The organism is Faecalimicrobium dakarense (assembly GCF_000499525.1).
In the GTDB taxonomy this organism is placed as follows: domain Bacteria; phylum Bacillota; class Clostridia; order Peptostreptococcales; family Peptostreptococcaceae; genus Faecalimicrobium; species Faecalimicrobium dakarense.
On record NZ_HG529227.1, the window covers coordinates 1 to 57,671 of the forward strand.

A 57,671-nucleotide genomic window follows, 5' to 3' on the forward strand; every position below is an offset into this window, starting at 1 on the left:
GTGGTGTTATTAACAAAAAGTAAAAAAGAAATACCTTTAAATAGAGTAAGTACAGTAGACACTAAAGCTGATATTTTAAATTCTATATTAGATGTATCAGTATTAAGCATAAACACTGGAGCAGTTGAAGTTACTAATAGTGCAGAATTTAAATTTGTATTAAAAAATGATAAGGTAGAAGGAATTAAGAATTTACTATTAGTTGAAAATAAAGATAAATGTAATGAAGAGTCTTATAATGAAGATACAGAAATAGAAGGAAATATAAGTTATAAAGAAAAGTATGCTTATAAAGTTAGCTTTAAAGATATACTAAAATATACTTTAACTAAGAGTAAAATACATTTTATTTTACCTGTAGGGTATATATTTGATAAATTAGATTCTACAGTAGGGCTTGATAAAGTAGGTGAGTATTTAGAAAAGTATAGTGGAAATATTGAAGATATAGGAAATAAAGTATCTGATTTTCCAATACTAACAATAATACTATTTATTACTTTATCATTAATACTAATTTATGCTATAGCAACAATAATTTGTCTTGTTTTAGACTATATAAAATATTATGATTTTACTTTATGCAGAGAAGATAATAATATATCTATACAATATGGATTACTTAATAAGAATAAGTTCAATTTTAAACTAGAACAAGTAAACAGTTTAAAATTAAAACAAAACTTAGCATGTCAAATGTTTGGATTATATAATATTGAAGTAGGAGTTATTGGATATGGAAAAAGTGACGAAACAAAAACAAAGTCTATATTATACCCTATAGCCAATAAAGAATTAAAAGATGAAATAACGAAAGATATATTAAAGGAATTTGAATTTAATGAAGAAGTATATAAACCACATAAAAAATATGTTCATCTTTTTTATGTAAAGAGATATGTTATAACACTACTTATAATCTTTTTAGCATTTAACCTATATGATTATGCAAACTTTGATTTTGATATAGATACTATAGATAGCGTGATAGTAGGATTTGCAATAGGTATTCAAACATTCTTAGGATATATGAGCTTTAACAATAATGAAATAGGAATAGATGATAAAAATATATTTTTAAGTAATGGAAGTATAAGAAAGAAAGTAATAATTATCCCTAAAGATAAAGTCCAATCAATAGCATATAAACAAAGTATATTCCAAAAGAATAAAAGTATATGTAATTACCATATAGATATATACTCTGATGATTTAGGAGATATAATTAAAGTTAAAAATATAGAGAAAGATTTAATCTTTACTTTAGAAAATAAAATAGTATAAAAATAACCCTCTATCTAGAAAAGTGATAGAGGGTGTTTTTATAATAAAACAAATATGATACTGTGGTATAGGGTTAAAAAAATATAAATATGAAGAGATTAAATCGCATATAAATGAAATAGTAAATTATAGGAGGCATAAATTGAAATATTTACATATAATGATTTTATCAATGTTACCAATATCAGAACTTAGAGGTGCTATACCAATAGGAATAGCATTAGACTTAAATCCTATAGGTGTATATATAGTTAGTGTAATTGGGTCTACTTTAGTTTCTATACCATTAATACTAACGTTTAGGCATATAATACATTTTTTAAAAAGAAAGAATTTATTTAAAGTAATAGTAAGTAAAATAGATAAAAAAATTGAGTCAGGTACGAAAAAACTAAAAAATGTATCTATTGTAGGTATAATACTATTTGTAGGAATACCTCTACCAACTACTGGTACATGGACAGCATCTGCAATAGCATCGATATTAAAGATGAGAATAAAAAGTGCACTTTTAGGAGTACTAATAGGCAACATGATGGCAGGGGCTATAGTTTCTGCGTTAGCTTTACATATAATATAATATACAAATAATTTATAAATTTACAGAAAAAGGCTATCTAAATTAGATAGCCTTTTTTATAGAAAAATAAATAGTTGTGATATAATAAATATTTGAGTATGGAATAAATAAAATTAGGGGGCAAATATGTTATTCAGTTCAGTGACATTTTTATTTTTCTTTTTACCAACAGTATTTACCCTATATTACTTATCTCCAAGTAAAATAAAAAATTATATATTATTATTTTTTAGTATAGTATTTTACTCATGGGGAGGTCTATTATACTTGCCATTACTGATAATATCAATAATAGCAAACTATATATTTGGACTTAAAATAGATAAATACAAAAATAACGATAATAAAAAGAAAAACACATTAATAGTAGCAATAATATTTAATATTTTATTTTTAGGCGTATTTAAATATACAAATTTTATAACAGACAATATAAATACAATATTTAACACAGCCATAAATATACCTATAATACCATTACCAATAGGTATATCATTTTACACTTTCCAAGCAATGAGTTATGTAATAGATGTATATAGAAAAGATGGAAAAGTACAAAGAAATATATTTAATCTAGCACTATATATATCAATGTTTCCACAGTTAGTAGCAGGACCGATAGTAAGGTATCAAAGCGTTGACGATCAGATAACTCATAGAGAACATAATATGGACAAGTTCAACTTAGGTATGGAAAGGTTCATAAGAGGATTGTTTAAGAAAGTAATAATCTCAAACTCAGTAGGAGAACTATCAACTTTAATATATTCACTATCATCTTATCAAATGAGTGTATCAGTAGCATGGTTAGGTGCAATAGCTTATACGCTTCAAATATACTTTGATTTTAGTGGATACTCAGATATGGCAATAGGTCTTGGAAAAATGTTAGGATTTGAATTCTTAGAAAACTTCAACTATCCATATATATCTAAAAGTGTAAGTGAATTTTGGAGAAGATGGCATATATCCTTAGGTTCGTGGTTTAGGGATTACATTTATATACCACTTGGAGGAAATAGAGTAAGCAATATAAAAGTATATAGAAACCTAAGTATAGTATGGTTAGTAACTGGAATATGGCATGGAGCAAGCTGGAACTTTGTAATATGGGGAATATACTTTGGTCTATTTATAATGGCTGAAAGATTATTCTTACAAAAGTTGCTTAATAAATTACCAAACTTTATACAACATGTATACTTATTAATAATAGTAATATTTGGCTGGGTACTATTCTCTAAGCCAGATTTAAAATCAGCAATAGATTATATGAAAATAATGCTAGGTGTTTCAGATTATCCATTTATAAATGGTTATACAACATTTTATATTAATCAATATGCTTTAGAACTAACAATAGCAATAATACTTTCAACACCAGTAATAAAGTATACAAAAAGTACAATAAAAGGTAGAAAAATTTCAAAAACAATAAATGTATTAAAACCACTAGTATTATTTAGCTTATTTATAATAACTACAATATACTTAGTAAACTCTACATTTAATCCATTTATATACTTTAACTTCTAGGAGGAAACGATGAAATACAAATACACAACATCAATACTTGTAATTGGATTTACATTGTTCGTAGGGGTAATGTCAATCCTAACACCAGACAAGTTAACATCTCAGCAAGAAGGTAGAACTTTACAACCACTTCCTAAAGGTGAAACATTTGAAGAAGGAAGCTATAAAAAGGAATTATTAAATGGAGAAGCTTTTAAAAAATGGGATAATTACTTTAGTGACCATATATATGGAAGAAGTAAATTAGTAAATACCTATACAGATATGCAAATGAGTTTAGGCAAAAAATATATAAATGGAATTTATTTAGGTGAAGATAATGAACTTATAAAATCAGATAACTACGGAATGTATGATGAAGAATATAGAACTAAAAGAGCACAACATTTTAATAAGTTCGCAGATAGATTTAGCAATGCTAAAGCTTATTTAGTAAATATACCAAATAAAAACTATGCATATGAAGAAAAAATGCCAATAAAAGATTTTAAATCAGGGCAAAGCATCTTTATAGGAGATATACTTAATAAAATAGACAAAGAAAAATAAAAGTATTAGATTTAACAGAGGAGATAAGAAAAGATGAAAATAACTACTATAAAACAGATCATCATTTAAATATGAATGGGGCATATAGTAGCTATAAATTCATAATAGAAAATATAAATAAAGATATACCACAAGTACAAAAACCAAAGGAAAAATCAGACTTTGAAATAAAAACTTATGAAGACGTATTTATAGGATCATATGGTAGACAAGTACTAAATGTAGTAGAAAAAATGGATGATATCCAAGTATATAAAGATAAAAACTTTAATAACTATAAAGTCTATAACCAAAATAAAGAAGCGAAATTGTTTTATGAAGAGCAAATTTCAAAGGATAAACTAGATAATGACTATGGGGTATATTTAGGTGGAGATAACCCACTTATAAAAATAGAAAATAATCAAAGTAATAACGAACTAAATGTAGTAGTTATAGGAGATTCAATGGACAACCCTATAACACCTTTATTAGCTCCTCATTTTAAAACAACATATAGTTATGATTTAAGAGGATACGAAAATAACTTAATAGAAGATATAGAAGGTATAAATCCAGATATAATTTTATTAATAGGTGCAAGTAATAACTATATAATGTCAACAGATATATTCAACTGGGATAAAAAATAGAAATTAGGTGAGAAAAATGGACAACAAGTTAATTAGCAAATTTAAAATTAATAAATCATCAATAGTGGAATTAATTAGTTGGTTAGTTGGAGGAACTTTATTATTTCTTATATCAGAGTTCTTGCAAAGAGAAAGTATAGTAGATGTAATTACATTCTTTAAAGATAGAACCAACGCATTTTTTATAAACTATCTAATAATACTAATATTAACATCAGTAATATTTATACTAAAAAGAAAGAAAACAGGTTACTTAATAATAAGTACAATAGTAATATTACTATCAATAATCAACAAAGTAATGCTAGAAATAAGAGGGATGCCAATAACTTACTCTGACATATTTTCAATAAAAGATGGTTTAAGTATTGCAAATAAATATATAAATATGAAAATGGTAATTCTAGTATCAATATGTTTATTAATAGTTATAGGAACTATAATATATGTATTTAAAAAAGAAAAAAAATCAAAAAGAATAACTAGCTATACAAATATACTTATAGCGCTATTATTAGTAGGAGTATACTCTGTAAGACTAGACAACCTTAAGGAAAGAAAAGTAATAAGCCCACTAAGATGGGACTTAAAAGAATCATATAGACATAATGGGTTTATGTATTCACTATTAGATTCATACTTTGGATATAAAAGAGAAAAGCCAAAAGACTATGATAAAGCATCTGTAGAAGATATAAAAAATGAAGTGAATTCTGTGCAAGCATCAAACATTAATTCTTCATCAAAGAAAGAAAACAAACCAAATATAATATTTGTTCAGCTAGAATCATTTATGGATCCAACACTAATAAAAGAAGCAAAATTTAGTGAAGATCCAATACCTAACTTTAGAAAGCTATCTAATGAAAATAAAAGTGGATATATTAATGTTCCAGTAATAGGTGGAGGAACAGCTAGAACAGAATTTGAAGTACTAACAGGTAATAACTTTGATTACCTTATACCAGGTGAAATACCATACGATAGTTTTGTAAAGAAAAAGAATGTAAACTCAATAGCAACAACACTTAAAAATCAAGGTTATGGTGCTCATATAATGCATAACTTCCAAGGTAACTTCTATAATAGAAACCTTGCATTTAAAAATCTAGGATTTGATACATTTACATCAATGGAATATATGCAAAATCTAGAAGATACTCATTTAGGTTGGAGAAAAGATATTGTGCTAGCAGACTATATAGAAAAAGCACTTAATAAAACAAAAGAAAGTGATGTAGTTTATGCAATAGGGGTAGAAGGACATGGAGGATACCCTGATTATGATAGAGGAGAAGAATTCCCTATAAAAGTAGAAACTAATTTACCTGATAAAGATATGTATCAACTATATAACTATGCAAACTTGCTAAAAGGAAGCGATGATTTAGTAGGTAAAGTAATAGAAAATGTAGACAAGAGAGAAGAAGATACAATAGTAGTATTTTTCTCAGACCATTTACCTAAGCTTAATATATTCTCAGGAGATAACATGTATATAGATAAATATGAAGTACCGTATGCTATATATAGTAATTTTAAAATAGATAATGAGAAGCAAAATTTAGAAGCATATCAGTTAAGTACACTAATGTTAGGATTAGCAGGAGTTGAATATGGGCCAATGGAAAGTTTACATGCTAAGGATGGAGGTAAGGAAAATTACCAAGAACAATTAGAGTTAGTTCAATATGATATGTTATTTGGTAAACAATTTTACTTAAGTGATAAAGATAAATACAAGGGAAGTTCTATGAAAATGGGGCTTGATGATATAGTTGTAGAAAAAGTAATTAAAGACAAGGACACTATGATTGTAAAAGGTAAGAACTTCACAAGTTGTAGTTATGTATATGTAGATGGCAAAAAAGTAGAAACTACATGGATAGATGAAAATACCTTAAAAATAGGTAATATAGACAAAGGTAAAAGTTTAGAAGTAAAGCAATTAGGTAAGTATGATGGAGTACTTAGTTCTTCAAATAAAATAAATATTAACAAATAAATTGCCTTGTTAATAGTATAATACCCTTATAGTAGACACGTAAAAGAAAGTATCGTATAATGATGCTAAATGTGACTATTATAAGGGCATTTTTTTATAACTAAAAACATAATAAATACAGTCTAAGGAAGTAGAGATAGGGAAAAATAAATATAAGTCATCTGAATTTTGCACAGGATAAGGAATTAGAGAAGGTGTTATATTATCTTTTAAAAGGAGTAAGTTATGAAAAAAGTAGGTATGAGAACTATTAAAACAGGTATCGGAGTAGTTATATCGTCGATACTTGGATTCATAGCAACTGGTAATTCACTAAACCCATCTATAGCATGCATTATATCAGTACAAGATTCTGTAAGTGGGTCATTAGAAGTAGGTAAAAATAGAATGTATGGTACGGTCTTAGGAGGTATAATAGGATATCTATTTATCTTCTATAATCCAGGGAATTCACTCTTATCAGGATTAGGAGTAATATTAACTATTTACTTATGTAATTTACTTAACCTTAATAGTGGAGCATCAATAGCTGCAATTACATTTTTATCTGTTCAAATAGGATTTACTGTTTCAGAAGATGCTCTTTTATATTCTATAAATAAAGTATTTGAAAATGCAATAGGCGTTGTAGTCGGAATAGCAACTAATTATTTACTAGCTAGACCGAATCATTCTATTAGTATTTATTCAAATTTTAAGCAAGTAGAAAATAATACAAATAAATTCTTGAAATTTAAGCTACTTGAAAGCAAATCTAAATTTGAACCTGAGTTTTTAGAAGATAAAATAAGTGAAATAGAAGAAGTACATAAAAAATTATTGAAAGAAGCTGATTATAGCAGGCAAGATGCTGATTTAGTTAAAATTGAAGAAGGAATAAATATTTGTAAGACATTACATTCTCATATACAATCTATAGAACTATTAAGTAAAAAGGTTTATTTAAATAAGGAAAATTATGAAGTAGTAAAAAAATTATATAAAAAAGATAAAATAAAGCTAAGTCAAGATGAGGAAAATAGTCCAGTATTTAATTATCATTTGAAAGAGATTATAAAAGGAAAAGAAGAACTTAGGCAAATATTAAAAGATTCAATTAAATAATTTAATTGAATCTTTTTTAGTATAAGTAGCTTTATTTTAATGTCAATAAGTATTAAAACTAAATTATATATGATATTATTATTAGTATGTAAAAAGGGGGTCGAAAAATAATGGTTTTTAGCAGTTTAGTATTTCTATTCGTATTCTTCCCGATAATACTATCTATGTACTATATATCAAAAGATAAATATAAAAATTACTTGTTATTAGCAGCAAGTTTATTTTTCTATGCATGGGGTGAACCTACATATGTAGTAATAATGCTAATATCAATACTAGTAAATTATATAGGTGGATTATTAGTAGGAGAAACAAAAAAAGGAAATATAAGAAAAGTAGGATTAATACTTTCTATAGTATTTAATATATCAATGCTAGGAGTTTTCAAATACGCTGGATTCTTTGTAAGTAATATAAATAGTTTACTAAATACAAATATACCAGTTCCACAAATAGCACTACCACTTGGAATATCATTTTTTACATTCCAAGCAATGAGTTATGTAATAGATGTATATAGAAAAGATGCAAAAGTTCAAAATAGCATATTAAAGCTATCTTTATATATAAGTTTATTTCCACAGCTAGTGGCAGGACCAATAGTGCGTTATCAAACAGTGGCAGACCAAATAGATCATAGAGAACATACAATAACTAAATTTGCAGATGGAGTAAATAGATTTATAATAGGTCTATCTAAAAAGGTTATATTATCTAACTCTTTGGGAATGTTAGCTGATTCAGTATTTAATACAGGAAGCAATGAACTAACAATAGTATCATCATGGTTAGGTATAATAGCGTATTCCCTACAAATATTCTTTGACTTTAGTGGGTACTCAGATATGGCAATAGGTCTTGGAAAAATGTTTGGATTTGAATTCTTAGAAAACTTTAACTATCCATATATATCACAATCAGCATCTGAATTTTGGAGAAGATGGCATATGTCACTTGGTTCTTGGTTTAGAGACTATGTTTATTTCCCATTAGGAGGAAGTAGAAAAGGTACAGCAAGAACTTATATAAACTTATTTATAGTATGGTTTTTAACTGGATTTTGGCATGGAGCAAGCTGGACATTTATAGCTTGGGGACTTTACTTTGGATTATTAATAGGACTTGAAAAAGCATTCTTAGAAGAAAAAGTACTTAAGAAAGTAATAAAGCCTATAAGACATATATATTTATTAATATCAGTTATGATAGGATGGATATTCTTTAGAGCAGATAGCTTTAGTTATTCAATATCATTTATAAAGACGATGTTTGGTGTAGGAATTAATAAATTATATAATGGACAAACATTAGCATATATAAATGACTACTTAATAGTAATAATAGCATCAATAGTATTTAGTATGCCTATTATAAAATACATCAAATCAAAAATAGAAACTAGAAATAAAGAAATCTTAGAAAAAGATTATATATATATAATAAATTCAATAGTATTAACAATACTATTTTTAGTCGTAATATTTAAATTAGTAAACTCGACATATAATCCATTTTTATACTTTAGATTTTAGGTGGTGACTTTATGAATAATAGAAAAGCAATGTATTTAATAGTACCATTTTTAAGTATTGTATTTGGAATTGGTATTATAAATTTAATAAAAAAAGATAAAGAAATAAGTGAAGCTGAAAATAGGAATTTACAACAAAGACCTACAATAGAAAATCTAAAGGAAAAGAACTTTACAACAACATATGAGACATACTATACAGACCAATTTATAGGTAGAGATAAATTATTAAAGCTAGATACAAAGCTACAAATACTTAGCAAAAAATCAAATATAAAAGGTCATTATATAACCGATGATGGATGGATATTAGGTGGACCTGCAACAACTAAAAAGACAGAAAATGATTATAAAGGAGCAGTAGACTTATTAAATGATGCGGCTAAAAAAGCTAAGGAATTAGGAAAAGAAACATATTATGTATCTCTACCTCATAAGGTTAACACACTAGATTATATGTATCCAAAATATATAGAAAAAAATTATGGAATGGAAAATAGTGACTTATTAATATCAATGATTAATAAAAGTAATATTAAAACCATAGATATTGGAAGATATTTTAAAGATAATTTTAGTAATAAGGAATTAGAAAAATTTTATTTTAAAACAGATCATCATTGGAACTCTATAGGAGCATATAAGGCTTTTGATTATATGATTGAAAAACTAAATCAAAGTGGATATATAAACGTAGATTTAAGTAAATATGATTATGAGACTAGTTATTTTAAAAATAGTCCATTTATAGGAAGTTACAATAGAAATTTATATACATTATTTGATACTAATGAGCCTATACCATATGTACATATGGATAGAGAATATAATAATAGCTATTATGAAATAAAGAATGGTGAATTTGAGGAAGTAGAAGAATCCTATATAATAGGGGATAGATTTAAAGAACAGGATATGACATATGGCGGCGCATATACTGGAAATCATTCTTATTATAAAATCGTTAACGAAAAAGCGGTAACAGACAAAAAGATATTATTAATAAGAGATTCTTATCAAGCTCCACTAACTTGGCTGTTTTCAGATATATTTAAGCAAGTAGAAGTTGTAGATCCAAGAAATGTTAATATGAATATAGATGAAATATTAAACAAAAGTGATAGTGATATGGTTATGATAATGTTTAATAATGGACTTAATGTAGAAGAAATGATGAACAATATAATGAAGTAGAGAAGAGGACCAGATTATGCTGGTTCTCTTTTAAATTATTACAAAATGTAAACATAATATAAGATGTATTGATATGGGATAAAAAATAATGTACAATAAGTTCATAATAGGAATATATTAACAGGTATATTCTGATAAAAACATGAGGTGAGAAATTATGTTAAAGAGAAAAAAGAAAGTAATAGCGAAAGTAATGGCTACGACAATGTTAGCTTCGACTTTAGCAGTAACATTTGCACCTGGTGCAAGTGCACTAGAGCCAAGAGCTACAGTAAGTAGTTCAAAAATAGCAGGAGATAATAGATATGAAACAGCAGTAAAAGTAAGTGAAGCTGGATGGACTTCAGCAAATAATGCAGTACTAATCAATGGAGAAGCAGGGCTTGTTGACGCATTAACAGCAACTCCATATGCAAATCTTAAAAATGCTCCAATCCTTGTAACACACAAGGACAAGTTAACACCAGTAACAAAGACAAGACTTACTAAAATGGGTGTTAAGAATGTAGATATAGTAGGTGGTACGGCAGTTGTATCTGAAAATGTAGTAAAAGAATTAAAAGATATGAATATAACTGTAAATAGAATATCTGGAAGCAACAGATACACAACAGCAGTAGCAGTAGCTGAAGCTATGGATAAGATAAGCGATGTGTCTAGAGTATCGGTAGTAAATGGTGCGACAGGACTTCCTGATGCAGTAAGTATAGCAGCACCAGCAGCATATAACAAAATGCCAATATTACTATCAAATCCTAATACAGGACTTAAAGACTCTAAGGCATTTATAGATAGAGAAGATATATCAAGATCTTATGTTGTAGGGGAAACGGCAGCAGTATCAGATACAATAATGAATTCATTACCAGGAACAAAAGTAAGATTAGGTGGAGCTAGAAGACAAGAAACTAATGCAAAAGTTATCAAAGAATTCTATCCATCTAAATCATTAAGTAATATATATGTGTCTAAATCAGGGCAAGTTAGCAGAGCTGATGAACTTGTAGATGCTCTAGCAGTAGGTGTACTTGCAACTAAGGAAGATGTACCAGTTATGATAGTTGGAAATAACTTAGATGCTTCTCAACAATCTTTATTAGCGTCTAAAGAATTTACAAGAATAACACAAGTAGGTCACGGTATACCAGAAGCGAGTATAAATGCAATAAAAGCAACTCAAGCAGATACAGAATCTAAAGTGAATAGCGTATCTATGGTTAACTATAAAACTATAAAGCTATATGGTAGTGACTTAGATAAATTAAGTGCTTCAAATATATATATGAGTGGAAACTCTGTTAGAAGTTACACTACAAATAGCTCTGGAACAGAAGCTACAGTAGAATTTAATAATGCATTTAATAATGGGACTAACACTGTAAGAGTTACAAGTAACTTAGGAAACAGTACTAACCATAGTTTTACATATAGTGCCGAAATAAGTAGTGTTCAAGCTACAACTAAAGAAGTTGGAACATCTGGGGTTCAATATGTAGAATTTACAGTTAATGGAAATCAAAAAAGAACTGTAGATGAGTTAAAGGCACTTGGATGGACAGTAGAATTTAAATCAACTAAAAAAGTATTCTATAACCAATCAGAACCAACTGAGCCTAAAACTACATCAAATACTGGAAAATTAGTAACAAGTTTAACAGCAGGTGACATGAGTACAGATTCTGTATTTGACTATGAAGTAATACTTAAAAAAGGAAGTACTGAACTAAAGAGTGGAAAAGCAGCTGTAACAGTAGTAAATAGAGCGGTTCAGTATAAAGAAATAAAATCTTATGAAGTTAAACTAGATGATGTAAAAATAACTAGTAATAGATTGGTAGTAGATGAAGAAATAGCAATAGATACAATTAAAGGCACAGATTTAGACAATAATGAAGTAACTATAGGGAACTATACATTAGCATCATCTAATCCGTCTGTAGCAGTAGTAACTAACAATGGTAAAAAGCTTAAGGCTATTTCAACAGGGTCATCAGAAATAACAATAAAGAGTGGAAATGTAAGTAAAAAATTTACTATTACAGTTTCAGCAGATAGACGTAAAATGAATAGTGTTAGACTAGATAATTCTAGTGTAAGATTAGTTGAAAATAAAGCAGGTAATGTAGTAGCAACAGTTACAGATCAATACGGAGATCCAATTAAAGGTAAAACTTTAACATTAAGAAGCACAACTATAAACTCAGGAAGTACACCAATAGCAACTGCACTTGCTAATACTCCAACTGATAAAGAAGGTAAAACAACTATATCAATATCAGCACAAGCTTTACCAGAAAAAATGAGCACTGCTAGTGGAACACTATATGTAAAGAGTGAAACTAATGAAAGCTCAAATCTTGCAAGTGTAACGATATATGTTTCAAAAGATGCAGTAGAAAAATCTTGGAAGTTAAATTTAGCTGATGCTAAGAAAGATACTTCACTAGATATGTATAAAGCAGAAAATGATAATGAAGTAGTATTAAAACTTAACAACTATAATAGCGGAGGATATTTATTAGGTGAGGAAGATACAATAGGCACAACATCTAGTGATGATGCTAATACATTTTGGGTTAAGACTTTAAATAAAGACATAGCAACAGTTGAAACAAGTGGTGCTAATATAACTGTAAAGGCGGGAACTAAAACAGGTAATACAACTATAGAAGCATACAAAGGAAAAACTAGAGTAGCAAGTATTTCTATATATGTTAAAGATACAACACCTAAAATAACTTCAATAGCTATGAATGATTTAGGAACTATAACTAAAGACAATGTTAAAGAAGGTAGAGCAACAGTAAAAATAGAAGATCTAATAAATTCAACTATTATAGGAAGTAAAACAGTTGTTGAAGGGGTATCTATGACTGGAACTAAAGGAGAAGTATTATTTGGAAGTAATACTGATGGGTCAAAAATACTATTTGTAGATAGCAAAGATGGTGCTAAAGCTAATGGAAGTTATGATGATGGAGAATTAATATTAGCTACACTAGAGCTAATAAGTGATATTGGTACAGTATCAGATAATAAAGACATTGTAACTGTAGTTCAAAAAGAGAGTGCAAAAGTTACAGGAAGTATAATTGTAAAAGTGTATCATGGAGAACATGAACTTAACGAAAATCCATTTATGACAAAGGTTATAAGTGTAGATATAGCAGCTAAAAATTAATAGAAAATAAAAAGACTTGGTCAAATGACCAAGTCTTTTTTGTGAGAAATACGTTAAAGAGAATAAATTATTTATTTTTTTAACGTATTTTTATTATACAATATGTTCGACAAAAAATAAATATATATATAAAATAAATTAATTTAAAATTAAAATTATAAGATATAGAATGAAAAATAACACAACAAATATGGTGATAAAAGTATTAAAACGATGAATGATGTCGAAATATGATGCGAATTGAAAAGAATGTTGAAAAATAAACGTTTTTGACGAACGAAAGTTAGTAAAAATATGCATAAAATTATTGAAAATCGATTGTATATATACTAAGATTGATTTGTGAGAAATACGAAATGAAATACCGAACAGGTTACATATAAAGAGATGAATTTATATAATGTTGGGGAGGAACGAAATTATGTTAAAGAAAAAGAACATAGCAATGGCAATGGCAGTTGCAACAGTTGCGACTTCAGTTGCACCAGCTTTCGCTGCGGTTAAAGACCAAAATGTAGACGAAGCTACAATGATATCTAAAGTAAAGGAAATGTTAAATACTAAATACTTTGGAACAGAAGATTCAGTTTACACTATACAAATAGTTGGTGGAAAAGAAGTTAAGGAAATAAAAGATTTAGAAGCTGCTATAGCTATGGCTAAAGTAGAAGATAAAACAGTAAAATTAAATATAACTGATAAAGGACATGTAGTAGTTAACGGAAGAATATTAGATAAAGTAGACGCTAAATACAGATTATATTCTTCAGATGATTTAATGTCAGACGTTAATACAGCTGTAACAACTTTAACTAATAAAGTTGTCAGATCAGTAGCTCATTATGATGCAGATGGAAATATAGCTGATACAAATGTAGTTGAATCTGTAATAACTTTAGTTAATGGAACAGAAATAAAATTAGCTGTAGGAGATAAAAAATTAGATTTTACTAAGGCTATAGATAGAAATGGAAATCAAGTATCTTTACCAGTATCTACTACTGAAATAGGAAAACAAATAACTAGATTTGAAACTTTAGAAACTACGATGGCTGAAGTTACTATGCCATCTAAGCAATTAGATTCATTAGTATTCAATGCTAAAGAAGATACTAAAGTAGAGAAAAATTTATCTGATTTATATAATGCTAACGGATATACTAAAGAAGGAAAATCATTCGTAGATAAGGTAATAGCAATAAATGGTGCTGATACTAAGCAAGAAATATACAATGGTAAAGAATATAAAGTTAAAAAAGAATCTTTATCAAACGTAAAAGTTAATAAAGAAGGAAAATATGAATTAGTTCTTACTTTAACAGTTGCACAAGGTGACGACACAGTAGATTTAGCTAAAAAAGGAAAAGTAGTTAAAATAGTTATAACGTCTGATTCTAATAAAGATCTAAACAAGGTTGCAGAAGATATGGCTTTAACTACAGGAACTGTTACTGAAGGTAAAGGAAAATACAAAACTTTAGCTGGAGCTAACAGATTTGAAACAGCTATAGAAATAAGTAAAGAATCATTTGCAAAACATGACAAAGAAACATTAGATGCTGATGAAGTTAAAGCAAGCTCTGTAGTTTTAGTTGGTCAAGATGCTATAGTTGATGGTTTAGCAGCAGCTCCTTTAGCTAAGCAAAAAAAATGCTCCTGTATTATTAACTAAGAAAGAAGCTATATCTGATAAAACTATGGGCGAAATAAAGAGAGTTATACCTAAAAACTCTACTGTATACATAGTTGGTGGAGAAAACGTAATATCTAAAGACGTTGAAGCTCAATTAATAAAAGAAGTAAATGCTAAGATAGTAAGATTAGCAGGAGATACTAGATATGAAACATCTGTTAAAATAGCACAAAATATGAAAAAAGTAACTGGTTCGACTATGGAACAAGCTTTCGTAGTTGGTGGATTTGGTGAAGCAGATGCTATGAGTGTAGCAGCAGTAGCAGCAAACAAAACTACTGGTACTGATATAGCTCCAATAATAGTATCTAAAGAAGATGGTCTTACTCAAAATGCGAAAGACTTCTTATATGCTAATAAAACTGCATTAACTAATGTAGACGTAGTTGGTGGAACAACTAAAGTTTCTAAGCAAGTTATAAAAGACATAGAAGCTAACGTAGATTCAACAGATACTGTTGCAAGAGTTGCTGGAGATAACAGACAAGAAACTAACGCTAAAGTTATAAGCAAATTCTATGCTAAAGGTGATGCATCAGCATTAACTGGTGTATATGTAGCTAAAGATGGTATTCAAGGAAATGGTGTGCTAATAGATGCATTAGCAGTTGCTCCTTTAGCAGGAAGAACAGCTACTCCAATAGTATTAGCTACAGATAAATTATCTGAAGAACAAGTTAATGTTATAGAAAAGAATGCTAAAGATACAGATAATGCTATGACTCAAGCTGGTCATGGTATAGCTCAAACTGTATTAGATAAATTAGTAAAATTATTATCTTTATAAGATAAATTAAATAAAGTTAAAGAATAACTCTAGATATAAAATCTAGAGTTATTTTTATTATTATAAACAATAAAAGTAAATACCAAAAATAATCACAGTCTACTCATTAAAATAGCCCAAATACAATCACTTTGCTTTAAAATTATGATATAATTTAAAGTAACTTATAATTTGACAAAATACCTATAATACACATAAATAAAGCAAAGGAGATTAATCTATGCTGCAAATAGCAGACTCTATAAACACTATAATACAAGCAGTCTTACTAGCCTATATACCATATTACTGCATCAAAAAAGACGGCCTTATAGAAGGTAAAAAAGGTAAAATAAAATTAATAACAAGTATAGTTGTAATGTTATTATCAATAACTATACTAACTAATATAATGGGCGGAACATCCTTATCAGTTATTTCTATGAATATAACATGTATGTTAATATTAGTTTGTTTTTATATTAAAAACTATGAGAAAATAGTAATCTCATATGCAATCGCTTACTTAATATTTCAGATGACCGCTATTTTATTTAGTAATATAAAATGGTCATATATACAAGGTTTAGTTTTTATAAAAAATGAGGACTTGTCTACATTAGCAGTTATATATGTACCTATGATTTTAATCGAAATTTTAGTACTTTTATATGTGGATAAAGTATATAAATTATACAAACATATAAGTAGAAAAAAATATGCATTTGATATATCTATTATAGTGACTTTTTCTTTAGATATTATATTATCTCTTTCGCTAATAATTCATGGAAATGATGATGTATTTTTTAAGAACTTATTTATAATTTTTTTAATGGGACTTTTAGTACTTTTATTTTTATATTTTATAAATACAAAAAACAAAATGGATGAAATAAGTAAATTAAATAAGGCGCTACAGGAAAAAAATAATGAATTAAAAAAGATTAAACATGACTATGGTTCTCAAATTTCATATATAAATGGATTATATATAATGGAGCAATATGAAAGACTAGGTAGTGTTTTAAAAGATGTTATAAGTGGTAATAATGCTATCTCTGATAATTTAAAAATATTATCTAATTCAGAGTCGATTATATCAATTATTCTAAGCTCATTATCAACACGTGATGTAAACGTTATTGTAGAGGAAGAATATGATATATCAAAACTTGATGTATCTGAATATGATCTTCAAAAGGTAATTTCTAATATTGTTAAAAATGCAGTTACTGCTATGGATGGAAATGGGTTAATAGTTATAAAGACTTATAAAATATTTTCAAATGTTTATATAAATATTAAAAATGATGGACCTAAGATAGATGATGTAATTATAGATAGAATATTTGAACCAGGATTTACAACTAAAAATAGTAGTGACAATGGTTTTGGTTTAGCTATAGTAAAAGAGATGGTTGAAAGTAATAACGGGGAATTAACTGTTTCAAGTAATAATGATTTTACAGAATTTAAAATAATGTTTAAAGTACAAAAATAGATAGGTTTTTCCTATCTTTTTTTGTGCTTTAAATTATTTATAATTTTTCTATAATTTGCACATATTAAGTTATAGTAGTAATTAAAGTGTAAATATAATTAAAACTTAATAAAATTAGTAAATATTACAAAAAAACTAAAAAATTGTAAATATTTATGGTATAAATATATTAATAAATTTAAGTAAGATGGAGGGCATCATGACTAATCAAAAGAAGAAAAAAGGTTTTGAACTACCTACAGCCTATAGCATATTGTTATCAATAACAATTGTAATAGCAGTAGCTACACAGTTTTTACCTGTTAAACCAGCAACATTATCAGATGTTGTAATGTCACCTATAAACGGTTTAAAAGATGCAATAGATATATCTTTATACGTACTTTTAATGGGTGGATTTTTAGGTGTTGTAAACAAGACAGGAGCATTAGATGCTGGTATAGGTTCAATTGTAAAAAAGCTTAATGGAAAGGAACTTCTACTAATTCCTATACTTATGATAGTTTTCTCATTAGGTGGTACAAGCTATGGAATGAGTGAAGAAACTTTAGCATTTTACGCATTAATTACAGCAACAATGATGGCAGCAGGGTTTGATTCATTAACAGCAGTGGCTACAATATTACTTGGAGCAGGCTCTGGGGTACTAGGTTCTACAGTAAATCCATTTTTAGTATCAGCAAGTGTAGATTCCCTAAAGGCTTCAGGAATTGTTGTAAATCAAGCTGTGATTATAGGTATTGGAGTTGCTTTATGGCTATCATCATTATTTATATCTATGTTCTTTGTAATTAGATACGCAAAGAAAGTTAAAAATAATAAAGCAGAATCAATATTATCAGAGAGAGAATATAGCCAAGCTAAGGAAGCTTTTATGGATAATAAAGAGGAGACATTGGAGTTTACTCCAAGAAGAAGAATTGTGTTATGGCTATTTGGATTATCTTTTGTGGTTATGATACTTGGTGTTATACCATGGGAAAGATTTGGTGTAGAAATATTTAAAAATACATCTATATTAACAGGAAGTGCTCTTGGTAACTGGTGGTTCTCTGAGCTTGCTGTTTGGTTTACTATAATGGCTATAATAATAGGTGTTGTATATGGACTTAAGGAAAAAGAAATAGTATCAGGAATTCTTGAAGGTGCATCTGAAATGGTCGGTGTAGCACTTATAATTGGTATATCAAGAGGTGTATCTGTTATAATGTCAAGCACTGGTCTTGATGCGTATGTGCTAAATAATGCATCTCAAACTTTAAGCGGTATGTCACCTATACTATTTACTAATATGGCATTTTTAATATATATTGCTTTAGCATTTTTAATTCCTTCAACTTCGGGATTAGCTAGTTTATCAATACCAATATTTGGGCCACTAGCTAAGAGTTTAGGATTCTCACCGGAGATAGTTATATCTATATTAAGTGCAGGTAGTGGTTTAGTAAACTTAATAACTCCAACATCAGGTGTTATCATGGGTGGACTTGCTATCTCTAAGGTGGAGTATAGTACTTGGGTAAAGTTTGCAACTAAAGTGGTAGTATGTATATTTATATCATCAGCTATAATACTTTCAATAGGTATGATGTTTTTAAAATAATATAAAATAGATAGGATTTTTCCTATCTATTTTTTTATTACTCATTAAACATTTTACAAATACTTAAATAAAGCTCCTTTTTCTCATCACTACTATACTTATCACTAGTAAATACAACGCTGCAAATACCTATAACCTCATCATAGGGGTTAACTTCATATTTATTACCTCGGTTGCTACTAATACCTAATAGGTAAGCAAAAGAAACATCAAAAAAATTACATAAATCTTTTATAATTCCAAATTCGAGAAGCTCAATATATTCATTACATAAACTATCAGTTTCTATAAAATATCCATAGCTTTCATAAAATCTCTTTTTAAAACTTTCACAGTCTAAATTTCTTTCAATGCATAACTGCATAAATCTTTCGTTAAATTTAATCATGTATACCCCCACAAAAATAAAAATAAAATTAAATAATAATACGAAAATGAACAAATGGTCTGTAAAAATATGGAAAATATGTTCGATAAAGACTTGAAAAAATTAGCTACAAATTATGTAGCTTTTATTAAATATTTTTAAAGTATGTATCAGATACTATTTTAAATAAATTATTTTTATCTTCTTGAGTTGTATTATTATTTTCAAGAACCCTATTAACTGCGTTAATAGCTTCTAATAATAAATCAACTTCTTCGTTTGGTTTATCTGATTTTTTATTATCACTTAATCCAACTAAATAATCTATTGAAACGTTAAAGTAAGAAGCAAAATCTATTAAAGCGTCAGTCTCAGGCCTTCTTTTATCATTTTCATAATGTGATATAGATGATTTAGAAAAAGTGTAACCATATATACTATTAAAATCATCTGCTAACTCTTGTTGTTTAAAATTTTTCTCTATTCTTAATTCTTTAAATCTTTGACCGAAAGTTACCATATACCCACCTCACCATACTTAAAGTATAGTATAAAGTTTCTTGAAAGTAAATTATTAAATGAAAATTTAGGAAAAAATGTTAAATTTTATTGAAAGTTTCTTTTTTGTATACTACTATAAAAGTATAGACTACTTAGAAAAAACTTTTGTATAAAAAGTTAACATAAAAGAAATTTAATTATTAAAGTTAATTACTGGGGAGGAATCTATGGGCTATTGTTTTCACAAGATGAACAAACATATATTGCAGTTTGATCCAAATATAAATTATCAAAAGGTTAAGTTTAACCACTATGTAATGAGAAAAGTTAATTTAAATAATATGAAGGGCGAGTTGCCTAATGGACAATTTAAAATAAGTATGAGAAGTGCAGCATCTGATTTAGATATATCTGTAAGTACTGTTTATAATTTATTAAAAAGTTTTGAGGTATTAAATATTGTGAAACTTATAAGAAAGGGTGGCAAAGATCATAGTTATTCTATATACAAATACATAACTGATGAAGAAAATCAAAAAACAGTTGTTAAAACAGTTATAAAAAATGATATAAAAACAGTACAGTATAGTGATATCAATAATCAGGAAGGTGTATATGAAACACTAGATAAAACACATACAAAAATAGATAGCGAAACATCTAATATAGAGAATATAAATAAAGATATAAAAATATACACGAGAGTGATTGATTATTTGAATAAAAAACTAATAAGAATTTTAGACCAAATACTAATAAAACTATGTCTTGTATAGATGCTAGAGTAAATGAAGGTTTTACACTTGATGATTTTTATAAGGTTATAGATATAAAGTCAAAACAATGGCTAAACACAGATATGGAACAATTCTTAAGACCACACACCTTATTTAGCAATAAGTTTGAAGGATATCTAAATGAAAAGCAAATTGATTATAAAAAAGACCTATCAGAAATTACACCATGGGAAGTTGAATTTGAATATTAGATAAGTTTAAAGGGGGAAGGGGTTATGTCTTGTCTTGATGCTATTAATATAGAACAATGTGTTCTTGGAAGTTTAATGGTTGATGAAATGTTAGCTTTTAAGATTGATGATTTACATGAGGATATGTTTACTGTTGATTTTAATAAATATATTTTAAAAATTATGAAAAGCTTATATAAAGAAAATAAAAGTTTTGATATTCAAACTATAAAAACTAAGTTAGATGAAAGAGAATTAGATGTACAAGTTTCATATTTAAGTAATTTATCAGCTATGGGGCAGACTTATGCAATTGATACTCATATAGATATATTAAAGGATAAGTGGATTAGAAGAAATGTTATAAAAAGTTGTACTAACTTTTTTCAAGATATTGGACAAGGCGAAGATATTAATAAAAGCGTACATAACTTTGAAAATAATCTTAGTAAAATTTTAAATGATGAAGATGATTATGGTGATAGTATGACTTCTATTTGTGAAAATCTATTATCTTTCTTAGAAAGAGATGATGCCACTGGATTTAGATTTGGTATTGATTTATTGGATGATGTTATAGGTGGCTTGTTTAATGGGGAACTTACTACTATTGCTGCTAGAAGTGGTGTTGGAAAAACTGCTCTAGCTCTTCAAATTATGCTAAATGCCTTAAATCAAAAAAAGAAGGTATTATTTATTAGTAGAGAAATGAGTAATCTTCAAATATTTATGAGAAATATAACTAAAAAAACGGGCATAGATACTAAGAAAATGAAGTACAAAGACCTTAATGAAGAGGACTGGAAGAAAATCATTAGTGCTATGGAGATGTTTAATAAAAGTAATTTGATATATATAAATGATAAGATAAGTACTATTAGTGGGATTAAAAGAAGGATTAGGCAACTAAAGCCAGACCTTGTAATTGTAGATTATGTTCAATTGCTTAGTGTTGAGTCTAATATGCAAAATAGAGAGAGGGAAGTTGCTAGTTTATCTAGGGAGCTTAAAAATATTACTTTAGATTTTGAAATTCCAGTTATTCAGTTAAGTCAGCTAAATGATGAGATGAAGGATTTAAGACCTTGGGGAGAAAGACCAATGAGAGATAGTAAGGCTATTTTTCATGATAGTAATAATGTTATTTATATTCATGAGCCTGTTGGGTGTGATTTAGAAGAGGCTATTGAAAAAATAGGAAGTGATAGAGATAGCGTATATGCAGCTAAGGAGAAGGGGATTAAGCTAGTAGATTTGATTATTGCAAAATGTAGAGATGGAGAAACTAAGTTTAGACATTATTGTTATAATGGGCCAAGACTACATTTTCAAAATATAAAATATTAGGGGGCTTGTATGTACAAAGATTTTAGAATTGATGATATACCTTGTGATCTTAAAGATATTTGTGAGTTTATGGGGGTGGAGATGTTTATTGACTTTTGTGATAAGTTTGGAGGAATTCATTTATATTTTCCAAGTAAAAAAAAGTGTACTTAGATCTAGTAGAAATAGAGAGATAAAGAAAAATTATAATGGTAAAAATGCTAGAGAACTTGCTCAAAAATTTGGAATTAGTGAGATGCATTTAAGAACTCTAATTAAAGAAAGTTAAAAATAAAAACATACTCATTTTAACAAAAATGAGTATGTTTTTATTTAGATGAATATATTAAATTACAAATAAACATATTCATTTTGACAAAAATGAATATGTTTATGATAAAATGATAATATTAATATATAACTGGAGTGGTAAAATGAAATCTATAGAAAATAACAAATTACAAAATATAGCACTACCTATGAATATAGTAAGATTATTAACCTCAATAAATGAATATAAAGGAAAACAAGAACTATATAATCAACAGTCTCCTCAGATGTTAAATACTTTAAAAGAGGTATCTATTATACAAAGTACGGAATCTTCAAATAGAATTGAGGGAATATATACATCTAGTAAAAGATTGAGTGAAATAATGAGTAATAAGGTAGAACCGAAAGATAGAAGTGAAAGTGAAATTGCAGGATATAGAGATGTGCTAAATACTATACATAGTGCATATGATGCGATACCAATAAGCTCAAGTGTAATATTGCAGTTACATAGAGATTTATATAAATTTTCACCGTCTAATGGAGGTAAATATAAAAGTTCTAATAATATAATAGAAGAAACATTACCCAATGGTAGCAAGTTTGTAAGATTTGAACCAGTAGATGTTTTTTATACAAGCGGATACATGGAAGAACTATGCAAATTTTACAATTATGAAATTAGCAAGGAAAATGTAGAACCATTAATCCTTATAGGATTGTTTATACTAGATTTTTTATGTATACATCCATTTAATGATGGAAATGGTAGAATGTCTAGATTATTAACATTATTACTTTTATATAGAAGTGGATATGAAGTAGGTAGATTTATATCTATTGAGAAAATAATAGAAGATAGCAAGGAAACATACTATGAGGCTTTAAATAAGTCGTCTATGCTATGGCATGATGGACAACATAATATAAATATATGGTTAGAGTATTTTTTAGGTACAATTTTAAGAGCTTATAAAGAATTTGAAGATAGGGTTGGAATTGTTATAAATACAAAAGGGAGCAAAAGTGATAGAGTAGAAAAGGCTATTGAAGGAGTTTTAGGTTACTTTACTAAAGAGAAGATAAGAACTATTTGTCCTGATGTTGCTGAATCTACTGTAAATAGAGTTTTTGATAAGCTAAAAAAAGAAGGTAAAATAGAAGTAGTAGGTAAGGGTAGAAATGCTAAGTGGAAAAAATTAAAGTAAAAAGGGCTAATTAATAAGCCCTTTTTTATTTTTTATCTAAGAAAAATCCAAATAAACAACATATTACTGAAAATAAAAATGCCGTTAATATAGAACAAGAAATACCATCTATAGTAGATTCTAATACTCCTATTATTATCATATTTAAAGGTACATCTATAGTAAAATAAAGTGCATTTCGCTGAGTGTTTGTAAGACCTTTTACATCTTTTAAAACTCTAAAAAAGCATTCTACTACTAAATCCAATGGTAGACCTATAAGAACATATATAATAAAAAACTTTGCTAGTGATGATAAACTATCATATTCAAATCCTAATAATGATAGAAGTATTCCTCCGAAAACGAACGTTAATACAAAGATTACTGCTAGTAATATAGATCCAGCAACAACCATACTTATAGTGTCTTTTGTCTTCTTAAAGCTTTCCATAAAATTCCTCCCATACGGAATTATTATATAATATATTTGAAGGAATTTAAATGAGAGAAATAACAAAAAAATAAAAATGGCTGATAAATTTATCAGCCACTTTTATTCCTTATAGAGCTAAATCATATTCAGTTGTATCAGTGGTAACAACCTTAGCTTCTATTAAAGAAACAAGAGTTGCACCATTTGGAGCAAATATATCCCTTGCCAATATAATTTCCATAGCTGAAATTATTTCTGCTTCATTTAAATCAGCTCTTGGATTATCCACTGATATAGATATCCTTTTATCATCATTAGCCTTAAAAGTCATTATTAATTTAGTTTTACTTTCCATAATATACCCTCCTATTAACCTTTATAAATTTTGAGCAACGGACCTGGTTTTTAGGTCGTTTGAGCCACGTGTGGGCGAACCACTTGAGCGACATGAGCGCAGCGAATTTTATTCTTCTATAGAAGTGTTGTCTATTTTACAAACTTCCATTAATGTATGTTCTTGAAGATTAGCTATTGCAGTTGCAACTTCATATACATCTTCGTTGCTAGCAGTAGCTTTAACATTTGAGTAAGTCTTATTTTTTACTACTGTCTTACCATTTTCATTTTTACCACAGTCAAATCTCATTTTTAATCCTGATGGATTTTTAGTTATTACTAGAGCCATCTTAAATACCCCCTTTAAATTTTTAGCAAATACTTTATGTACTGCCTATACTTATATAGTATTAAATAAGTTAAATCTACAGTTTTCAACTAATTTCTAAAGAAATATTCTAATTTATTTGTACAGTGGTATAATATATAAATAGAACATAAAGCGTTGGAGGAATAACATGAATTTATATAATGATATATTAAAAAGGGATGAAAAAATATCAGTAGTTGGTCTAGGTTATGTTGGTATACCACTAGCTGTAGAATTTGCAAAGCATGTTAATGTAATCGGGTTTGATATAAATGAAGAAAAGGTTAATTCATATATAAATGGTGTCGATGTAACAAAAGAAGTTGGGGACTGTGAATTAAAAAATACAACTGTTGAATTTACAAATGATGAGTCTAAATTAAAGGAAGCTAAGTTTCATATAGTGGCTGTTCCAACTCCTATAAATAGTGACAAGACTCCGGATTTAAAGCCAGTTATAGGTGCGACTGAAACTGTTGCTAGAAATCTTACAAAGGGTTCAGTAATAGTATACGAATCAACAGTATATCCAGGGACAACTGAAGATATATGTATACCAATACTTGAAAAAATTTCAGGTTTAAAATATGGACAAGATTTTAAAATTGGATATTCTCCAGAGAGAATAAATCCAGGGGATAAGGTAAATAGATTAACTACAATAGTGAAGATAGTTTCAGGATGTGATGATGAAACTTTAGATATAGTAGCAAAAGTTTATGAAATAATTATAGAAGCTGGTGTTTATAGAGCAGAAAGTATAAAGGTTGCTGAGGCTGCTAAGGTTATAGAAAACTCTCAAAGGGATATAAATATAGCTTTTATGAATGAATTAGCAATGGTATTTAACAAGATGGATTATTGATACTAAGGCAGTTCTTAAAGCAGCTGGAACTAAGTGGAACTTCTTAAACTTTACTCCAGGTTTAGTTGGGGGACACTGTATAGGAGTTGATCCATATTACTTTATATATAAAGCAGAAGAATTAGGATACCATTCTCAAATAATATTAGCAGGTAGAAAAATAAATGATGGTATGGCTAAGTATGTAGCTGAAAATACTATCAAAAGCCTTATAAAAGCTGAAAAGCAAATAAAAGGTGCAAAGGTAGCACTAATGGGATTAACTTTCAAAGAAAACTGCCCAGACACTAGAAATACAAAGGTTATAGATATAATAGAAGAATTAAAAGAGTACGGAATAGAAGTTTTAATATATGATCCTGTAGCTGATGAAAAAGAAGCTTTTGAACATTATGGAATAAAACTTAACTCTAAAGAAGATTTAAAAGATGTAGATGCAGTAGTTACTGCTGTTGCTCATAATGAACTTAAAAATATTACTTTAGATGATATAGAGTCTATGTTTACTGAGGGAAGTAAAGTATTAATAGATATAAAGGGAATGTATGATAAAAAAGAAGCTCAAAATAGAGGATTAATATACTGGAGATTATAGTGAGGTAAGATATGAAAGTATTACATGTATGTTCCTATTATATAACTTCAAAGTTATATAGAAATTTAGTAGAGAACTTAGAAGAATTAGGTATTAATCAAGATGTTTATATACCAGTCAATTCTGATGATTTAATTAATAAATTTAGTGGAACTGATAATGAAAAAACAAAATATATTTACTCTAAATGTTTTAATAAAATTGATAGAGTAAGTTTTAGATTGAAAAATAAGAAAATATATAATGATATAAAAAATAAAATAGATTTAGATAGTATAGATATATCACATGCACATTCTTTATTTGTAAATGGATATGTTTCATATAAACTAAAGAAGGAAAAAAATATAGATTATATAGTTGCAGTAAGAAATACTGATGTTAATACGTTTTTCAAGAAGATGCCACATTTAAGAAAAATAGGTGTAAAGATTCTTGAAAATGCTAAGCAAATAATATTTATTTCATCAAGATATAAAGAACATGTAATTGATAATTATATTCCAGATGAACTAAAAAAATCTATAGAAGAAAAATCAGTAGTAATTCCAAATGGTATAGATAAGTTTTGGTTTGATAATCTTAATATGAAATCTAAAGCTATAGATAAAAATAACTTAAAGTTAATATACGTAGGAAAGTTAGATAAAAACAAAAACTTAGATACGTCTATGAAAGTTGTTAAAAAATTAAATGAACTAGGGTATAAATCTACTTTAGATATAGTAGGAAATGGGGCGGAGTTAGAAAGAATAAAAGAAGTATCAAATAACGAATACAAAGACATGATTAAACTACATGGGTTTATGAATAAAGAAGAAATAATAGGTTTATATAGAAATAGTGATATATTTATAATGCCTTCAAAGTATGAAACTTTTGGTCTTGTTTATATAGAAGCTATAAGTCAAGGGTTACCTGTTATATATACAAGAAATCAAGGGTTTGATGGATATTTCAAAGAGGGTGAAGTAGGTTTTAGCGTTAAGTATGATGATGTAGATGAGATAGTTGAAAAGATTAAAGATATAACAAATTCTAAAATCAACTTAGAGAACCTAGAAGGTGAACTAAGAAAATCATTTGTATGGGAAAATATTGCTAAAACGTACTATGAAATATATTCGGGAAGGTAAGTTTATGAAGATTTTATATTTAGTAAATATGAATGAGAATAATAGAAAAGGATTATTTACTGCAACTCATGAGAAATTAAAGGAAATTGTAAAGGATGAAGAAGTAAGAGATTACGGAATTTACTGCATACAATTTGTAGATGCAGGACTTATGAAGTTACTAAAAAAACTTAAAAATAAGGAAGTAAGAACTAAAGGAGCCGATGAATTTATTCATGAAGGTTTAATATATAAAAAGATTTATATAAAAGTAGGGCTAATAAATAAATTTATAGAAAAGATTAATTTAGATAAGTTTAACTATTTACCAATGCTTAAAAAACATAAAAATGATATAAAAAAGTATGACTTAATAAGTGCTCACTGGGGTTATCCTCATGGAAGAATAGCTTATTTTATAAATAAGTTATTTAATAAGCCATATATAGTAACTTACCATGGTAGTGATGTACATACTATGCCAGTTAAAAATCCTCATATAAAAAATCAAGTATTAGAGGTAATGAATAACGCTTATAAAAATATATTTGTAAGTAATAAATTATACTTAGATGCTAAAAAACTTGGATATAAAAAAGAAAACTATATTATAACTAAAAATGGAGTAAATATAGATAAATTCTATCCAATAGATATAAAAGAAAAAGATAGTATTAAAGAAAAACTAAACTTAAAGAACACTGTAATAGGCTTTGTTGGGAATTTAAACAAAGTAAAAAGAGCAGATAAGTTAATAGAAATATTTGAAAATATAAGAAATAATAAACCGAATTTAGATATAAGCTTTTTAGTAGTAGGAGATGGTGAACTAAAATCATCTATGATAAATAAATCTAAAGAAAAAAATCTAGATGTAGTTTTCACTGGAAATGCTAATGTAGATGAAGTAAAAAATTATATGAATGTAATGGATATAATGGTGCTTCCAAGTAGAAATGAAGGATTTGGATTAGTTATAGTAGAGGCAAATGCTTGTGGTACTAGAGTTGTAGCTAGTAATGTAGGAGGAATTTGTGAAGCTATAGAAAGTAAAGAGTTTCTTGTAGATGATGGAGATAACTTTGAAACAAGATTTGCAGACAAAGTATGTAATGTATTAGATAAGGAATATATTAAAAGTAATTTAGTAGAATCTGTTGTAGATAATTTCTCATGGGAAAATATTGCAAAAGATGAAACAAGCATATATAAAGGAGGCCTACATGAGTAAAGTAGCTAAAGCAACAATAGGTCTTATGATAGTTACTATGCTATCTAAATGCTTAGGTTTTGGTAGAGAGTTAGTTTTAGGTGCTGCTTATGGAGCGACTTCTTATAGTGATGTTTATATAACTGCTATGAATATACCTATAACTTTATTTTCAGTAATAGGGACAGGACTTGCAACAACTTTCATACCACTATACTATGAAAATAGAACATTAGGTGGAGAAGAAAAAGGTATAAAGTTTATTAATAACACATTAAATATAGTTCTAGTATTAGGAAGTTTAATGGCAATACTAGGTATGATTTTTACGGAACCATTAGTTAAGTTATTTGCAATTGGATTTGAAGCAGAACAATTTAAAATGGCAGTACAATTTACTAGAATAATGATGTTTGGAGGACTATTCTTAGCTGTAACAAAGATTATGTCTTCTTATCTTCAAACAAAAGAAAACTTTATAATACCAGGTCTTGTAGGTGTACCTTATAATATAATAATAATTACATCTATAATATTAAGTGTAAAAACTAATATATACGTATTAGCAATAGGTACGCTACTTGCTATGGGTAGTCAATTTTTATTTCAAGTACCTTTTGCAGCTAAAAAAGGATATAAATATAAACCAATACTTAATCTAAAAGATGAGTATGTTAAAAAGATGATATGGTTAGTAGGTCCAGTATTTATTGGAGTATTTGTTAACCAAATGAATGCAGTAGTAGATAGAACTTTAGCGTCAACTTTAGCAGAAGGTAGTATATCTGCCCTTAACTATGCTAATAGATTAAATGGCTTTGTTATGGGATTATTTATAGCAACTTTAGGGGCTGTTATATATCCTATGCTTTCTAAATTATCATCTGAAAAGAATGATGAAAAGTTCACAGAGTCGGTAGTAAGTAGTGTAAATAGTGTTGTATTATTAGTAGTTCCAATTTCTGTAGGTGCTATGGTACTATCAACACCTATTGTTAAGCTTTTATTTGAAAGAGGTGCCTTTGATGAAAGAGCAACAGCTATGACTTCAATAGCACTTGTATTTTATTCTATAGGTATGGTTGCATTTGGTCTTAGGGATATATTAGGGAAGGTGTTTTATTCACTTCAAGATACTAAAACCCCTATGATAAATGGAGCAATTGCAATGTCTATGAATATAGTACTTAACTTGATGCTAGTGAAATTTATGGGGCACGCTGGACTTGCTTTTGCAACAAGTATATCTGCACTTATATGTACATTCTTATTATTTAATAGCTTAAAAAAGAGAATAGGATATTTTGGACAAGACAAAATAATTAAGTCTACTATTAAGTCACTCATTGCATCAATTATTATGGGGATAGCAGCCTTAATAACTAATAAATTACTAAGTAGTTTATTAGGAGTAGGTTTCATGTCAAACGTAATAAGCCTATTTGGAGCAATAATTGCTGGGGTAGTAGTCTATGGATTGCTAGTTGTAATATTAAAGGTTGAAGAAGTGAAAATAATAACCGATTTAATAAGAAAAAGGTTAAAAAGATAGAAAATTAAAAAGCATCATTCGTACAAGTACGAATGATGCTTTTTGTGTGAGAAATACTTAAAAAAGAGATGTTTTCTATTTTAAGTACTTTTAATTGTACCCTATATTGCAAAAAATGTCTACTAAAAATCGAAAATGAAACAATTATTAGTACAATTAATGTATAATATAATTTGTAGTATATTTAAGGAGGAGTAAGATATGTCAGTTTTAGACAAAATAATGAACAAAGCAGATGAAGCCGAGATAAGGGTATTAAATAAAATAGTAGATGCTATTGACGACAACGAAGCTAAAATTCAAGATCTTAGTGATGATGAATTAAAAAATATGACAAATATATTTAAAGATAGATTAAATAAAGGGGAAACTTTAGATGATATTTTAGTTGAAGCTTTTGCAGTAGTAAGAGAAGCATGTAAAAGGGTACTAGGTATGAGACAATACAGAGTACAGCTTATAGGTGGAATCGTATTACATCAAGGAAAAATAGCTGAGATGAGAACTGGTGAAGGTAAAACACTAGTGGCAGTAGCTCCTGTTTATTTAAATGCTTTATCAGAAAAAGGGGTACACGTTGTAACAGTAAATGATTACTTAGCAAAACGTGATAAAGAAATAATGCAACCAGTATATGAATTCTTAGGTATGTCTGTAGGAGTTATAATACATGGTCAAGATCCAATTGAGAGAAAAGCACAATATGATTCAGACATAATATATGGAACTAATAATGAATATGGATTTGATTATCTAAGAGATAATATGGTAACTAGAAATGAAGATAAAGTTCAAAGAGAACTAAACTTTGCAATAGTAGATGAGGTTGACTCTATACTTATAGATGAAGCTAGAACACCTCTTATAATATCTGGTACTGGAGAAGAAAGTACTAAATTATATGATATAGCAAATGCTTTTGTTGAAAGTTTAGCCCCTGATGACTATGAAATAGAAGAAAAAGATAATACAATAGCCCTTACGGAAAGTGGACTTAAAAAATCTGAAAGTTTCTTTGGCATTGATAATATAACTAATATAGAAAACATAGAAATATATCATCATATAAACCAAGCTTTAAGAGCTAATAAATTAATGGAAAAAGATGTAGACTATGTAGTAAAAAATAATGAAATAATGATAGTAGATGAATTTACAGGAAGAATAATGGATGGAAGAAGATACTCAGATGGTCTTCACCAGGCAATAGAGGCCAAAGAAAGAGTTGAGATTAAAAGAGAATCAAAAACTTTAGCTACTGTAACTTTCCAAAACTTCTTTAGAATGTATAAGAAATTATCAGGAATGACTGGTACTGCTAAAACTGAAGAAGCAGAGTTTCAATCTACTTATAATATAAATGTTGTTACAATACCAACTAATAAGCCAATATTAAGAGCAGATTTAAATGACTTAGTATTTAGAACTGAAGAAGAAAAGTATGAAGCTGTTGTAAATGAAATAGCAAAAATACATGCTACTAAACAACCTGTACTTGTTGGAACAGTTTCTATTGATAAATCTGAATACTTATCAGGATTATTAAGTAAAAAGGGTATAAAGCATGAAGTATTAAATGCTAAAAATCACTCAAGCGAAGCTGATATAGTTAAAAAAGCTGGTAAATTAGGAGCTGTGACAATAGCTACTAATATGGCTGGTCGTGGTACTGATATATCTTTAGGTGATGGAGACCTTGTTGAAGAAGATGAGGTAAAAGAACTTGGTGGATTATATGTAATAGGTACTGAAAGACATGAAACAAGAAGAATAGATAATCAGCTAAGAGGACGTTCTGGTCGTCAAGGTGACCCTGGAACATCTAGATTCTTTGTAAGCTTAGAAGATGAAGTTATAAAACTTTATGGTGGAAATAGTATAGAAAAAATCGCAAATAGAATAAAAGCTGAAAAGGGACAACCATTAGAAAGCAAAAATCTACTAAAAGCTGTTGAAAGAGCACAAAGAGGAATCGAAGGGCGTAACTTTGAAATAAGAAAGAACGTAATAAAATACGATGATACAATAAATGAACAAAGAAAAGTTATCTATGCAGAAAGAAATAAGGTATTAGATGATGTAAGTGTTGAAAATGAAATACAAAATATGGTTAGAAGAGTTATAGAAGAAACTGCAAATAAATACTTAGTTAAGCAAAAGGATTACTATGGATATTTAAAAAGTTTATATAGTACTTTTATGCCAGAGAATACTTTATTGATACCAGATATGGATAAAAAGAGTGTAGAAGAAATTATAGAATACACTTATGATTTATCTAAGAGAGTATATGATTTCAAAAAAATCGTAGTAGGTATGGATGAGCTTAAAGCATTAGAGAAAAAGGTATTATTAGAAGTAGTAGATACACATTGGATAGATCATATAGATGCAATGGATCAATTAAGACAATGCATAGGCCTTTCTGCTATAGGTCAAAAAGATCCAGTTAAAGAATATACTATTCAAGGATATGATATGTTTGAAGAATTAAATGATACTATAAGAAAAGAAACAGTTAAGTATCTATATAAATTTAGCTAAAATGATTTTAAGAAAGCAAAAGGCCTTGGACAAAGTCCAAGGCCTTTTAATGTGAGAAATACGGAATAAGAGATGTTAGAAATTTCTTAATTCCTTAATTTGATTATACTATAAGCATATGAAAAAGTCGAGCGATTGTAGAACACAAAAACAAAAAAAACTACAAATTTGTAACCATTACCAGACATGGAAATAACTAATAAAAATAAAAATATAAGCTAGTAAATATAAACATATGGCAGATTAAGTCGGATAATAATAGATAAAGAAAAATAAAGCCGAAATGAGGGGAATTGACATGAAAAAGACAGCTATGTCTATAATATTAGCACTATTTATAAGCTCATCTACCATATACGCAAGTGCAGCAAGTGGTAGATACATTATAATAAATAACGAATCAACAGATCCAAAAACTTATCAAAGTACTGGACCGATAAATGAAATTGAGCATGTAGGTGAAAGTAGAAAAAGCTTAGATGAAATACATCCTATAGATAAAGTTATACCATTTGATAATACTAATGCACCTCTTGCTACTCCTAAAGAGGTATCACCGTATAATCTTAGAAGTATGTCTGCAGTTGAAGGTACAAAATCTTTTAATGTATCAAATTTAAAAACAGGTGCAGATTATAAAATTAATGCAAGCTTAAAGTACTCAGGAGATAAAGTTGATGTATGGGTACATGATGATAGCATTACTAAAGAGGAAGCAACAAGCATAGGTGAAGAGTTTGAAAATAATATTTATAACACTATTAGAAATAACTTTGGACACGAAAGTGATGTAGATAAAAACTCAAAAATAAGTATACTTTGTTATGACATAATAGATGACTTTGATACAACTAATGCATATACTCAAGGATATTTTAGTCCTAAGGATTTATATAATGTAAATAATTCTAATAACGGAGAAATGTTTTATATAGATACTTATCCATCTATGGGAACAGGAAGTACAAAAGATATTTCTGAGGTATATCCAGTTTTAGCCCATGAATTTCAACATATGGTTAATTACAATGAAAATGTATTAAAAGGAAATGGGAAAGATATGGATGTTTGGATGAACGAAGGTTTATCATTAGCAGCAGAGCAATTATATCTAAAAGAGCCAAGATTAAATAGAATATATTATTACAATAGAGCGAGAGCAATAGCAAATGGACACTCTTTATTATATTGGGATTATAATGGTGATACATTATCTAACTATTCATTATCATACTTATTTATGGAATACTTGAGAATACAAACTAATCAAGGAAACTCTATATATAAAGAAATAACAGATAATACTCAAAATAATTATAAAGCAATAGAATCTGTTATTCAAAAATACATTGACCCTAATATGACTTTTGGGAAATTTATGACAAACTTTAGAGTAGCTTTAGCGATCAATGAACCAACTGGTAAATATGGATTTAAAGGTGAAGATGGATTTGATCAATTAATACCACGTACATATAGTGGAAGTGGAGCAAGCCTAAGAGGTGGAGGATCTATAGTATTAGATGCTTCTGAAGGAAGAAGTGTAGAAACATCTAACTTCAGTGGTAGCGAATTAGTATATGTTGATACTGGAAATATGAAAGATATTCAACTTAAAAGACTAATAGGAGAAAACAGATATGATACAGCTGTAAAAATTAGTCAAGAAACATTTAAAGATAGAGCGAATTCAGTAGTTTTAGTGAATGGAAGTAGCTATTCTGATGGTCTTTCATCAGGACCATTAGCATCAGCAACAAATTCTTCAACTTTATTAACTCGTGAAGATAGATTACCAAATGAAACAAAAAATGAATTATTAAGACTAAAACCATCTAAAATTTATATAGTAGGTGGGAAAAATGCTATACAAGATAATGTAGTAAATGAAATATCTAATACTATAAATATATCTAAAGAAAATATAGTAAGAATAGCTGGAGATAACAGAGAAGATACTTCTCTACAAATAGCAAAATATATGAAAAATATAGGAAGTATAAATAGATTATATTTAGTAAATGGATACAAAGGTGAAGCCGATGCAATGAGTATAGTATCAAAAGCAAGTAAAGATAAACAACCTATAATAATAACTAATGGTAATAAATTAAAAGATGAAAATCTAAAATGGGTAAAAAGTTCAGGAATCAAAGATATTTATACTATAGGTGGAGAACTAGTTATGTCACCAAGCTTTATAAGTAGTGTTGGAAACGTAGTTGGCACAAATTTAGAAGCAAATAGAATATACGGAGTAAACAGACAAGAAACTAATGCTAAAGTATTTAAAAAGTTCTACAAAGATGTAGATACAGTAATAGTAACTAGATCAGATGAACTTATAGATGCATTATCAGTAGGAGTTTTAGCTGGAACTAAAGATGCGCCTATAGTTATAGGAACAAATAATCTTACTCAGTCTCAAATTGAGGCTATTAAAGGAAGCGGCTATAGCAATGTAATAGAAGTAGGTGGAAAAATAAGCCCAAGAGTGATTTCATCTATAAGATAATTTAAAATAGAATATTTTAAAACTAAATAGAAGCTTAGAGACCATAATAGTTAAAAGTTAACTTAAGCAAGTGTCATATAGGAGTGGACAATCATAGAATGTATGAGGGCTCAAGATGATCGCCTAATATGGCCAAAATGGAGGGGTTAAATTGAAAAAAATAGCTATATCCATAATGTTAGTTATGGCTCTAAGTTCTTCTATGATATATGCTAATACAAATAACCAAAACAGATATATTATAATAAATAACGAATCAACAGATACAAGAAATTATCAAAGTACTGGACCGATAAATGAAAATGAGTATGCAAAGGATGAAGATGGTGGCTTAGATGAAATACATCCTATAGATAAAGTTATACCATTTGATAATACTAATGCACCTCTTGTCACTCCTGATAAGATAGAAGAATTTAAATCATCTAATGGCACATCTACAGTAGGATATACTAAAGAATTTAATGTAACAAATTTTAGAAATGATAGTGAATATAAAATAACAGCAAACCTAGAATATTCAGGATATAAAGTTAATGTATGGGTATATAAAGACAGTATTACCAAAGATGAAGCAACAAGTATTGGTAAAGAATTTGAAAACAATATTTATAACATTGTTAGAAATAACTTTGGACATGAAAGTGATGTAGATGGTGATTCAAAGATAAATATACTTTGCTATGACATAATAGATAATTTTGACACAACCAATGCATATACACAAGGGTATTTTAGCCCAAAGGATTTATATAATGTAGAAAACTCTAATAAATGTGAAATGTTTTATATAGATACTTATCCATCTATGGGTACTGGTAGTAAAAAAGATATCTCTGAAGTATATCCAGTTTTAGCCCATGAATTTCAACATATGGTCAATTATAATGAAAATGTATTAGAAGAAAATGGCCAAGATATGGATACTTGGATAAATGAAGGTTTATCATTAGCAGCAGAACAAGTTTATCTAAAAGAGCCAAGATTAAATAGAATAAATTATTATAACAGATCAAGATCAATAGCTAATGGCCACTCTTTATTATACTGGGATTATAATGGTGACACATTATCTAACTATTCATTATCATACTTATTTATGGAATATTTAAGAATACAAGCAAATCAAGGAAACTCTATATATAAAGAAATAATAGATAATCCTCAAAATAACTATAAATCAATAGAATCAGTTATCCAAAAATATATTGACCCTAATATTGCTTTTGGGAAATTTACTACAAGTTTTAGAGTAGCCTTAGCTATTAATGAGCCAACTGGCAAATATGGATTTAAAGGTGAAAATGGATTTGATCAAATAATACCACGTATATATACAGGAAGTGAAGCAAGCTTAAGGGGTGGAGGATCTATAGCGTTAGATGCCTATGAAGGTAAAAACTTAGAGATAGCTAATTTCGGAGATAGTGATTTATCATATGTTGATACTGGTAATATGAAAGATATAAAACTAAAAAAACTAATCGGAAATAATAGATACGATACAGCCGTAAAAGTAAGTCAAGAAGCATTTCAAAATAAAGTAGATTCAGTAATTATAGTCAATGGAAGTAGCTACTCTGATGGTCTTTCATCAGGTCCACTTGCATCAGTAACTAACTCTTCTACTTTACTAGCTCGTAAAGATAAACTACCAAATGAAACAAAGAATGAATTAATAAGATTAAAACCATCTAAGATTTATATAATAGGTGGACCTAATGCCATTCAAGAAAGTGTAGTAAATGAAATATCTAATACTATAAGTATACCTAGAGAAAATATAATAAGAATAGCTGGAGATAATAGAGAAGATACTTCACTACAAATAGCTAAATATATGCAAAATATTACTAATGTAAGTACCTTATATTTAGTTAATGGATATAAAGGTGAAGCAGATGCTATGAGTGTACTATCAAAGGCATGTAAAGATAAACAGCCAATAGTAATAACTAATGGTAATAAGCTAAAAGAAGAAAGTATTAAATTTATAGATGATTTAGGCACAAAAGATATTTATATAATAGGTGGAGAGCAAGTAATGTCTAGAAATATTATAAATAGTGTTGAAAATATAGCGAATACTAGCCTAGAAAGTAAAAGAATATATGGAGTAAATAGACAAGAAACTAATGCAGAGGTTATTAAAAGATTTTATAAAAATTTAGATACAATAATAGTAACTAAATCAGATGAACTTATAGATGCATTGTCTGTAGGAAGTCTGGCTGGTAATAACGATGCTCCTATAGTTATAGGTACAAATAAATTGACTACATCTCAAATAAATGCTCTTAAAGATAGTGGATATAAAAATATAATAGAAGTTGGTGGAGATATAAATCCAAATGTAATATCATCTCTAAGATAATTTGAAAGTAGTAATATAAAATTTATTAACTCAAGTAAATAGGTATATGCAATTATACTATTTGCTTGAGTTATTTTTCTTATTCAAATAAAGGAAATAAATGGAATAAGTACACATAAAGGTATATAATAAAAAAGTCATAATCAAAATCTTAGGGGGATTAGAATGAGAATAAAATCAATAGACATAGTTAGGGGACTAGCAATATTACTTATGATAATTGTAAACAATCCAGGGGTCAAAAGAGGATACATACAATTAGAACATGCTACATGGAATGGAGTAACACTTGCTGATTTTGCATTTCCATTTTTCATAATATGCATGGGAGTATCAATACCAATATCAATAAACAATAAAATCAAAAAGGGAGTTTCAAATAATAAAATAATAATAGACATTATAAGAAGGTCTGCCATTATGATACTTTTCGGTCTATTTTTAAACTACTTATCAAATAGAGACCTTAACACGATTAGAATAATGGGAGTATTACAAAGACTAGGTATAACTTACTTAATAGGTAGTCTACTTTACTTGGGAATAAGAAAATTAAATAACAAAAATAATAATATAGTATCGATATTATTAAGTATTTCATTAGTAATAATAGCTTTATACTACATAATTGCAAAGCCATATGGTTTTGAAATGGAAGGAAATTTAGCTCAAATAGTAGACATAAGATTATTGAATGGGCATTTACATAAGCCTAACTTTGATCCTGAAGGACTAATTACAACAATCGTATCTGTATCTTCAGTACTTATAGGAAGTGTTTTAGGATGTATAATTACAGATAAAAATAAATCTGAAAAAAACAAACTTACTAGCATGATACTAATAGGAGTAATATTTACTATAGGGGCATTTTTATTTAATAATTACTTCCTATTCAACAAGAGGTTATGGTCTAGTTCCTTTGTATTATTAACAGGTGGAGTTTTTAGTATTATACTTTCAGTATTTTATTATATTTGCGATATGAAGAAAAAGTATAAGCCACTTGTTCCGATTATAGCACTTGGTAGTAGCCCCATATTTATTTATATGATGCTTGAAATTATTAGTAAAACATTATGGAAGGTAAATATATTAAGTGATTTTACTAATGAAGTCGTTGGACTTAGAACGTGGATAACTTATGAATTTATAACACCATGGGCAGGTAATTTTTACGATTCTATAATATTTTCAAGTTTATATGCTGTAATTTGGATTATTATAATGCTTTATATGTATAGAAAAAATAAATTTATAAAAATTTAAATAAGGATATTTTGATTAATTGTCTTAACTCTTTTGGGTTAGAAAAATAAAAAAGGGTTGATATAAAGTGATAGTACACTTTATATCAACCCTTTTATAAATTGAATTATAATAATTTTACTTATTGTATAATTCGTCTACTTTGTTCCAATCTATTACATTCCAAATATTTTTTACATAATCAGGTCTAAGATTTTTATATTTTAAATAATAAGCATGCTCCCAAACGTCAATTGTAAGTATAGGAGTAAACCCATCTTTAAGAGTAGTGTCTTGATTTGATGTAGCTTTTATAAATAAGTCTTTGTTATTATCCATAACTAAAGATGCATATCCTGAACCAAATTGAGCTATAGCTTTTTTGCTTAATTCATCTTTTAAATTTTCTACACTACCAAAAGTTTTATTTATTTTTTCAAGTAAATCACCTTTTGGCATTGTGCAAGCGTTTGGAGATAAAATAGAGAAGTATAAGTTGTGGTTGTAAACTCCACCACCTTGATTTATAACACCCTGTCTAATCTCTTCTGGTAATTCAGATACATTTCTTAATAAGTCTTCTAAAGTTTTTCCTTCTGTAAGGTTTTCATAATCCTTTAAAAGATTATTTAAATTATTTACATAAGTTTGAAGATGTTTACTATAGTGTGTTTCTATAGTTTGAGCATCTATATAAGGCTCTAATTCATTAAATTCATATGGTAATACTATTTTATCATACATATTAAGCACCTCTTTTTTATAATATAATTAGTATATATATTCCCCTTAAATTTCCAAGGTAAACTAATTTTAATTAAATTTATTTTGTAACTAATTAATAGCAGTTTATTCCTGTAAAAATATGTCCTTTGCTATTCTATTATGTTATAATTAAGACAACTGACTATAAATAGGGGGGATTTTATGAAAAGAACAATAAAAATGATGGCCACAGGTTTAATAGCCACATCACTAGTTGCTCCAACAGTATCATTTGCAACTAGCACTGACTTAAAAAATAATGAAAATATTAATATAAATTTAGAAAAAACAACTGTAGTATTAGGAGATACATCAAAAATAAGTATAAAATTCAAAGAAAATCTAAATGCAGATTCAATAACAATAAACTTCTTATGTTATGATATGCCACTTTCAGCTAATTTAAAACTCAATCCTGAAACAAATTCATATGAAGGTATAATAGAATTTAATAAAGATCCAGAATACTTAAATGTATGGCAAATAGAAAATATTACAATAAATGGGGAAAATGAACAAATATTAGATAAGCAAAAATTAGAAGAATTAGGACTAGATTTACAAGAGTATAATATAGTTCAAGAGTACATAATAACTAATAAGAAATATTTAAGTTCATATGTTGAAAAAACATCAGCTCCAGTAAAAAAACTTATTGGTGATAATAGAGCTCACACAGCAACAAAAATTAGCCAAGAAGGATGGAAAGATGGAGCAGATAAAGTAATTTTAGTAAATGGAAATGCTATAGCAGATGGAATAACAGCAACACCTCTTGCAACTACTATGAACGCACCAATACTTCTTACTGATAATAATGGTATACCACAAAGTACAAAAGATGAATTAGCACGTTTAAATCCGAAAGACATAATAATAATAGGTGGAGAAAGTGTTGTTTCTAAGAGTATAGAAAATGAATTAAAAACAAGTGCATCTTCAAATGTACTTCGTATAGCAGGTATAAATAGATATGAAACTTCATTAAAGATAGCTAAGGAAATAGATGACTATCATGATGTAGAAAAAATATTTATAGCTAATGGATATCAAGGCGAGGTAGATGCTCTTACAATAGCTGCAAAAGCTGGTCAAGATAAGCAACCTATAATATTAAGTGAAAAAACTAAATTACCAGATATGACTTATAACTGGTTAAAGAACGAAAACTTAAAAGACGCATATTTTATAGGTGGAGAGACTAATTTAACTACAGATGTTATACACCAAATGGCAGGAATAACAACTCTAGCTAGCGGTCAAAGTGTATATAAAAATAGAGTTTATGGAAAAGATAGATATGAAACTAATGCAAAAGTAATGGAAAAGTTCTATACAAGTGAAAATTTAAATTCAGTTTTAGTAGCTAAAGGAGATGTATTAGTTGATGCACTTACAGCAGGACCTTTAGCAGCTAATTTAGGTTCTCCAATACTTATAACTAAAACAGATAGCATACCAAGTTATCATGATAATAATTTGAATAATAAAAATGCTGATTTAGTTTATCAAGTTGGTGGAGGAATTAAAGATAATGTGGTAGGAGATATTGCATATAGATTATCACTTCATAATAGTGGGTCAAAAACTGTAGTTATAGATCCAGGTCATGGAGGAGCAGACTCAGGAGCACCAAGTAAAATAGATCCATCAATATTAGAAAAAAATTATACACTAGATGTATCATTAGCTACAGCTGATTATTTAAGAAAAAATAATGTAAATGTGGTAATGACTAGAGATAAAGATGTAACTACAGCTTTAAAAGCAAGAACTGATTTATCAAACAGTATAAATCCTGATTTATTTACAAGTATACATTTTAATTCATTTGATGATCCGAATGCAAATGGGCTTGAAGTATTTTACAAAAATAAAGATAAAAATGGTGGACCAACTAAGACTTTAGCAAACAATATATACAATAGTATATTAGAAAAATTTAATTTAAGTAAAAGAGGACTTAAGACTAGTACTCTTAATGATGGAAGAGATCGTCTACATGTATTAAGAGAAACAAATGCTGATGCAGTATTAGTTGAATGTTCATTTATAACTAGTCCAAAAGATCAAAAATTAGTTGATGAACTTCACGAAAGACAACTAATGGGAACACAAATTGGTAAAGGTATAGAAAAGACGTTAAATTAGTGCAAAATTCTAGTATGTTATATCATTATAATAACAGTTACTATATTGTTACAATGACATTTACTATATTGATAAACTTATAATAATTGAGTATAATATAAAAATAAGTCAAAAAATGTTGTTATATGATTTAACATGCTAAAATGGAGGTAATTATGACTGGATATACTGGTGAAGGTTATGAATTTAATTACTTGCAATATAAAAACGCTATTGATTCTAGTGAAGTTAAAGGAAATTGGATGTTTGATGCATATCAAAGAATATTAGATATAGTACTTTCGTTAATTGGCCTTATAATTGGAGTGCCTTTAATACTTATATTTGGAATTCTTATAAAAATAGAAGATAATGGACCAATAACTTATAAACAAGAAAGACTAGGTAAAAATGGAAAGAAATTTTATATATACAAGTTAAGATCTATGAGAACTGATGCAGAAAAATTTGGTGCTCAATGGGCGGAAAAAGATGACCCAAGAATTACTAAAGTCGGAAAGTTTATCAGAAAAACGAGAATCGATGAACTCCCGCAGTTATTTAACATACTAAAGGGAGATATGAGTGTAATCGGACCAAGACCTGAAAGACCGTCATTTACGGCTCAATTTAATGAAGAAATACCTGGATTTATTAATAGACTAGCTGTGAAGCCTGGGCTTACTGGATGGGCTCAAGTAAATGGTGGATATGAGATTACTCCTGAGGAAAAACTTATAGAAGATATGTACTATATAAGAAATAGGAGCGTTTCTCTAGATTTTAAGATACTATTTAAAACAGTAGCTGTAGTATTAACAGGAGACGGAGCTAGATAATTTTAAAAATTAGATTATTGATTATAAAGGGCTCTTATAAAGAGCCCTTTTATATTGAGTGAAATTTAAAAAATTCAAAAAAAGGATATGAGCACAGATGATAAAGAAAACTATATCGGCAGTATCGCTAAGTTTATTAATTTTTACATCATCAACACTAAATATTTTTGCAGATAGTAGTTATAAGAAAGAGCTTATAGAAGGTAACAAACGTGAAATATCTATGGAGCTAAATAAATCTGCATTTAAAAAGGCTGATGAAGCAATACTTATAAATAAAGATTCTTTGGTTGATGGTATTAGTGCAACACCTCTTGCTTATGCAAAGGATGCACCAATAATAACTACTGAATGGAAGAAAATAGACAAAAAAACAATAGATTACATAAAAGATTTAGGGGTAAAAAAAATCACTATAATTGGTGGTTTAAAAGCTGTGTCTAAAACTTCTGAAAAAAAATTAACTGATATGGGTATAGAAGTAGAAAGAATTAGTGGAAAAAATAGATTTGAGACTGCTATGGAAATTGCTTCAGAACTTAATAAAATCAAAAATATATCAGAGGTATACTTAATAAACTCAAGAGCAGGTCTTGAAAATGTATTAGCTATATACGATAAAGCAGCTAAACAAAATATTCCAATTTTATGGTTTAATGAAGAGAATATTTCAAATACTAAATTTTTTATCAGAAAATATAAAATTGAAAAAGTTCATGCTGTAGGTGACTCAGAAAAATTTGTATATGAAGTTGAAAATAGTATAGCTAAAATTAAAGCTGATGTTGAAATTGTAAAAGACATCAACCAATTTGACACTAATATTAATACAATAAAAGAGTCACATAAAGGCGATATAAAAAAATTATACACTGCAAAGGTTGAGTATGGAAATCGTTCTGATGCATCAGAATATATATCTTTAGGTGTAGTATCAGCGAAACAAAATATTCCTATATTGATTACAAGTGATTCTTTCTCTTATTCTCAAGAGAAGTTTTTAGAAAAATCTAACGTAGAGAACGTGATTCAAGTTGGGCATGAAGTTAGTGAATATAGTGTATTTAATACATTAATGAGTAAAAATTTTATATCAGCTATGATATTAATAGTATTATTAGTAATAATAGTTGTAAGAGCATTTAAATATCAATCTTAAAAAGCTTTTTTTAAAAAGCTTTTTTGTGCTATTCAAAAAGTTTGTTAGATAAGGAGAAAATAACATGTCAAAAACAGCTAAGGCAGCGCTATGGATTATGATTGCAACAATGTTATCTAAAGTGCTAGGTTTCTTTAGAGAGGTTGTACTTGCTAGCTTTTATGGAACTGGACAATATTCTGACGTATTTTTATTAACATTAAATATACCAGGGCTTATTATTGCAGTTGTAGGTTCGGCAATAGCCACAATATATGTACCAATATACTTTGATACGAAAGAAAAACATGGTGAAGAAGGAGCTCTTAAATTTACTAATAATATGATAAATATTACAGCTGTATTATCTATAGTAATTGCAATATTAGGGCTTTTATTCACTGAAGAATTTATAAAAGTACTTGCAGGTGGATTTGAAGGTGAAAAATTTATACTTGCAGTTAAATTTACTAAGATTATGATAATAGGAGTAATCTTCTTAAGTATTAGTAAAATACTTAGTTCATACTTACAAGTTAACGAAAGTTTTACGATACCAGGTTTAATTGGTATACCATATAATATTTTTATAATAGCAGCAATTGCTATAAGTACTAAAACAAGTCCTATTGTAATGGCTATAGGTGCACTTTTAGGGATGGCAAGTCAGATGTTATTTCAATTGCCATTTGCTATTAAGAAAGGTTATAGGTATAAATCTTATTTAAATATAAAAGATGAAAATATAAAAAGTATGATAGTACTTATGTTACCAATACTTATAGGTGTAGCAATAGGTCAGTTAAATACAACTGTTGATAGAGCACTAGCTACAACTTTAGGTAATGGACCATTATCAGCTTTAAACTATGCTAATAAATTAAATGAATTTGTTATGGCTTTATTTGTTACATCAATAGTAACAGTTATTTATCCGAAATTAGCTCAAATGACTAGTTCAGATAATAAGGATGATTTTATAAGTACTATAGTAAGGTCATCAAATTGTATTGTATTATTAGTACTACCTATTACAGTAGGAGCTATCGTATTAGCGGAGCCAATAGTTAGGATATTATTCCAAAGAGGAGCATTTGATGCAGATTCAACACAAATGACTTATACTGCACTGAGACTTTATTCTCTTGGTTTAGTAGCTATGGGAGTAAGAGATATATTAACTAGAGTATTTTACTCTTTATCTGATACTAAAACACCTATGATAAATGGTAGTCTTGCTTTAATAATAAATATTATTTTAAACCTAGCACTTATAAAACCGCTAGGATATAGAGGACTTGCAATTTCTACAAGTATTGCTTCTATTATTACAGTTATACTTTTATTTATGTCTCTTAAAAAGAAAGCAGGTTACTTTGGAGGAGATAAAATAATAATTACAGGAATTAAAAGTCTAGTAGCAGCTATTGTAATGGGAGTTGTAACATTATTTGCATATAGAAGCCTATATAGTGTAATAGGAACTGGAAAAATAAATGAAATAATATCAGTTTCAATATCTGTTATGGTAGGGGCAGGTGTATATGGATTATTAATTATGATTTTCAAGGTTGAAGAAGTAAAATTAATATTTGATATTATAAATAAAACTAAAAATAAAATATTAAAAAGATAATTGTTTAGGAAGGATAAGATTATGGATTATAAAAAGGCATATAAGGCGTGGGTAGAATCTTCTTATTTTGATGAAAATACAAAGAATGAATTATTAAGTATAGAAAATGATGAAAAAGAAATTCAAGAAAGATTTTATAAGAACTTAGAGTTTGGAACAGGTGGACTAAGAGGGATAATAGGTGCAGGAACTAATAGAATAAATATATACACAATTAGACGTGCAACTTTAGGTGTTTGTAACTATATAGAAAAAGCTATGGGTCAAACTGGGAAAGATAAAGGTGTTGTAATAGCTTATGATAGTAGAAATATGTCTAGAGAGTTTTGTATAGAGGCAGCTAAAACTTTAGCAGCTTCTGGTATTAAGGCATACATATTTGATGAATTAAGACCAACTCCAGAATTATCTTTTGCAGTTAGATACTTAAACTGTGCTATGGGGATTGTAATTACAGCAAGTCACAATCCAAAAGAATACAATGGATACAAAGTATATGGTAGTGATGGTGGACAAGTTTGTATAGATATGGCAAATGAAATAATCGATGAAGTTAATAAAATAGAAGATTATAGTACTATAAAGACTGTTGATTTTGATAAAGCAGTTAATGAAAAAATGATAATAACACTAGATGAAGAAGTTGATAAAGCATTTATAGATGCAGTTAAGTCTCAAATAATAAACCAAGACATAATAAATGAATACCAAAAAGATTTAAAGGTTATATTTACACCTATCCATGGAACAGGAAATAAATCTATAAGACGTGCTCTAAAAGAAGCTGGATTTGAAAATGTTAAGGTTGTTAAAGAACAAGAAAATCCAGACCCTAATTTTTCAACGGTTACTTATCCAAATCCAGAAGAAAAATCTGTATTTAATATAGCTATAGAAATGGCAAAAGAAGATAATGCAGATTTAATAATAGGAACTGACCCAGATTGTGATAGAGTTGGAGTTGTTGTTAAAAACTCTAATGGAGAGTATATAGTATTAAATGGAAATCAAGTAGGTTCACTTTTAGTTAGATATGTACTTGAAAGTTTAGTTAACAAAAATAAATTACCTAAAAATCCGGTAATAGTAAAAACTATAGTTACATCAGAACTTGGAGCAGAAATAGCAAAACACTATGGAGTAGAAACTTTAAATACTTTAACAGGATTTAAGTTTATAGGTGAAAAGATAAATCAATTCCAAATGAGCAACGAAAAAACTTTCATAATGGGATATGAAGAAAGTTATGGATACCTAATAGGAACTCATGCAAGAGATAAAGATGGTGTTGTTTCATCACTTTTAATATGTGAAATGGCAGCTTATTATAAATCAAAAGGATTAAGCCTTTATGAAGGTTTAATGGACACTTATGAAAAGTTTGGATATTATAAGGAAGATTTAAAATCTATAACGTTAAAAGGTATAGACGGTATAGAAAAAATAAAAGAAATAATGAGTTATTTTAGAAATGCTAAAATGGATAAAATAGCAGATATAAAGATTAAAGAGATACTAGATTATAAAAAGGGTGTAGATGAACTACCGAAATCTGATGTACTTAAATTCTTATTAGAAGATGGTTCTTGGATAGCTGTAAGACCATCAGGAACAGAGCCAAAGATTAAATTCTATTTTGGAACTAATAGTGAAAATTTAGACAGTGTTAACTTAAAACTATCTAAATTAATGACTTCTATTACAGATTTAGTTGATTCTATATAGATACAGAAAAGAGGTAAGATTATGAAGGTATATAACGTTATAATGGCTGGCGGAGGCGGAACTCGCTTTTGGCCTTTAAGTAGACAAGAAGTTCCTAAGCAACTTATTAACTTAAGTGGTGAAGATGCATTAATAAATGAAACTATAAATAGAATAGATTCACTAGCTAAAAAAGAAGATTTATTTATAGTTACTAATGAAAAGCAAGTTGATGCACTTAAAGATATAGTAAATGATAAATGTAACTTTGAAAATATATTACCAGAACCTTCTGCAAGAAACACTGCAGCAGCTATAGGATTTGCAGCTTTTAATATAATGAAAAAGCATGGAGATGGAGTAATGTGTGTATACCCTGCTGATCATTATATAAAAGATGAACAAGGATTTGAAAATGTGCTTAAAAAGGCTATAGATGTGGCTAAAGATAATGATAAATTAGTTACGATAGGTATAACTCCTACTTTCCCATCAACTGGATACGGATATATAAATTTTGATAAGGAAAATTGTATAGGAAATGATGCCTATGAAGTAATAGAGTTTGTTGAAAAGCCAAATTTTGAAGTAGCTAAAAGTTACGTAGCTTCTAATAAATATGTATGGAATAGTGGTATGTTTGTATGGAAGGTTTCTAAAATATTAGAAGACTTTAAGAGATACTTACCAAAAGTATATGATAAATTAGAAGAATTATCTAAGTACTTAGGAACTGAAAAAGAAGCGGATGCTATAAAAAGAATATATCCGACTATACCTTCTATATCTATAGATTATGGAGTGATGGAAAGAAGTAATGATGTTGTAGTTGTACCTGGAGATTTTGGATGGAATGACGTTGGATCTTGGGATTCATTAGGTGCAATATATCCTACTGACAGTGAAGGAAACATTAAAAGAGGAGATTTTGTTACTATAGATACATCAAACTCTATAATATACTCTGATGATAAATTAATAGCTACAGTTGGAATAAATGACTTAATAGTAGTTTCTACTAATGATGCTGTTATGGTATGTAGAAAAGATAGAGCTCAAGATGTTAAAAAGATAGTAGACAGGTTAAAAGAAAAAGATAGACACGAATATATTTAGGGAGGTGTTAGTTTGATACCTAAAAAAATACACTATGTATGGATAGGTGGTCCAAAAGGGAACCTAGAAAATATATGTATAAATTCATGGAGAGAAAAATTACCAGACTATGAAATAGTGGAATGGAATGAACACAATATTGATATAGAAAAAGAAATAAAGGGAAATAAGTTTTTAGAGGAGTGCTACAAAAGGAAAATTTGGGCATTTATATCAGACTATATAAGAGTTAAAAAACTTTACGAAGAAGGTGGAGTTTATATGGATACTGATATGCAAATACTAAAGGATATAACACATCTATTAGATAAAAATGAAGTTTTCTTTGGCTATGAAAATGATGTATATGTTAGCTGCGGTATAATAGGTAGTGTAGCCGGTCATAAGTTCTTTAAAGACATGTTAGATTTTTATGAAAATGAAATTTTAGATGCGGATATATTTACAATTCCAAAGATTGTAACTAGAGTATTAGAAACTAAATATGAAAAGATAAATAAAAATTTATATACTGATGATATATATGTATACGATAAAGAATATTTCTACCCATTTTATCATAATGAAGACTTTGAGTATTCATGTATAAAAGAAAATACTCATGGAATACACTGGTGGGGAAAAAGTTGGCTTAAAAAAAGAGATTATTTCTTAGAAACTAAACATTTAAGAGGATCAAATAAAGCTATAAAATGTTCGAAAATATTTGTAAAAAACACCTTAATAAGTTTAAAAGGGAGAAAATAAAATGACAGATTTATCAAAGAAGATAGATATTAGAAAAATAGCTTTTACTGCGGTACTATTTTTTATTATCTTAAGAAAATATATGATATCATTTGTTGATCCAGATATAAATATAGGGATAATTAAATCAGCGCTATTTTATTCTTCAATAGGAATATTAATGCTACTTTTTCTATTTGATAAGAAAAAAAGTATAACGGAAATGGTGCTAGTAGGAGCTTGTGTCTTACTTTATATATTAAATAGAGAAGGAGCTATATTATTAATTGTTTTATTAGCTGTATCAGCTAAACAAATAAATGATAAATATATAGTTAAAAATTATTTAATAATATCTGCATGTTTTTTAATTAGTGCTATATTATTATTTAACTTATTCCCTTCATTTGAATTTAATCAAGAAGTTCACTATAGATATATAAAAAAATTAGATGTTCTGGTTCCAAGAATGGACTTTGGACTGGGTAACCCAAATGCAGTATTTTACAATATGGTTACTATATATGCAGCATATATATTTTTAAGATATAAAAACTACAACAAATGGGATAGAATAATTTTATTTGGATCTGCATTTTTTATTTATCAAGCTACATATAGTAGAACTGGTTTTTTAACTATATTATCAGGATTAATATTTGTAGAAATAGTAAGATTAATAGACATAAAAAAAATAAAAGGGCTACCAATACTTATAAAGACATCACCAATAATACTTACCTTAACAAGTGTAATTATTGGTACAGTATTTCATAAAAGTAACATAGTAAATAGATTATTAGCAAGTAGACCTAAGTACTGGAATGTGTATTTATCTCAAGAAGGTAATTTTATGAAACCTTTTGGAAATTCATATGATTATGCCATAAAAGCTTCTAATCCATTAGATAGTTCTTATGTATATATAGTTAGTGTGTTAGGTGTAGTTGCTTGCGTATTATTTATGTACCTAATGTATAAAGGTATAGAAAGCTTTATAGAAAAAGATAAAAAAGCGCATTTAGTAGTTTTATTTATCTTTTTAATATATTCTTTTGCAGAAAATTTATTATTAGAAGCTTCATTTAGTTTTGCAATAGTATTACTAATAAAAGAAGTGATATTAAATGATAAAAGAGAGATAGAATTATGGAAAAGGAAAAGTAGGAGGTCGTAATGTTAATATCATTAATAATGCCAACATTAAATAGATATGACGATATATACTTACTTATGGACAGCTTAGAAAATCAAACTTACAAAAACTTTGAGCTTATAGTAGTAGATCAAAACGATAATAACAAAGTTAAAGAAATCGTTGATAAATACGTTGATAAGTTAGATATAAAGTATATAAAAAGTGAAAAAATAGGATTAAGTTATAACAGAAATGTAGGTATAGACAAGGCTAGCGGGCAAATTATAGGTTTCCCTGATGATGACTGTGTTTACGAAAATAATACGTTAGAAAAGGTTATAAACTTCTTTAATGAAAATAAAGATTATAAAATATACAGTTGCAAAACTATGGATGCAAATAAAGTTGATGCATTTAAGAAAATGTATGATGGAACTTGTGACATAAATAGTTTAAATGTATTAGACACTATAACTTCAATAACTTTCTTTATTAACTTTGATGACTTTAAATACACTAGATTTGATGAAAAATTAGGTGTAGGAGGAGAGTTTGGATCTGGAGAAGAGATAGATTATATACTAGATTTAATAAGTAAGGGATTTAAAGGAAGATATTTTGGTGATGATATAATTTATCATCCAGCAAAGAAACACTCTAAATCAAAAGAAAAATACCAAAGAGACTTCAACTACGGTAGAGGATTTGGTGCATTATGCAAAAAGCAAATAGTGTATAGAAAAGACTATAAGTTTTTAAAAGTAATGACATCTAAATTAGTAAGAAATGTAGGTGGATTTGTACTAAGCTCAAATAGAGATTATCATAGTGCTACTATAAAAGGTAGATTAAATGGATTTAGAGCATATAAGAAATAGTGAGGAAAATACTTTATGGACAAAATTAAATTTTTAATAAATATGGTAGTTGCATTTATATTATATCCATTTAAGAAAAGTAAGTTTAAGGATAAAAATATTTGGCTTATAGGTGGACATGCAGGAGACATATACAATGACAACTCAAAATTCTTTTATGAATATATGTTAAAAAATCACAAAGATGTAGATATATATTGGGTTATAAATAAAGAAAGTAAGGTGTTTGATAAAATACCAGGAAAGAAATTAATAAGAGGAAGTGTTGAGAACTATTTATACTATTACAATTCAAAAGCTATAGTCTTTTCTCATGCGCCTTCAGCAGATATTGCACCATATAATTTTGTTGTTCCAGTGCTTAATGCCTTCCACAAAAATACAGTTAAAGTTTATTTAAATCATGGTACAATAAGCTTTAAAAAGAGAAAGCCTATGGATGGTAGGCTAAAAAATATTATAGATAATCTTTTAAAAAGCTACAATGTAGTAACCGCAAGTTCGGAGTTTGAAGAAAATGTTATGGTTAATGAATGGGGTATGGATAAAGATAATGTATGTATAGTAGGTAATGCTAGATATGATAATCTTCCAACTAATGAAAATGCTTCGCCAACACGTTGCTCAAAAGTCGCACAAACTAGAGATATATTATATACTCCAACTTGGAGAGACTGGATAAAATTTGATGGTGAAAACTTTACAAAAAGTGATTACTTTATAAATATAATGAACTTTTTAAATGATGAAAAGTTAAATAAAATTTTAGAAGAAAAAGATGTTAACATAAAGTTTTACCTACATCACCTTATGCATGAATTTATAGATGATATAAGAGAGAATATAACTGGAAAAAGAATTATATTTTTAGATAAAGGTGTAACTTTAGCTGATGAAATAAGAAAATCATCTGCAAACATAACAGATTACTCAAGCGTAGCTATAGATTTTCTATATATGAATAGACCAATACTTTTTTATCAATTTGATATAGATGAATATAAAGAAAAAATAGATTCATATATAGATTTAGATAATGAAATGTTTGGTTCTCTAGCTTATACTAAGGATGAGGCTGTAGATAAGCTTATAGAAATTATTGATAATGATTTTGAAATTTTAGAAAGTCAAAAAAATGAAAGAAATAAGTTTTTCAGATATAATGATAATAAGAACTGTGATAGAATATACAGCTCGATAGTAAATAAAATTAACAAATAATATAAATGATGAGGACGATAATATGAAGAAGAATTTAGTATCTATAATTACTCCCATGTATAATTCTGAAAAATTTATCGAAAAAACCATAGAATCAGTACTAAATCAAACATATGAAAATTGGGAAATGTTAATAGTTGATGACTGTTCAACTGATAATAGTCCAAGTATAGCAAAATCTTATGTACAAAAGGATAGTAGAATAAAGTATATAAGAACTAAGACTAATCAAGGTGTTTCACATGCTCGTAATATAGCGCTAAAAAATGCAGAGGGACAATTTTTAGCCTTTTTAGACAGTGATGATATATGGGATGAAGATAAAATTAAAAAGCAAATAAGCTTTATGAATAAAAACGACTATGCAATAACTTTTACTGCATATGAGCTTATAGATGAAAATAATGACAGATTAGATAAAGTAATAAATGTTCCTAAAAGCGTTGATTATAACACTTTACTAAAAGGAAATATATTAGGATGCCTTACGGTAATAATAGACAAGTCAAAGTTAAACTTTGAAGTTAAAATGAGTGGTGTAAGACATGAAGATTATGTATTATGGTTAGCTATATTAAAGAGTGGTCATATTGCCCATGGTCTAAATGAAGTTTTAGCTTTATATAGAAAGTCTAGTACTTCTCTTAGTGGAAACAAGGTAAAATCAGCTATGTGGACTTGGAATATATACAGAAATGTTGAAAAAATACCACTTCATAAATCTATATATTACTTTATAAACTATGGCATTAATGGAATCAAAAAAAGCTAGTAGGAAAGGACGACCTAATAAATGTATAAATATAGATTTACTATATTTACTCCAACATACAATAGAGGTTATATATTAACTAATTTATATAACGACTTAAAAAATCAGACATTTAAAGACTTTGAATGGTTAATAGTTGATGATGGAAGTACTGATAATAGTGAAGAATTAATAAATAAATTTAAATCTGAAAATATATTAAATATAAATTATATAAAAAAAGAAAATGGTGGTAAGCACACTGCTATAAATACTGGAGTTAAAAATGCAAGTGGAGAATTATTTTTTATTGTAGATAGTGATGATGGGCTTGTAAATGATTCGCTACAAGTTATAATTGACGAATGGGACAGTATAGAGGATAAATCTAATTTAAGTGGAGTCGTAGGACTTTGTGAACATACAAATGGTGAAATCGTAGGAACTAAGATGCCTGAAGAACATAAAATTTGCCATTTTGCAGACTTATATTTTAAATATAATGTAAAGGGTGATAAAAGTTTAGTACTTTTAACTGATGTAATAAAAAAGTATCCTTTTCCAGAAAGAAAAGAGGTAAAGTTTTTGCCTGAGAGTGTAGTATGGCATGAAATATCAAAAGACTATACGGTAAAATGTATAAATAAAACAATGATAATAAGAGATTATTTAGATGATGGATTAACTCAAAATATTATGAGTAAAAATTCTTTAAAAGGAAGAGCTTTAGAATTTTTATATTTAATAAACCAAAATACTTACCAAATAAGTAAGTATCCATATATGTGGTTAAAAAACTATATAAATTTAGCTAGATATTCATTGTTATCAGAAAGTAGCTACTTTAAAGAGATAAATAAATTATTTGATAAATGTATGTATATAATGTTATTCCCATTAGGATACTTAAAATTTGCTAAATCAAAGAAACTAATAGCTAAATAAACTTAATCAGTATAGTAGTATCATAAATGCTATACAAGGGAGAGTACAAATTATGAATGAACATTTAGTATCGATAATTACTCCTGTATATAATGCAGAAAAATTTTTATCGGACACAATAGAATCAATAAAAAATCAATCATATAAAAATTGGGAGCTTTTATTAGTAGATGACTGTTCTAAAGATAATTCTGCTAATATTATAAAAGAATTTCAAAAAAATGATGATAGAATAAAATATATTAAGCTTGAAAAAAACTCCGGTGCATCTGTAAGTAGAAATACAGGTATAAAAAGTGCAAAAGGTAGATTTATAGCTTTCGTTGATAGTGATGATTTATGGGAACCAAATAAACTAGAAGTTCAAGTAAATTATATGTTAAAAGAAAACAGAGGATTTACATTTACATCATATAGATATATGAAAGAAGACGGAGTAAGAACTAACAAAATAGCTAAGGCTCCATATAAGATAAACTATGAGGGTTTACTTAAAAATACTATAATAGGATGTTCTACAGTAGTTGTAGACAGAGAAATTGTTGGAGATTTTGATATGCCTTTAGTTAGAAGAGGACAAGATACTGCAACGTGGCTAAAATTACTTAGGAAAGAAAAGTATGCCTACGGAATAGAACAAGATTTAGTTAATTATAGACTAGTAGGAGACTCTTTATCTAGTAATAAAATAAAAGCATTAAAAAGAACTTGGAACACATATAGAAATGTAGAAAACTTAGGAATGTTAAAAAGTTCATATGTATTTTGTTTTTATGTATTTAATGCAATAAAGAAAAGAATGTAGTTTAAAACGAATGAATATGAGTTTTGGAGGAGATAGGCATGAAAATTGCTATAGCTGGAACGGGATATGTAGGTCTAGTAACTGGGGTATGCTTGGCTGAAGTAGGAAATCCCAATGTAGTATGTGTTGATATAGATGAAAGAAAAATCGAACGTATGAAATCTGGGATATCGCCTATATATGAAGACGGTTTAGAAGAGCTTATGATTAAAAATTATGAGCTTGATAGGATAGATTATACCACAGATTATAAAAGTGCTTATAAAGATGCTGATGTTATAATGATAGCAGTTGGAACTCCTGAAAGAAGTGATGGTTCAGCTAATCTAGATTACATAAAGGCAGTAGCTAAACAAGTAGCACAAACTATAACTAAAGATACTTTAGTAGTAATTAAATCAACTGTACCTATTGGAACCAATGATGAAATTGAAAAATATATAAGAAAAAATTTAGTCAATGATGTAAAGGTTGAACTTGCATCAAATCCTGAGTTTTTATCGCAAGGAACAGCTGTAAAAGATACTTTACATGCATCTAGAATAGTAGTAGGTGTTGAAAGTGAATGGGCAAAAGATATATTAGAAAAAGTATATTCACCATTTAACCAACCAATAGTAGTTACTAATAGAAATAGTGCAGAAATGATAAAATATGCATCAAATGATTTCTTAGCCCTTAAAATATCTTTTATGAATGATATAGCAAATCTTTGTGAAATAGTAGGAGCAAATATCGAAGATGTAGCTAAAGGAATGAGCTATGATGATAGAATAGGAGATAAGTTTTTAAAGGCAGGTATTGGATATGGAGGCTCATGTTTCCCTAAAGATACAAAGGCACTTCATTGGTTATCAAACTACAATGGATATGAACTTAAAACTGTAAAAGCTGCAATAGAAGTAAATGAAGCTCAAAAGCTTAAATTAGTAAGACAAGCATCTAAATTAATAGATAGCTTTAATGGATTAAAAGTAGCAGTATTAGGACTTACTTTTAAGCCAGAAACTGATGACTTAAGAGAAGCGCCTTCTATACCAAATATTAAGTATTTAATAGAAAGAGGAGCTAATGTAGTAGCATACGATCCTATAGGCATAGAAAATACTAAAAAGATATTTAAAGATACTATATCTTATACAGAAAGCATAGACGAAGCAATAGAAGGTGCTGAAATTTGCTTTATAATGACCGAGTGGAAAGATATCGTAAATTATGATTTATCTAAATACAAAAATAAAATGAAAAGAGCATTATTATTTGATGGAAGAAACTGTTATAGACTAGATGATATGAAAAATTTAGGCATAGAATATTATTCTATAGGTAGATAATAATGATTTAAAATAAAGCTTAGCTAATAAAAATTAAATTTATTAGTTAAGTTTTATTTATTTTTTTGCATCGAAGGTTAAGGAGGTATAAATTTGACACTATTATATATTATAATATTTATGATTATTTCGTATAAAGCAAAAATATATGATACACATGAATATAACACAGATGCATTATCGAAACATATGTGCAATTCTATAAAGGGTATAGCTGCAATATCTGTAGTTTTGCATCATATATCCCAAAGATTAAGTTATGTAAAATTTTTAGAGCCATTTAGATATGTAGGTTACTTAGCAGTAGCTTTATTTTTCTTCTATTCTGGATATGGAATGATGAAAAGCTTTGAAAGTAAAGCAAATTACTTAAAGAACTTTTGGACGAAGAGGATTCCTAAAGTAGTCCTACCATTTATATTTGCTAATATATTATTTGTAATAGTTTATTCTTTTTTTAATAAAGCTGTTTATTCACCAAAGGATACAGTGTACTTTATATTAGGGATAAAACTAATTGATGGATTTAAATGGTACATATTAGCTATAATTACTTTTTACATTGGATTTTATTTTAGTTTTAAATACCTTAAAGGTAATAAATCTATGGTAGGAATGTTTTTAGTAATAACGGGATACTGTTATGTAAACCATAAACTAGGAAATGGTGAATGGTGGTATAATAGCGTATACTGCTTCTTAATGGGTTTATTGTATGGTAGGTATAGTGAAATCATAATTAATTTTATAAAGAAAAGATATTTAACAGTATTATTAGTATTATCGGTATTATTTAGTATATATCATGAAGACGCTATATTTAATTTAGGCATAGTAACAACAAATCTAGCTGCTATATTTTTCGTAGTATTATGTGTTTGCATATGTATGAAATTTAGCATAGGTAATGAAATAACTATATTTTTAGGTAGTATATCTTATGAGATATATTTAATGCATAGAATTTTTTTAGATGCATTTTCAAACAGAATAACAAATCCATATGTGTACTTAGTAGTATGTTTAATAGGCTCTATTTTACTGGGTTATTTATTCAATAAGTTTATGGACAAGATATTTTCCATAAATATAAAAAAGATAAATAAAAATAAGCATAATAAAAGAAAGTGTGCTACTATATAATTAGAAATAAATTACAAAAAAGTAACATATTCAGAAAATTCATATAAGATAATTTTATTTGAATTTAGTCTTAAAATTATATAATATGATTAAAATATTGTAAAAATTGTAAAAATATACTAAAATTATATTATCTAGATTTTTAAGGGGGGAATTATGGGAGTAAAAACGAGGCAATTCACGAAAAATGTATTACCTAAGGTAATTACGATAACAATGCTTTCTAGTTTTATTTATATAGGACAAAATGTAGAAACATCTTATGCACTTCCTAATGAAAATGCGATATCACAATCATACACAAGATCTAACACTCAAGTTGGTAAAATAAAGCCATGCGACTATTTAAATATTAGAAGTGGAGCAAGTACTAAATATTCTGTTGTAGGGAAAGCATACACTAATGAAACAGTAGACATATTAGAAAAAGGAAGTAATGGATGGCATAAGGTAAAGCTA

Annotated in this window: 51 protein-coding genes and 1 pseudogene (1 of these 52 running past the window's edge); 46 read left to right on the forward strand and 6 right to left on the reverse strand. The window is 27.8% G+C overall.

Annotated elements, in window-relative coordinates:
- From BN899_RS00200 to BN899_RS00265, 14 genes are all read left to right on the forward strand, one after another.
- Positions 1-1,284: PH domain-containing protein (locus BN899_RS00200; RefSeq protein WP_147568451.1), on the forward strand; the 1,284-nt coding region annotated here is incomplete at its 5' end.
- Positions 1,285-1,426: 142 nt separating this feature from the next.
- Positions 1,427-1,864, forward strand: a complete 438-nt coding sequence (locus BN899_RS00205; protein ID WP_042271229.1) for a COG2426 family protein — start codon at positions 1,427-1,429, stop codon at positions 1,862-1,864.
- A gap of 267 nt (positions 1,865-2,131) precedes the next feature.
- Positions 2,132-3,400, forward strand: a complete 1,269-nt coding sequence (locus BN899_RS00210; protein ID WP_330362394.1) for an MBOAT family O-acyltransferase — start codon at positions 2,132-2,134, stop codon at positions 3,398-3,400.
- A gap of 9 nt (positions 3,401-3,409) precedes the next feature.
- On the forward strand, positions 3,410-3,949 hold the full coding sequence (locus tag BN899_RS00215; RefSeq protein ID WP_042271235.1) for a hypothetical protein: 540 nt from the start codon (positions 3,410-3,412) through the stop codon (positions 3,947-3,949).
- A gap of 23 nt (positions 3,950-3,972) precedes the next feature.
- The gene (locus BN899_RS00220) at positions 3,973-4,581 is read left to right on the forward strand and encodes a DHHW family protein (protein ID WP_242824032.1); all 609 of its coding nucleotides are present in this window, start codon (positions 3,973-3,975) and stop codon (positions 4,579-4,581) included.
- Positions 4,582-4,597: 16 nt separating this feature from the next.
- The gene (locus tag BN899_RS00225; protein ID WP_042271240.1) at positions 4,598-6,586 is read left to right on the forward strand and encodes an LTA synthase family protein; all 1,989 of its coding nucleotides are present in this window, start codon (positions 4,598-4,600) and stop codon (positions 6,584-6,586) included.
- A 225-nt stretch (positions 6,587-6,811) separates the two neighbouring features.
- Positions 6,812-7,690, forward strand: coding sequence for an FUSC family protein (locus BN899_RS00230; RefSeq protein ID WP_042271243.1), 879 nt, complete (start codon positions 6,812-6,814; stop codon positions 7,688-7,690).
- A 110-nt stretch (positions 7,691-7,800) separates the two neighbouring features.
- A complete protein-coding gene (locus tag BN899_RS00235; RefSeq protein ID WP_042271245.1) occupies positions 7,801-9,222 on the forward strand; it encodes an MBOAT family O-acyltransferase in 1,422 nt (473 codons plus the stop codon).
- Positions 9,223-9,233: 11 nt separating this feature from the next.
- Positions 9,234-10,415 carry an alginate O-acetyltransferase AlgX-related protein gene (locus BN899_RS00240; protein WP_042271247.1) on the forward strand — a complete coding sequence of 394 codons (1,182 nt, stop codon included), beginning with the start codon at positions 9,234-9,236 and terminating at the stop codon, positions 10,413-10,415.
- 157 nt (positions 10,416-10,572) lie between these two features.
- Positions 10,573-13,596 carry a cell wall-binding repeat-containing protein gene (locus BN899_RS00245; protein ID WP_052356455.1) on the forward strand — a complete coding sequence of 1,008 codons (3,024 nt, stop codon included), beginning with the start codon at positions 10,573-10,575 and terminating at the stop codon, positions 13,594-13,596.
- 421 nt (positions 13,597-14,017) lie between these two features.
- Positions 14,018-15,268, forward strand: a complete 1,251-nt coding sequence (locus tag BN899_RS00250; protein ID WP_042271249.1) for a cell wall-binding repeat-containing protein — start codon at positions 14,018-14,020, stop codon at positions 15,266-15,268.
- 25 nt (positions 15,269-15,293) lie between these two features.
- Positions 15,294-16,076, forward strand: a complete 783-nt coding sequence (locus tag BN899_RS00255; protein ID WP_042271253.1) for a cell wall-binding repeat-containing protein — start codon at positions 15,294-15,296, stop codon at positions 16,074-16,076.
- A gap of 220 nt (positions 16,077-16,296) precedes the next feature.
- Positions 16,297-17,559, forward strand: a complete 1,263-nt coding sequence (locus BN899_RS00260; protein WP_042271258.1) for a sensor histidine kinase — start codon at positions 16,297-16,299, stop codon at positions 17,557-17,559.
- Positions 17,560-17,758: 199 nt separating this feature from the next.
- A complete protein-coding gene (locus BN899_RS00265) occupies positions 17,759-19,162 on the forward strand; it encodes a YfcC family protein (protein WP_042271260.1) in 1,404 nt (467 codons plus the stop codon).
- A 37-nt stretch (positions 19,163-19,199) separates the two neighbouring features.
- Here BN899_RS00265 and BN899_RS00270 read toward each other — a convergent pair whose 3' ends face one another.
- Both BN899_RS00270 and BN899_RS00275 read right to left on the reverse strand, forming a co-directional pair.
- Complete coding sequence (locus BN899_RS00270; protein WP_042271264.1) at positions 19,200-19,550, reverse strand: hypothetical protein; 351 nt, start codon at positions 19,548-19,550, stop codon at positions 19,200-19,202.
- A 127-nt stretch (positions 19,551-19,677) separates the two neighbouring features.
- Complete coding sequence (locus BN899_RS00275) at positions 19,678-20,049, reverse strand: helix-turn-helix domain-containing protein (protein WP_042271267.1); 372 nt, start codon at positions 20,047-20,049, stop codon at positions 19,678-19,680.
- A gap of 208 nt (positions 20,050-20,257) precedes the next feature.
- Between BN899_RS00275 and BN899_RS18485 the strand changes: the two genes are divergently transcribed.
- The 6 genes from BN899_RS18485 (at position 20,258) to BN899_RS00295 (ending at position 23,804) form a co-directional block, all read left to right on the forward strand.
- Positions 20,258-20,806: a transcriptional repressor gene (locus tag BN899_RS18485; RefSeq protein ID WP_052356456.1), complete on the forward strand. Its 549-nt coding sequence runs from the start codon at positions 20,258-20,260 to the stop codon at positions 20,804-20,806.
- Positions 20,794-21,018, forward strand: a complete 225-nt coding sequence (locus tag BN899_RS19425; RefSeq protein ID WP_052356458.1) for a conserved phage C-terminal domain-containing protein — start codon at positions 20,794-20,796, stop codon at positions 21,016-21,018. The genes BN899_RS18485 and BN899_RS19425 overlap by 13 nt, the downstream gene beginning before the upstream one ends.
- Before the next feature lie 24 nt (positions 21,019-21,042).
- Entirely contained in the window at positions 21,043-22,344 is a 1,302-nt protein-coding gene (locus BN899_RS00290) for a replicative DNA helicase (protein WP_042271270.1), read from the forward strand.
- A gap of 9 nt (positions 22,345-22,353) precedes the next feature.
- Positions 22,354-22,497, forward strand: coding sequence for a hypothetical protein (locus BN899_RS19175; protein ID WP_161628730.1), 144 nt, complete (start codon positions 22,354-22,356; stop codon positions 22,495-22,497).
- A complete protein-coding gene (locus BN899_RS20905) occupies positions 22,442-22,612 on the forward strand; it encodes a Mor transcription activator family protein (RefSeq protein WP_350339257.1) in 171 nt (56 codons plus the stop codon). The genes BN899_RS19175 and BN899_RS20905 overlap by 56 nt, the downstream gene beginning before the upstream one ends.
- A 145-nt stretch (positions 22,613-22,757) precedes the next feature.
- Positions 22,758-23,804 (forward strand): Fic family protein, encoded by a 1,047-nt coding sequence (locus BN899_RS00295; RefSeq protein WP_042271273.1) that lies wholly within the window; start codon positions 22,758-22,760, stop codon positions 23,802-23,804.
- A 25-nt stretch (positions 23,805-23,829) separates the two neighbouring features.
- Here the strand turns inward: BN899_RS00295 and BN899_RS00300 are convergent, their stop codons facing one another.
- The 3 genes from BN899_RS00300 to BN899_RS00310 form a co-directional block, all read right to left on the reverse strand.
- Entirely contained in the window at positions 23,830-24,237 is a 408-nt protein-coding gene (locus BN899_RS00300) for a YrvL family regulatory protein (RefSeq protein WP_052356460.1), read from the reverse strand.
- A 109-nt stretch (positions 24,238-24,346) separates the two neighbouring features.
- The gene (locus BN899_RS00305) at positions 24,347-24,574 is read right to left on the reverse strand and encodes a DUF2922 domain-containing protein (RefSeq protein WP_042271276.1); all 228 of its coding nucleotides are present in this window, start codon (positions 24,572-24,574) and stop codon (positions 24,347-24,349) included.
- 108 nt (positions 24,575-24,682) lie between these two features.
- Positions 24,683-24,904 (reverse strand): DUF1659 domain-containing protein, encoded by a 222-nt coding sequence (locus BN899_RS00310; RefSeq protein ID WP_042271279.1) that lies wholly within the window; start codon positions 24,902-24,904, stop codon positions 24,683-24,685.
- Between the two features lie 169 nt (positions 24,905-25,073).
- Between BN899_RS00310 and BN899_RS20245 the strand changes: the two genes are divergently transcribed.
- From BN899_RS20245 to BN899_RS00350, 10 genes and pseudogenes are all read left to right on the forward strand, one after another.
- Entirely contained in the window at positions 25,074-25,790 is a 717-nt protein-coding gene (locus tag BN899_RS20245) for a nucleotide sugar dehydrogenase (protein WP_330362395.1), read from the forward strand.
- Positions 25,786-25,899, forward strand: a pseudogene (locus BN899_RS20910) (hypothetical protein); the annotation flags it as partial. The gene BN899_RS20245 and the pseudogene BN899_RS20910, both read left to right, overlap by 5 nt.
- A gap of 63 nt (positions 25,900-25,962) precedes the next feature.
- Complete coding sequence (locus BN899_RS20250) at positions 25,963-26,385, forward strand: UDP binding domain-containing protein (RefSeq protein ID WP_330362396.1); 423 nt, start codon at positions 25,963-25,965, stop codon at positions 26,383-26,385.
- Positions 26,386-26,396: 11 nt separating this feature from the next.
- Positions 26,397-27,521, forward strand: coding sequence for a glycosyltransferase family 4 protein (locus BN899_RS00320; RefSeq protein WP_052356462.1), 1,125 nt, complete (start codon positions 26,397-26,399; stop codon positions 27,519-27,521).
- A gap of 4 nt (positions 27,522-27,525) precedes the next feature.
- Positions 27,526-28,731, forward strand: a complete 1,206-nt coding sequence (locus BN899_RS00325; protein ID WP_042271282.1) for a glycosyltransferase — start codon at positions 27,526-27,528, stop codon at positions 28,729-28,731.
- Positions 28,724-30,262: a murein biosynthesis integral membrane protein MurJ gene (murJ, locus tag BN899_RS00330; RefSeq protein WP_042271285.1), complete on the forward strand. Its 1,539-nt coding sequence runs from the start codon at positions 28,724-28,726 to the stop codon at positions 30,260-30,262. Before BN899_RS00325 ends, murJ (BN899_RS00330) begins: the two co-directional genes overlap by 8 nt.
- Before the next feature lie 201 nt (positions 30,263-30,463).
- Positions 30,464-32,806 carry a preprotein translocase subunit SecA gene (secA, locus tag BN899_RS00335; protein WP_042271288.1) on the forward strand — a complete coding sequence of 781 codons (2,343 nt, stop codon included), beginning with the start codon at positions 30,464-30,466 and terminating at the stop codon, positions 32,804-32,806.
- Between the two features lie 298 nt (positions 32,807-33,104).
- Positions 33,105-35,321, forward strand: coding sequence for a cell wall-binding repeat-containing protein (locus BN899_RS00340; protein WP_052356465.1), 2,217 nt, complete (start codon positions 33,105-33,107; stop codon positions 35,319-35,321).
- 151 nt (positions 35,322-35,472) lie between these two features.
- Complete coding sequence (locus BN899_RS00345; protein WP_052356467.1) at positions 35,473-37,695, forward strand: cell wall-binding repeat-containing protein; 2,223 nt, start codon at positions 35,473-35,475, stop codon at positions 37,693-37,695.
- Between the two features lie 165 nt (positions 37,696-37,860).
- Positions 37,861-38,964, forward strand: coding sequence for an acyltransferase family protein (locus tag BN899_RS00350; RefSeq protein WP_042271291.1), 1,104 nt, complete (start codon positions 37,861-37,863; stop codon positions 38,962-38,964).
- Positions 38,965-39,081: 117 nt separating this feature from the next.
- On the opposite strand, the gene BN899_RS00355 is transcribed toward BN899_RS00350, so the two are convergent.
- Positions 39,082-39,687 carry a superoxide dismutase gene (locus tag BN899_RS00355; RefSeq protein ID WP_042271294.1) on the reverse strand — a complete coding sequence of 202 codons (606 nt, stop codon included), beginning with the start codon at positions 39,685-39,687 and terminating at the stop codon, positions 39,082-39,084.
- Between the two features lie 183 nt (positions 39,688-39,870).
- On the opposite strand from BN899_RS00355, the gene BN899_RS00360 reads away from it, so the two are divergent.
- From BN899_RS00360 to BN899_RS00435, 16 genes are all read left to right on the forward strand, one after another.
- A complete protein-coding gene (locus BN899_RS00360) occupies positions 39,871-41,859 on the forward strand; it encodes a cell wall-binding repeat-containing protein (RefSeq protein ID WP_042271297.1) in 1,989 nt (662 codons plus the stop codon).
- A 155-nt stretch (positions 41,860-42,014) separates the two neighbouring features.
- Entirely contained in the window at positions 42,015-42,677 is a 663-nt protein-coding gene (locus BN899_RS00365; protein ID WP_042271300.1) for a sugar transferase, read from the forward strand.
- Between the two features lie 97 nt (positions 42,678-42,774).
- Positions 42,775-43,836, forward strand: a complete 1,062-nt coding sequence (locus BN899_RS00370) for a cell wall-binding repeat-containing protein (RefSeq protein ID WP_042271303.1) — start codon at positions 42,775-42,777, stop codon at positions 43,834-43,836.
- 64 nt (positions 43,837-43,900) lie between these two features.
- Complete coding sequence (murJ, locus tag BN899_RS00375; RefSeq protein ID WP_042271305.1) at positions 43,901-45,451, forward strand: murein biosynthesis integral membrane protein MurJ; 1,551 nt, start codon at positions 43,901-43,903, stop codon at positions 45,449-45,451.
- A 21-nt stretch (positions 45,452-45,472) separates the two neighbouring features.
- Complete coding sequence (locus BN899_RS00380; protein ID WP_042271308.1) at positions 45,473-47,176, forward strand: phospho-sugar mutase; 1,704 nt, start codon at positions 45,473-45,475, stop codon at positions 47,174-47,176.
- 21 nt (positions 47,177-47,197) lie between these two features.
- Entirely contained in the window at positions 47,198-48,271 is a 1,074-nt protein-coding gene (locus tag BN899_RS00385; protein WP_042271311.1) for a mannose-1-phosphate guanylyltransferase, read from the forward strand.
- Between the two features lie 12 nt (positions 48,272-48,283).
- Positions 48,284-49,018, forward strand: coding sequence for a glycosyltransferase family 32 protein (locus BN899_RS00390; protein WP_042271313.1), 735 nt, complete (start codon positions 48,284-48,286; stop codon positions 49,016-49,018).
- A gap of 1 nt (position 49,019) precedes the next feature.
- On the forward strand, positions 49,020-50,174 hold the full coding sequence (locus BN899_RS00395) for a hypothetical protein (protein ID WP_042271316.1): 1,155 nt from the start codon (positions 49,020-49,022) through the stop codon (positions 50,172-50,174).
- On the forward strand, positions 50,174-51,013 hold the full coding sequence (locus BN899_RS00400; RefSeq protein ID WP_042271319.1) for a glycosyltransferase family 2 protein: 840 nt from the start codon (positions 50,174-50,176) through the stop codon (positions 51,011-51,013). Before BN899_RS00395 ends, BN899_RS00400 begins: the two co-directional genes overlap by 1 nt.
- Positions 51,014-51,028: 15 nt before the next feature.
- Complete coding sequence (locus BN899_RS00405; RefSeq protein WP_042271322.1) at positions 51,029-52,234, forward strand: CDP-glycerol glycerophosphotransferase family protein; 1,206 nt, start codon at positions 51,029-51,031, stop codon at positions 52,232-52,234.
- 22 nt (positions 52,235-52,256) lie between these two features.
- On the forward strand, positions 52,257-53,006 hold the full coding sequence (locus tag BN899_RS00410) for a glycosyltransferase family 2 protein (RefSeq protein WP_042271325.1): 750 nt from the start codon (positions 52,257-52,259) through the stop codon (positions 53,004-53,006).
- 21 nt (positions 53,007-53,027) lie between these two features.
- Positions 53,028-53,930: a glycosyltransferase family 2 protein gene (locus BN899_RS00415; protein ID WP_042271328.1), complete on the forward strand. Its 903-nt coding sequence runs from the start codon at positions 53,028-53,030 to the stop codon at positions 53,928-53,930.
- A 52-nt stretch (positions 53,931-53,982) separates the two neighbouring features.
- Positions 53,983-54,735 carry a glycosyltransferase family 2 protein gene (locus BN899_RS00420; RefSeq protein WP_042271331.1) on the forward strand — a complete coding sequence of 251 codons (753 nt, stop codon included), beginning with the start codon at positions 53,983-53,985 and terminating at the stop codon, positions 54,733-54,735.
- Between the two features lie 38 nt (positions 54,736-54,773).
- Entirely contained in the window at positions 54,774-56,069 is a 1,296-nt protein-coding gene (locus tag BN899_RS00425) for a UDP-glucose dehydrogenase family protein (RefSeq protein WP_042271334.1), read from the forward strand.
- Positions 56,070-56,162: 93 nt separating this feature from the next.
- Entirely contained in the window at positions 56,163-57,212 is a 1,050-nt protein-coding gene (locus BN899_RS00430; RefSeq protein WP_042271337.1) for an acyltransferase family protein, read from the forward strand.
- A 156-nt stretch (positions 57,213-57,368) separates the two neighbouring features.
- On the forward strand, positions 57,369-57,671 hold the start of the coding sequence (locus tag BN899_RS00435) for a C40 family peptidase (RefSeq protein WP_042271339.1). 456 nt of this gene lie beyond the right edge of the window; 303 of the gene's 759 nt are visible here — the first part of the coding sequence; the start codon lies at positions 57,369-57,371; the stop codon falls past the right edge of the window.

Bases quoted from the DNA above. Each gene is read 5' to 3' on its own strand.
- BN899_RS00415 (WP_042271328.1), top strand. From the start codon at position 53,028: ATGTATAAATATAGATTTACTATATTTACTCCAACATACAATAGAGGT.
- BN899_RS00385 (WP_042271311.1), top strand. From the start codon at position 47,198: ATGAAGGTATATAACGTTATAATGGCTGGCGGAGGCGGAACTCGCTTT.
- BN899_RS20250 (WP_330362396.1), top strand. From the start codon at position 25,963: ATGGCTAAGTATGTAGCTGAAAATACTATCAAAAGCCTTATAAAAGCT.
- BN899_RS00290 (WP_042271270.1), top strand. From the start codon at position 21,043: ATGTCTTGTCTTGATGCTATTAATATAGAACAATGTGTTCTTGGAAGT.
- murJ (WP_042271305.1), top strand. From the start codon at position 43,901: ATGTCAAAAACAGCTAAGGCAGCGCTATGGATTATGATTGCAACAATG.
- BN899_RS00225 (WP_042271240.1), top strand. From the start codon at position 4,598: ATGGACAACAAGTTAATTAGCAAATTTAAAATTAATAAATCATCAATA.
- BN899_RS00380 (WP_042271308.1), top strand. From the start codon at position 45,473: ATGGATTATAAAAAGGCATATAAGGCGTGGGTAGAATCTTCTTATTTT.
- BN899_RS00395 (WP_042271316.1), top strand. From the start codon at position 49,020: ATGACAGATTTATCAAAGAAGATAGATATTAGAAAAATAGCTTTTACT.
- BN899_RS00265 (WP_042271260.1), top strand. From the start codon at position 17,759: ATGACTAATCAAAAGAAGAAAAAAGGTTTTGAACTACCTACAGCCTAT.
- BN899_RS00245 (WP_052356455.1), top strand. From the start codon at position 10,573: ATGTTAAAGAGAAAAAAGAAAGTAATAGCGAAAGTAATGGCTACGACA.
- BN899_RS00300 (WP_052356460.1), bottom strand. From the start codon at position 24,237: ATGGAAAGCTTTAAGAAGACAAAAGACACTATAAGTATGGTTGTTGCT.
- BN899_RS00240 (WP_042271247.1), top strand. From the start codon at position 9,234: ATGAATAATAGAAAAGCAATGTATTTAATAGTACCATTTTTAAGTATT.
- BN899_RS00340 (WP_052356465.1), top strand. From the start codon at position 33,105: ATGAAAAAGACAGCTATGTCTATAATATTAGCACTATTTATAAGCTCA.
- BN899_RS00275 (WP_042271267.1), bottom strand. From the start codon at position 20,049: ATGGTAACTTTCGGTCAAAGATTTAAAGAATTAAGAATAGAGAAAAAT.
- BN899_RS00400 (WP_042271319.1), top strand. From the start codon at position 50,174: ATGTTAATATCATTAATAATGCCAACATTAAATAGATATGACGATATA.
- BN899_RS00420 (WP_042271331.1), top strand. From the start codon at position 53,983: ATGAATGAACATTTAGTATCGATAATTACTCCTGTATATAATGCAGAA.
- BN899_RS00365 (WP_042271300.1), top strand. From the start codon at position 42,015: ATGACTGGATATACTGGTGAAGGTTATGAATTTAATTACTTGCAATAT.
- BN899_RS00425 (WP_042271334.1), top strand. From the start codon at position 54,774: ATGAAAATTGCTATAGCTGGAACGGGATATGTAGGTCTAGTAACTGGG.
- BN899_RS00260 (WP_042271258.1), top strand. From the start codon at position 16,297: ATGCTGCAAATAGCAGACTCTATAAACACTATAATACAAGCAGTCTTA.
- BN899_RS19175 (WP_161628730.1), top strand. From the start codon at position 22,354: ATGTACAAAGATTTTAGAATTGATGATATACCTTGTGATCTTAAAGAT.
- BN899_RS19425 (WP_052356458.1), top strand. From the start codon at position 20,794: ATGTCTTGTATAGATGCTAGAGTAAATGAAGGTTTTACACTTGATGAT.
- BN899_RS00405 (WP_042271322.1), top strand. From the start codon at position 51,029: ATGGACAAAATTAAATTTTTAATAAATATGGTAGTTGCATTTATATTA.
- BN899_RS00235 (WP_042271245.1), top strand. From the start codon at position 7,801: ATGGTTTTTAGCAGTTTAGTATTTCTATTCGTATTCTTCCCGATAATA.
- BN899_RS00305 (WP_042271276.1), bottom strand. From the start codon at position 24,574: ATGGAAAGTAAAACTAAATTAATAATGACTTTTAAGGCTAATGATGAT.
- BN899_RS00350 (WP_042271291.1), top strand. From the start codon at position 37,861: ATGAGAATAAAATCAATAGACATAGTTAGGGGACTAGCAATATTACTT.
- BN899_RS00310 (WP_042271279.1), bottom strand. From the start codon at position 24,904: ATGGCTCTAGTAATAACTAAAAATCCATCAGGATTAAAAATGAGATTT.
- BN899_RS00215 (WP_042271235.1), top strand. From the start codon at position 3,410: ATGAAATACAAATACACAACATCAATACTTGTAATTGGATTTACATTG.
- BN899_RS00360 (WP_042271297.1), top strand. From the start codon at position 39,871: ATGAAAAGAACAATAAAAATGATGGCCACAGGTTTAATAGCCACATCA.
- BN899_RS18485 (WP_052356456.1), top strand. From the start codon at position 20,258: ATGGGCTATTGTTTTCACAAGATGAACAAACATATATTGCAGTTTGAT.
- BN899_RS00370 (WP_042271303.1), top strand. From the start codon at position 42,775: ATGATAAAGAAAACTATATCGGCAGTATCGCTAAGTTTATTAATTTTT.
- BN899_RS20245 (WP_330362395.1), top strand. From the start codon at position 25,074: ATGAATTTATATAATGATATATTAAAAAGGGATGAAAAAATATCAGTA.
- BN899_RS00295 (WP_042271273.1), top strand. From the start codon at position 22,758: ATGAAATCTATAGAAAATAACAAATTACAAAATATAGCACTACCTATG.
- secA (WP_042271288.1), top strand. From the start codon at position 30,464: ATGTCAGTTTTAGACAAAATAATGAACAAAGCAGATGAAGCCGAGATA.
- BN899_RS00410 (WP_042271325.1), top strand. From the start codon at position 52,257: ATGAAGAAGAATTTAGTATCTATAATTACTCCCATGTATAATTCTGAA.
- BN899_RS00355 (WP_042271294.1), bottom strand. From the start codon at position 39,687: ATGTATGATAAAATAGTATTACCATATGAATTTAATGAATTAGAGCCT.
- BN899_RS00230 (WP_042271243.1), top strand. From the start codon at position 6,812: ATGAAAAAAGTAGGTATGAGAACTATTAAAACAGGTATCGGAGTAGTT.
- BN899_RS00255 (WP_042271253.1), top strand. From the start codon at position 15,294: ATGGGCGAAATAAAGAGAGTTATACCTAAAAACTCTACTGTATACATA.
- BN899_RS00250 (WP_042271249.1), top strand. From the start codon at position 14,018: ATGTTAAAGAAAAAGAACATAGCAATGGCAATGGCAGTTGCAACAGTT.
- BN899_RS00270 (WP_042271264.1), bottom strand. From the start codon at position 19,550: ATGATTAAATTTAACGAAAGATTTATGCAGTTATGCATTGAAAGAAAT.
- murJ (WP_042271285.1), top strand. From the start codon at position 28,724: ATGAGTAAAGTAGCTAAAGCAACAATAGGTCTTATGATAGTTACTATG.
- BN899_RS00320 (WP_052356462.1), top strand. From the start codon at position 26,397: ATGAAAGTATTACATGTATGTTCCTATTATATAACTTCAAAGTTATAT.
- BN899_RS00325 (WP_042271282.1), top strand. From the start codon at position 27,526: ATGAAGATTTTATATTTAGTAAATATGAATGAGAATAATAGAAAAGGA.